Origin of the sequence: Sneathiella sp., assembly GCF_002694385.1 — a bacterium.
In the GTDB taxonomy this organism is placed as follows: domain Bacteria; phylum Pseudomonadota; class Alphaproteobacteria; order Sneathiellales; family Sneathiellaceae; genus Sneathiella.
This window is the reverse complement of the sequence record NZ_NZMB01000004.1, coordinates 57672-115342: the sequence shown is the minus strand read 5'-3', so window position 1 is coordinate 115342 and position 57671 is coordinate 57672. Positions and strand designations below refer to the sequence as shown.

The window sequence follows — 57671 nt, the reverse complement described above, 5'->3', positions numbered from 1 at the left end:
TGCCAGCATGTCCGAGGGCAGATAACTCGAGCCGATATCCCGCCAGGTATATTTATCGACCCGCCCTTCCAGAAAGGCTTTCCGATCTGTACCTTTTTCACGGATAATCTCCGCCCGGGCAGTCATTTCCGGCCGATTGATGAACAGGGCGCCGCCCTCGCCGGAGACAATATTCTTCGTTTCATGAAAGCTGAAACAACCGAGATGACCAATGGTTCCAAGCGGGCGGCCCTTATAATTGGAGAAAATCGCCTGCGCCGCGTCCTCAATGACAATCAGGTTATATTTCTCGGCAAGCTCCATAATCCGGTCCATTTCACACGCCACCCCCGCATAATGAACCGGAACAATTGCTTTGGTTTTGTCCGTAATGGCCGCCTCAATCAGCTTTTCATCCATATTCATCGTGTCAAGGCGGATATCGACAAAAACCGGAACTCCGCCCCGCAGAACAAAAGCGTTGGCACTCGAAACAAAGGTGTAGGACGGCATGATAACTTCGTCACCAGGCTGGATATCGGCAAGAATGGCCGCCATTTCCAGCGCGGCCGTACAGGAATGCGTCAGCAAGACCTGATCCACATGGAATTTTTTCTCAAGATACTCGCTGGCGCGATGTGTAAAACTGCCATCTCCGGAAATCATTTCGCCATTCTGGGAGCCGGCGATCGCCTTTGCGATATAGGTTGCCTCATCACCCGTAATGAAAACTTTATTCAAAAATATGTCGATCGACATATGATGTTACCTTTCACATACTACTGGAAAACAGCTAAATACCGGGTCAACTAAACAGAGTTTACGCATATTTTGATTAACAATATATCTTCAGAAATCTTGGGTGTGAAAACTTAACCGGCTGATCTGACAACTATTTTCATATAGGCCCCGAAGCGTTCCGGGAGATACTCAAACAACCGTCCCGCTCCTAACCTGTTTGCCAAAACCGCGCTCCGGGCAAGCGCACTCTGACGTTTGCGAAATTCCGTATCCACCTCAAGACGGTCAAGCATCCGACCCATGATTGCCCGGTCAAAATCACAATCATACCCTTTTTGCGCGCAAAAGCGTTTTACTTGTGATGCTTTGATAAAATTTAGAGATTGCCAAAGGCCCCGGGCATCCAGCTTTTCTTCGATCTTGCGGATAGTGTCTGCGAAAATCTTCAGCGTGAGTGATTTCCCAAACACAACAGGAAGAGCAAAATGAGATTCATAGGGAATATTGTAATTCGGGCATAAGATAACGAGTTTCCCACCAGGCTTCAGCATGGAGATGCAAATATCCATGGCTCGGCGCCAATCATCCAGATGTTCGAATACATTGATGGAAAATATCAAATCAAATTTCCGATTGCTGCTGACATCTTCGATCCGCTTGCGGATAAAGGCGATGTTCACATGCGCTTTTTCGATGGCGTCGAGGCTATCGGCAAATTGCGCAAACCCGGGCCCGATCGGTTCTACTCCCGTAAAGGAGATGGCGTCGAAGCGTTTCGCCAGCTCACTAAGTAATAACCCCGTTCCACAACCGATTTCAAGCGCCGTTGCCTGCCCGTCAAGTTGCTCCAGAAAGGGGGAGACTTCACTGGCGCCAAACGCCGCCTCCGCGCGCAGGCGAGCTGCTTGTGCCTCATCCTTAAACACCGGGCCAATTATAGCAGTTTCCATCTCATCCCCTTCTCCTCGATGCCGGGTAAACAACCTTATCCATCAGAACAAACAGCAAAAAGATGAGACAGAGAAATCGGATAAACGCTGCCCATTCAGGTTTGACCTGTATTATCTGAACACGATAGAGGACAAATCCTATATGGCAACAATAGATCAGCACTCAATGCAGGACATATAAAGTTGCCGATTTGAGTATTGGGCTCTCATCCTGCCAAATCCAGTATTTATGAAACAATACATTCATAGCATACCCAGCGCGTAGCAGATACTGACGGTGAGCGGATAAGGAGCTGACCAGTATAACAACAGAAGATATAAACAATAACCAAGGACATTTCCGAGAACGCCGCTGACAATAAACCGCCAGACCTTGCCCCATAGCACTCCGAATTCTGCAATCATATTGCCAATTCCGCCAGCCCAATCCCAGATCGGCCATAGCTGTTTCCGTTATAAAGCATGAAGGTCTTGTCAATATGCCCGAAGACAAAAGGATACTCGACTATTTCGCTATCCCAACCCGAAGCGGAAACGTCTATCCGTGGATTTCCAGGCGGCATGGACCAGCCATTCTCCATCTTTCGGCTATGCCCGATGCGGTAGGGCGTCCCGTCACCGGTGCGGTATGAAAACCACATATCTTCGGAACCATTCTGGTTTTTGAAGAGAGTTGGACGGGAAAAGGCCTGGGCAACGCCAAGCTTATAAGGAATTACATCCTCTGTCCGTTACCATTTATGTCCATCGGCGGATATGGCTCGACGGAGAACATGCAGCATTTCGCCATTTCCCGCATCCCAACTGTCCGTTGCGCCATACTACATTTCAAAACCGCCGCCCTCCACTCGCTGCACCCAGGGGCACGACAGGCTGATGCTGTTAAATTCCTCTGCAGTGATAAAAGGCTTATCCTGATCAAGAGACAAAGTCAGATCACCATGCACTCGCAATCGACCAATATCCCCTCGCCAATGGGCATTCGGTAGATTCTGCCAGCCCATGAACAGCATATAGGTCACACCGACCGCTTGATAACAATTGCAGATACTGACGCCGTCTTCATAGAAACTGCTTTTCGGTCCGGCGCAGAAAAACGGCTCCTGATGATCGACGACGACAATTTTTCGTTCGATATCATAATCGAAGGCACCAACGGAGGAGCGGTTATGCTCATCCCTGCCGATATAAAAAATACGGTATAGATTGCCCGACGAGAGGACAGGTAACGGATTTGCCACATGACTCCTGAGCTGCGGATGGCCTCCTCAAGGCGTAAAAATCAGCCCGGTTTTAATCCAATGATGGCCGGGCACCTTGTATATACCCCGCAGTTTACTGCTCGGAAGACGGGATCTCTCCGTTCTCTTCGTTATATAGACGCCTTCCGGATCCACATTCCCAAGAATGACGGCCCCCGCGCCAATAACACTTCGCGCGCCGATTGTGATGCCATCTCTTAATGTTGAGTTGACCCCGAGGAAGCATTGCTCCTCTACCCTTACCCCGCCGGAAACGACCCCTTGGGAAGAGATAAAACAATGGTTTTCAACCGTCGAATGATGCCCGATATGATTGCTGCTCAAAAGGGTGACGTTATCACCAATTGTCACAAACGGTTGGATTGTATTGTCTTCTAGGATGAAGCAGTTTTCTCCAATCCGACCATCATTCAACGGGGTTGCATGCGGACTGATATAACTCGCGAGCCTATATCCCTTTGCCTTGGCGGCCTCAAATCTTTCGTGCCGCAAAATATTCAATTTGGTATAGCTGGGAGCAACAAAGAAAGAATAGCCTTCTGGTGAATAAACTGTTTCAACATCTTCAAACGGGACGATAGGAAGGCCGCAGAAACTCTCTTCCTTAATAGGCCGTTTCGACACAAAAAGTGGCCACCTCATAATCCGTATGACGATCAAAATAAAACTGCGCCAGTTCGGCAATCTGGCTGTTACCAAAAAATAGTCAGCTTGTTCGTCATGACAGCCTCACCAGAAGCGTGAACTCATACAGATTATAGTCATGGAGCAGGGCCACATTGCGCGAGAATTTTCTATTGCAATAATCAAACAGAAAGCAGGGATCAGCGTAATAAAGATGATCCGCCTTGTGGTCTTCATCGGAATAGGACGTCAGGCAGTTAAACGCAAAACCACGCCGTGAATGGCGCGCCATAATGTCCAGTGTTTCCAAGATATAGTTCAGCCATTTCTCATGATTTGTATCGAGACAAACGTTGAAAATGCCGCTCGCGACGGCAAAGTCAGTGATGATATCGGGTTCATGCCCCTGCAGAAACCGTGCGCGCGGTTCCCCAAAAAGCGTTCCCGCGCTGTGTGTGGTAACCATGTTGTCGGCAAGATCAAGCCCGAGAAACTCAAATTCACATTCCGCCGGAAAGCGTTGCTGCATGTACTCCAGAAACGCCCCATAACCGCAACCAAAATCAGTTATGGAGAAAGCCTGCCCGGGCCGATATGTTTCCAGCACAATCCGGGACAGCTCGGCAAAACGCAGGAATTGCCCTTCATGATCCTTCCAGTCAACGCCCCTGGCCGTCGCGCCATGCTCTTGCAGTCTCTGACTGTAGTAGGAAGCGACATCGCTATGTATTCTGGAATTAGGATCTGTCATAAACCTGCCGATAAATTGCATTGGGGCGTTGTTTCACTTCAGAGAATACCTTCCCGAGATAAAGACCGAGAATGCCCAGACCAAACAGGTTAAGCCCGCCAAAAAAACATATGGCGACGACGATGGACGTCCAACCCTCCGCCAGGTTGCCAAAGAGATGACGAAGAATAACCCATATAGCAACAATTGCCGAGAGCGTGGCAATAATGAGACCAACGAAACACATCAGCTTCAGCGGAACAGTGCTGAAACAAAGAATATGGTGAAGAAAAAAGGAGATCTTTCTGCCAAAGCTATAATTTGTCTCCCCGCGGGAAAGCTTGTGAGCTTCAATTGATCGTTGATTGAAACCGGTTATGGCCCATAAACCGGCGATAAAAAACTCCCGCTCCTGATGCAGCATCAGCGCGTCGAGATAGCGGCGGCGCATAAGTCGGGCCGTCACTAGATTTTCGGGAATTTTCGCTTCGGACAGATAGCTGAAGAGTTTGAAAAAAGTGCGCCACTCACTCTTTCAAACCATTTTCCCTTGCGCTTCTGCTGCACGCCGAAAACAACATCAACCGTTTCAACCCCCTCCGCCTCCGTCAGTTCTTGATAGAAGGACGCAAGCCATTCCGGCTGTTCCTCCAGATCAGAATCCAGCAAAAATATATAGTCTCCCGAGGCATAGGAAAGCCCGGCCATCATGGCCTTATGGTGGCCGAAATTGCGCGACAGATCCAGCACCTTGACACACCGGTCTTGTTCATGCAATGCAACCGTCGGCGCCAGGCTGTCATCAGGGGAGCCGTCGTTTACGAGTATAATCTCGAAATCATCGCCAAACAGGTTTTCCGCCGCTTTGACGGAACGCTCGTAAAACTCATCGACAAAGGATGCACTTTTGTAAAGCGTCGCAACAATTGAAAGTTTCATTTAGCAACCTGCTTCATGAATTTCGGCGCGTCTTCGCCTGTATTTGCTATCAGATCAATCACGCTGACGCCATGCTCAAAATCACCCCAAAGCTGTTCATAAACCGGATAGCCGGAATAGTCGAACCATTCCACCGCCACGCCGTCCTTTCCGAATAACTCGACATCCAGATAGTCTTTTGCAAGCGGGCCGGAAACATATACATCTGCCTTTAACTGGCGGCAAATGCATAACAATCGTTCATTCACCCCTTCCTCCAGATCAAAATCAGAAGAGGAGAGAATCTTCGTATTTATACCCAGAAACCGACAAATGCGATGCGTCAGATCGGCATTTATATCCGAAAGACAGTCGGGAATCGGGCCCTCGAAAAAAGGCCGGATTAGCTCCGCCATTGTCTGGAAATGTCTCGCCTTGTTGTAGTTTGCCTCTATGCTCCGCCAATGTTTTTTGGCAAAGGCATCATTTTCAATTCGTGTATCATTGATTTTCTGGAAATATTTATTCTTGGAGAGGACCGGCACGGTCAGCCACTGCAGACCCTGCGGGGTTTTTATAATATTCCTGTTGCGCCAATCCCGCCGCGTGAATTGGGCATCATCATAAAGAACAAAGCAATCAACTGAAGCAATCAGATCAAAATACCCCTTCCACGGCAGATAGTTTGACTGAACAATGGCGACCCTCATAGATGGTGTCCTAAAGTATTTTTTGGTATAACTTAAATAACTAGATTGATAACTATGTTTGAGGGAAGCATATAATTCTAATTGGAAAAGGCAACAACCAACAGCTCCTCAAAATTTCAGCTCATGCCAATAGACAGAACGCACCGCAGTAGTTATACAATGAGCAGATGTGAAATATGCCACCCAGAATTCCCATTGCATTGTTCCGCCGGACCTTCAAAAAAAACGGCATCGATAATATTCTAAATAAAACAAGAAGAACAACATGTCCAACATGCGTGCCCTGAGACCGGTTTTCCCCATCCTTGTCGGTGCTGCGCTCATGCTCACATTGAGTTTCGGCATGCGGCAGAGCCTTGGCCTATTCATGCCCTCGCTGACCCGTGACATCGCGGTCACCATTACCGATTTCACCCTGGCCATCGCCATGCAGAATCTTGTCTGGGGCCTGTTTCAGCCAATTGCCGGCATGTTTGCTGATCGTTGGGGATATCGTCCCGTCATGATGATCGGCGCTCTCTCCTATGTGATTGGCATGATACTCATGGCAACCGCCAATGGCGTCATCGCGGTTCTTGTCGGCGCCGGTGTTTGTGTCGGGATTGCCATGGCCTGCGCCTCCTTTGCCATGGCCATGTCCCTGACGGCACGACTTGTGCCCGCCACGATCCGTAGCACTGCGCTTGGTATCATGTCGGCCGTTGGATCAATCGGCGCCATGTTCATCGCTCCTCTCGGACAGCTCCTCGAATCATCCTATGACTGGCGAACCGGTTTTGTCGGGTTCATCGTGATCGCCATCCTGATCCTGCCTGCCGCCTGGATAGCCGGTCGAGTCGACAAGGAAGCTCCGCTCACTCTGTCGCCCGATAATACCGATACCCTGTCTGCCGGAGCGGCCGCCCTCGCGGCTTTCCGCTATCCCCCCTTCGTCATGATGGCAACGGCCTATTTCGTCTGCGGGATGCAGCTTATCTTTCTGACAACGCATCTACCGTCCTATCTTGTGTTGTGCGGATTGGATCCGATGCTGGGCGCATCCGCCATTGGCATCATCGGCGGATTCAATATTATCGGCAGCCTGTTTTTCGGCTGGGCCGGTCAAAGATGGTCAAAGCAGGCCCTGCTCGGTATTATCTATATGTCCCGATCCTTCGTACTGGCTGTCTATTTCATCCTTCCGCCAACGCCGACCACCACCATCATTTTTGCCGCTGTCATGGGTTTCTTCTGGCTTGGAGTTTCCCCGCTTGTGGCCGGATCGGTGGTGGAAATGTTCGGTCTGCGCTGGCAGGCCATGATCCAGGGGTTCGCCTTCTTCAGCCATCAAATCGGCAGTTTTGTCGGCGCCTTTGGCGGCGGATGGCTGTTCGACAAGCTGGGATCATACGACGTTGCGTTGCAAATGGGGGTCGGGCTTGGCCTTTTTGCCGGCGTATCGCAAATCCTTTTTGCCCTGTTTTATCCGCCGCATAAGCCGCAAACGGCATAATATGTGTCGCGAACGGACATCCTAACTTCCGGACGCAACATCGGGACTGACAATCGGCAGATCACCAACCGATCCCAGCCGTTCCTCATCCCGATGGAAGAGCGGCTTGCTTTTCATATACTGAACCAGCAGACGGGAAAGCGACGTCAAGGAATCCAAATGCGTCCGTTCATAGCCATGAGACGAATCCAGCGCAAAGCAGAGAAGCGCGGTGCGAATGTCATTCCCCGCCTCAACCGCCGCGGCCGCATCACTGCGATAATAGCGGAAAACGTCGCGGCTATAGGTAATACTGTTATCTTCGCACATATTGATCAGGCTGCGGGTCAGCTGCCGGTCGAAAGGGCCGGATGAATCCTGCATGGCAACAGTCACCCCGTATTCGGATGTATATTGCTGCGGGGCGATCGTCCCGTTGTCGATCGAAACAAGCTCCGCCACATCACCATGCAGAACATGGGAGGCGCCCACGCCGACTTCCTCGGATATGGTGAAAAGAAGATGACAGTCAATCGGCAGCAGGGCCCCGTCGTCCACAATTGACTTTGCCGCGGCCAGGACAGAGGCAACCCCCGCCTTGTCATCCAGATGCCGAGAACAGATGAAACCGTTGTCCGTAAATTCCGGCATGGGGTCGATCGCGATGGCATCCCCGACATTAATGCCAAGGGCAACAGTATCCGCCACACAGGAAACCTTTTCATCCAGACGCAATTCCAGATTAGTCCAGTTGATCGGCTGTGTGTCAATTTCATCGTTATAGGTATGCCCTGACGCCTTAAGCGGCAGGATTGTTCCGCGGAACTGCCCCTCATCCGCATAAACAGTCACCCGCGCCCCCTCTGCAAAACGGGCCGACCAGGATCCGATAGGAACCAGCTGCAATCGCCCGTTTTCATAAAATCCCTTGACCATGGCGCCAAGTGTATCGAGATGCGAGACAATGGCGCGATCCGGAGATGATTTCACCCCCTTCAGATCAGCCCGGACAGCACCGCGGCGGGTCAACTCGAAAGGAATGCCGAAGGCCGTCAGGTGATGGCAGATATATCCGACGATTTCATCCGTCATGCCGGTCGGACTCGGGATGTTTAAAAGTTCCTTCAGGGTCGTTATGAGGAATTCATGGTCGATTGACTGTCGGTTCTTCATTTTACTCCGTCTCTCTGATTTTTTTTCGGTTAAGTTCCACTGTCTGCGGAAACAACAGATCAATAAAACGTTCCGCTGTCGGCTGCGGATGATGATTGGCCAGCCCCGGTCGCTCATTCGCCTCAATCACCACATAGTCGGCGCGTTCGGGGGACTGAACCACAAAATCCATCCCGACAACGGGAATCTCCAGCTTTTGCGCTGCCCGAATGGCGGCATCGCGTAAATCGTCATGCAGGGTATCCGTCACATCATGAATGGTGCCGCCCGTATGCAGATTAGCCGTTCGGCGAACGGTTATGCGGGCGCCCTCAGGCAGAATGTCGGACATTTGATGTCCGGCCGTCTGGACACAGCGAAACGTCTCGTCATCCATGGGGATGCTGCTTTCCCCATCCGTTGCAGCCACTCGCCGTCGCGACAGCTTTTCGATCAGCTCTTTAACGGTTGCCTCTCCATCCCCCTTGATTGTCGGAGGTTTGCGAAGCGCCGCCGCGACAACCTGGTCATTCATCACAATGACCCGCAGATCCTGGCCCTCGACATATTCTTCGAGAATAACGGAATCGCAGATCGCTTCGGCATTCCTTATTGCCGCTTTGACATCTTCTTCGCTACGGAGATCCACCGCAACGCCCTGCCCCTGTTCGCCGCGGGCCGGTTTGACCACGATACGATCATGCCGGGCACAGAAGTCGGCCCGCAGCCGATCATCCGTCACAGTCACCTGATCGGGCAATTTTAAACCGGCCTGTGCGAGCAACCGGTGTGTCAGACGTTTGTCATCGCAGCGGCTGAGCGCGACGGCGGAAGTGAGATCACTCAAGGATTCCCGGCATGCAATGGCACGGCCGCCATGGCTCAGCCTGAAAAGACCTGCCTCTGCATCTTCCACTTCTACCTGAATGCCGCGCCGCCGCGCTTCATCAACAATAATCTGTGCGTAAATGTTCAGCTTTGCATCTTCGGCCGGGCCAATATACAACTTTTCATTTATCGGGTTTTTTCGCTTGATACTATAGACGGGGATCTGCTCAAAACCGATCTTGCGGTAAAGGGCAATCGCCTCATGGTTATCATGCATGACGGAAAGATCCATAAAACTCCGCCCTGCGGACGCCCGGGAGGCGGCCAGTGTCCGAACCAGAGCTTCCCCTATCCCCGGGTAGGTCGCCTGGGGATCGACCGCAAGCGCCCACAGGCTTGACCCGTTGTCGGGATCCTGCATCGCCTTTTCATGATCTACCGACATCACGACACCAATGACATCGCGGTTGCCCGTCACCTCCTCTGCGATCAGCACTTCCACCGCCGGATCAATCTGCTCCGGGCTGAAATAATTCTCGCGGACCGGCACCATGGCGCGCCCAAGATAAAGACGGTTCACGGCCTTTTCATCACCGGACACCCCTTTGCGAATTAGGAACTGCTGCGGATTTGCCGGTTGTATGCGACGGCGCTTCAGATCAAGCCGGAAGGTGTGCGATGGATCAAGAAACAGCATTTGCGGCGCATAGGACAGGACAACATGCGGCTCCCGCACATACATCGCAACGTCACGCTCACTCTTCGCCTCTTCTGCCAGCGCTTTTGCAAGCGCCTCGCCATCATCGAATGTCTGCCCGAAGAGAAGCCGTCCCCAACCGCAATCAGCGGCGATATTTCGGCCGATCCGATCCGCTTTAAGACTGTCCGGCGGCTCTCCCCAGTTTTTGAGCGACGCCTGGGAATCCCGTATGGATTTGTCCGTCTCTGTCTCTTTCGCTGCCGTCATCGCCTGTCCCTGTTCATACACCGTGGGTTTGCAGCCAGAACTCAAGTGTTGCGAGTTGCCAGAGTTTCGAGCCGCGGAGTGGCGTGATATGCATTGTCGGATCGGCGAGCAGTTCCTCGACATACTCTGATCGGAACAACCCACGCTCTCGCGCCGCCGTCGAATTCAACGTATCGCTGACAAGTTCTAGATATTCCCCATCGACATATTTGAGGGCGGGGACGGGAAAATACCCTTTTGGCCGATCAATCACTTCTTCGGGAATGATCCTGCGTGCCACATCCTTCAGGATGCCCTTGCCGCCGCTCGCCAGCTTGTGCCGCGACGGTATCTTCGCCGCCAGCTCGACCAGCTCGTGATCAAGAAACGGCACCCGCGCCTCCAACCCCCAGGCCATGGTCATGTTATCGACCCGCTTTACCGGATCATCGACAAGCATCACATTGGTATCAAGATCGAGCGCTTTTTCAACCGGGTAGGTGCTGCTGTTTCGGTCAAAATAAGCCGCAACAAAATCACGGCTGTAATCCTGCCCTATATAATTTTCCGAAATCGCCCGCGCATATTCCTCGTGATCCCGGTCAAAGAAAACTTTTGCATAGTCGCCAACCGGATCATTCGTTTTTTCAAGTGGCGGGTACCAGTGATAACCGGCAAATATCTCATCTGCCCCCTGCCCGCTCTGCACCACCTTTACCTGCTTCGAAACTTCTTCCGACAGCAGGTAGAAACCTATATTGTCATAGCTCACCATAGGTTCGGACATGGCCGCGAAGCATTTCGGCAACGCCCCCAGCAACCGGCTGGACGGCACCATTGTCTTGTAATGGTCCGTGCCGAAATGCTGTGCGATCAAGTCGGAATATTGAAATTCATCGCCTTTTTCACCATGGGCCGCCTCAAAGCCGACGGAGAATGTTTTCAGCCCCGTTTGCCCGGCCTCCGCCAGCAGACCGACAATGAGGCTCGAGTCAACGCCGCCCGACAGCAGCACGCCAACCGGCACATCGGCGATCATACGGCGATCCACCGCGCGGCGAAGGGCGGTTAACAGCTCATCCTGCCATTCTTCGGCGGGCCGGTTTTCCTCCTCCGCCGTGCGGGCGAAATCAAGCTGCCAGTAACACCTGTCCTTTTCGGTGCCATCCGGTTCAATCACTCGTATGGTCGCCGGCGGCAGTTTGCGCACCCCCTTAAGAATGGTGTAGGGCGGCGGCACAACCGCATGAAATGACATGAAATGATGCAGGCCCGCCGGGTCAATCGTGGTATCAACCTCTCCCGCCGCGAGGAGGGCGGGCAGGCTGGAGGCGAAGCGCAGCCGTTTGCCGTTCGCCCCTGGCGCAAGATACAGCGGCTTGATGCCAAGCCGGTCACGGGCGAGGATCAGGCGACCGCTGTCCCGCTCCTGAATGGCGAATGCGAACATTCCCTGAAAGCGTGAAACGCAATCCAGTCCCCAATGCGCGTAAGATTTGAGGATTACTTCGGTATCGCCATCGGAATGGAATTTGTATCCTTTTTTCTCCAGATCCCGCCGCAAATCGCGATAATTATAGAGACAGCCGTTAAAGGCAATGGACAGCCCATGTTCGACATCGACCAATGGCTGATGCGATCGCTCGGACAGATCAATAATCTTGAGGCGGCGATGCCCGAGTGCCGTCTGGCCAAACAGATAGGCGCCTGCTGCATCAGGACCCCGCGGCGCCATCGTCTGCATCATTCGGCTGATTGCCGAAAGTGAGACCGGAGAGCCATCGAAGGTGATTTCTCCACAAATTCCGCACATGTGTTTTTTATCCTGTTTTCCGACAGACTGTTTTCCCGCCCGCCGTGACATATGGATCACAATCAAGTGTGACGGGCGGCAACAAACCCATAGGGATGCCGCCGCCAGTCACCGTTTTTTTCAGGACATCATTCGATGATTATTCTGCCTTTTCAGAACCGATGACATTCTGCCAGGCTTCCTTCACTGCCGCCCATGCATCTGCCAGGCCGGCTTTCATGTCATCCCAGGTGCTGTCTGCACCCTGCTGCATGGCGCCAAACTGTTCGCCCAGCATGTTACGCTGTTTTCTGAGCTCTACGAGCGCCGCAGATGTTTTCTCCCGCGTGGCTTCGGACATATCCGCCCATTGATCCCGGGCGTCCGCTTCCAGCTCATCGATTTCCTGGTCAAGCTCGGCGAGGGTTTCCTTGATGCTTTCAACAGCCTCATCGCGTTGATCAACCGTATAGTTGGAGATCGAATCGAATGTCTCCGAGATTTTAGCCTGGACATCCTCAACGGAGACATCGCTTTCACTCGTTGTCGCGGAGGTATTTGCCGCAAAGGCGACGGGAGCGCCAAAAGCCATTGTTGCGGCTACGGTTCCAACTGTCATTGCTTTTAGTATTTTCATGAAATACTCCTATTTACTATTTACGTTAAACGGGCTTATTTGAAACGGGCTGCAGCTTTGTTCACCGCATCGCCCAGATTTTTCCAAGCCGATTCCATACCAGCTTTCATGTCTTCCCAGGCATCGTCTCCGGCGTTGTTCAATTCATCAAGCCGGGCTTCAGCCTCTCTTTTCTGGACACGCAGCTCTTCAATTTCTTCGTGATACTTCACCCGTGCCTCGGCCTGGGCGACATCTGCTTTTGCGCGAAGCCGATTGATTTCGGCTTCCCATTGGTCGAGCTGTGCCCGCAGTTTGTTTTCGAATTCTTTCTTTCCCATAGTGGCGCTCCTTTCATAATGGCGTCGCTATTAGCTGGAGCCGTGGGATAGTGGCGGACGACATCGGACAGAATTGTCCTTAACCCTGCGGTTCCGCCGGACTTCGCCAATCGCACGATGTATTCCTTAGCCTGCCATGCGGCAGGTACGGATTACCCGGACAATCGGCGCGTTGTTTCGACAGGGCCTATTGTGCAAATCCGGTCGTTGACGGCATTAACATGGTTTAATATGAGTAGATTTTTACTCACTTATGGCGCAACCAGTTGATAATAAATAAAAAATTTTTATTATTTTAATGCCAGCCGCTTAACCGACAGCGTCATTAACACAGTCCTGTGTCAAGGCGGACTGATCAAGAAAGGTCTGGTCATAACCGGCCCGCTCGCTGAGCGCCTCCTGATCGATGATCTTTAAGCGTCTGGTCTGGGGATCCAGTTCAATCATCCGGTCATTGCGCAGCTTACGCAATGTCCGATTGACATGCACAATGCTGAGACCAAGCGTATCGGCCAGCACTTCCTGCGTTAGCGGCAGGAAGTAATCGCTCCGTCCCGCTTTATCAACAAGCTGCAATCGATGCAGCAGTTCCAGCAGCAGATGACCGAGACGTTCATAGGCATTACGCCGTCCAAGCCGGACAATATGCTCCATAAGGATTGCCTGTTCCCGTGCCCGTGCCCAGGTAAGCGCCAGCGACAGATTGGTAGAGTTATCGCAGATATCGGCAATTTTTTCGGCGGGAATCCGATGCACCCTGACAGGAGTCAATGCCTGAACCGAATCATCGGACAGGTCAAACAGGCTCTCACGAAACCCGAAAATATCGCCCGGCAACAGAAAGGAAATAATCTGCCGTCCGCCATTGGGAACGATTTTATAGCGGATAGCCCAGCCCGATTGCAGTAAATATGCACTCGCGTTCTTCTCGCTTTCCTGAATGATGTCCTGATTTTCATCAAAGGCCATACAGTCGCGCGTCAATTCTTCGATTACCCTGATTTCTGCCTCGGACAGGTCAACATAAGACGAAAATTTCGCAATAAAAATCTCTGCATCCGTCGAAATTGTATCGCCCATATTCGGCATGTGTCCCGGTTAAAAAATCANTATCAGAAGTCTNTCNGTCAGCATCATACAGATGGGATTGGCGAAATTGTGATCAAGCATAACCTATGTAAATGCGTAAGCCCGCCCTTTTCCCCANNCTNTNCNTCCATATGAAGAGGAGCGAGATTGTTGCCTTGAGTAATACATCAGACGCCATATTCGGGAAAGCGGCATTGAGCATATTNGAAAGTCTTGCTCTTGCATTGTTGGATAATGCCGTACTGGATGAACGCACTGTGCAGGAATTGCTGGAAGACGCGGCNGATTCGCACAGACATGCTNTAGCCCTCTCTCCATCNATGGCGCAAGAAATNGAGGCCGCNAACAGGATAGACCGGCTTTTACAATCCATTCTGACNATCCANCANTACCGCAACAATAACTCGCCGCCCTATCTGCGTGNNCCACNCNGCAAGCCCCCCGGGAAAGGAGAATATGACATGAGTGACAATATCTANTCCGTGACAGAGCTGGTTGGCAGTTCGAGNGTGTCTATTGAGGACGCTATCGAGAAGGCNGTAACGCGCGCCTCCCAGACCATCCGGAACCTTGACTGGTTCGAAACCAAAGAGATCCGCGGCCATATCAAGGATGACAANGTCATCCATTATCAGGTCGTACTGAAAATCGGNTTTAGATACGAAGACTGAANAAANNCCGCCGNATAGACGGCNCACGGATCAANATTCNATTCCGCCCCNGNCTGTTCTGCCGCGATGCTCTGTTTATNTGCCGGTAAAACGGGCGGGGCGNTTCTCCAGNAAATGNGCNACCCCTTCCTTGAAGTCCTCGCTGGCAAAGCTTTTGATCATTTCTTCNTTACCGATCGCAACGGCTTCGTTCANCGTCTGGAACATCGCCCCNTAAACCTGACGCTTCATGACCGCCATGGAACGCGGCGAGACATTCTGCGCNAGATCCGTGGCATAAGCCATCACCGCTGGCATGAGCGCACTCGCTTCATAAANCTGATTGACAAGCCCGAGCGCCAGCGCCTCCTCCGCCCCNANACGCCGGGAGGACAGCANCAGATCNAGNGCCGCNGCNTGCCCGATCAGGCGCGGCAGCATCCAGGAAATTCCGTGCTCNGCAATCAGGCCTCGCTTGGCAAANGCCGTCATGAAAATTGCNTCANTNCTGGCAAACCGCAAATCGCAATAAAGGGCGATCACCATCCCAAGGCCNGCNGCAGGCCCATTAATNGCNCCNATAACCGGTTTGCTGAGAGCGGGNAAATAGGANTATTGNGTCTGAAANTCGGGACGAATGGCGGCNTTATAAGCCGCTGTNCCAGTGACAGGGCCTTCGCGTTTNTCCGCGCCACTTTCAATNCCGCTTAACANATCCATATCNGCCCCGGCACAGAANCCCCGCCCCGCTCCGGTCAGCACGATNACCCGGACCGCCGCATCCTTTTCCGCCGTTTCCATNGCNCTGCGCACCTCACGNTCCATCACCCGCGTCCAGGCATTCANCTTGTCCGGCCGGTTCANGGTNATAACGGCCACTCCGTTTTCTGTATCNCANNCNATATGTNCATAGGTCATGACACNCCCCTTTCTTGTTGTTTGAATTCCACCATACATTACATCNCNNTGNCGNCGCATNAANTTTTTNCCCGCNCNAATCAATTGAATCAAAATAGNTTTTNATCAAGANAACAATACAGTTCCCATAATATAGTTTTATGCATTANTATGANTTCAGGGGGACATNAAAATCTACATTCCTGNTTTCCGNTTTCAGGATCAANTCCTCCAAATATTAACGTACTTTCAATGGCCTGCTAACGAAAGTGCTCAANCGGTACTTAAGAGGAGGGTAAGTAAAAATGACAACTTNACTGGTAATTGGCCTGGANGGCCATGAGTCGGGGGATCGCGTCNTGGAATATGGCAAGCGNATGGCGAANCTGATAAAGGACTGCGAGCTTCTGCTCGTATATGTTGTTGAATGGTCTCCCTATTCATTCCAGACGGCAGANGAAAATGCTGTCCGCCACAAACGGCGGGAGGAAGANATTTCCACNGCNATGGAACGGGTTGTTGATCCGGCNGTAGCAANTCTTAAGGCTGCGGGGNTTGCNGCNCGGGGCATCGTCCGTCACGGCGANGTTGCCGATATNCTCAACGATATTGCGAAAGAGGAAAAGGCGGAGCAGATCATTGTCGGCCGGACATCCAGCAGCCGGATACGNTCCCGTTTCTTTGGCAGTTCAACGTCNAANCTGGTGATGAATGCATCTGTGCCAGTAACCGTCATCGGCTAAGGGGGGAGTCGTTATGAAAAAATTCTATNCNGCGCTGCTTATCNCATTCGCAGCCNTCATTACCGCCAGGTCGGCATTTGCACAGGAAGCAATGACCATNGACCAGCAAGTNAACAGCATGTTCGCNACAATNACCGGGCCTTTNGTCAATTTCATTTTTGCGCCCATNCCGGGNACCAGCTTTCCCTGGATCGTNATGTGGCTGGTGATCGCGGCCAGTATTTTCACCATCTACTTCGGCCTTGTCCAATTCCGCTTCTTTGCNCATGCAATTCGCCTCGTGAAAGGCGATTATTCGGATCCCAATGATGCCGGTGAAGTCAGNCACTTTCAGGCGCTNGCNACAGCCCTGTCNGGAACTGTCGGCCTTGGCAATATTGCGGGGGTGGCGGTGGCCATCGGCATTGGCGGGCCCGGCGCCACATTCTGGATGATCCTCGCCGGACTGCTCGGCATGGCGTCGAAATTCACGGAATGTACGCTTGGCGTCAAATACCGCAACGAATATGCTGACGGCACCGTTTCCGGCGGCCCGATGTATTACATCTCCAAGGGCTTTAAAGAGCTTGGCATTCCGGGAGGCAAATTTCTTGCCGTTCTGTTCGCCATTTTCTGTATCCTTGGCGCGCTTGGCGGCGGAAATATGTTTCAAGCCAATCAGGCCCATGCGCAGATTGCCGGGATTGTCGGGGATTATCCGGGCTGGATTACCGGCCTCGCCTTTGCCGCAATTGTCTTTGCCGTGATTGTCGGCGGCCTCAAATCCATCGCGAAAGTGACAGAGAAGGTCGTTCCCTTCATGGGCATTCTTTATGTCGGCGCGGCAATCATTATCCTTCTCGTCAATTATGACAAGATCGGATGGGCCTTCGGTCAGATTTTCGAAGGGGCCTTCACCGGTCTCGGCGTTGCCGGCGGCATGGTGGGCGCACTGATCCAGGGTTTCAAGCGCGCCGCCTTCTCGAACGAGGCAGGTGTTGGTTCCGCCGCCATTGCCCATTCGGCAGTACGGACAAAAGAACCGATCACCGAGGGATTTGTCTCGTTGCTTGAACCGTTCATCGACACAGTTGTTATCTGTACGATGACCGCCCTTGTCATTATCATCACGGGGCAGCTCATAATTGATCCGGTAACGGGGAATTATCTGCTGGATGGTTCCGCCATTGCGACAGTTGGCGGCGTCTCCGGCGTGGGCCTGACATCTGCCGCCTTTGGCTCCGCCGTCAGTTGGTTCCCTTATGTCCTGGCGATTGCCGTGGTGCTGTTTGCCTTCTCGACAATGATTTCCTGGTCTTATTATGGGCTGAAAAGCTGGACATATCTGTTTGGTGAGGGGAAGACGTCAGAACTGATCTTCAAGCTGATTTTCTGCGTTTTTGTTGTTATCGGCGCGGCTGCCAGCCTCGGACCGGTTATCGACTTCTCCGATGCGGCCATTTTCGCCATGGCAGTTGTCAACATCTTCGCTCTTTACTTCCTGATGAAGGTCGTGAAAAAGGAATTTCATTCTTACAGCGAACGCCTCGCCTCTGGCGAGATCAAACGTTACAAGGGGCATTAATAGTGGCGGGAGGCGTTTGTAAAAACGCCTCCCGCTTTTCGGAATAAACCGTCACGGCATTTCCGGGCTCACCCTAAAACATCGTCTAATTAAGAATAAAATGGTATTTTCATTGCAACAGGCAGTCAGGATGCCTGCGCGGCAATGGATAGCGTCAGTCAAGTCGGGGGTCGGTGCTATGAAAAAACTCACTGCAATTCTTTATTTATCTCTCGCCCTCATGGCCGGACCGACATCGGCCAGCGCCGCTGATGACAGGATCATTGAAGGCGCGCTTGTTGATATCCAGAAATATGAACAGCAGTTTGCCGGCACCGCACCTGTGAACAAGGCCGCAATCAACAGAACGCTCAAGCTTCTCACCCTGACCCGGCAACGACTGGACAGCGCTGCGGACCATTCACAGCCCGCCTGGCAGGCGGCGGATACGCGATATAATGCCTTGGTTGCCCATCTCAACAATCTGGCCAACCCGGCGGGAGCCACCACGACCGCATCACCGCCGCAAAAGACGGCCCCGCCCGCCCCTGCGACACCTTCATCCATGCCCCCGGCTGAGACAACCGCAACCGGAACCACAACTGGCAGCGCTCCTGCCCAACAGATGATTTCGCATCAACGGGTTCAGGTGAACAAGCTGGACCGGGATATCAAAAGTGCGACAGCAACCGTAGACAAGGACGGACCCAAACCGTTTCAAGACCCTCAATATGTCCAAAAAATTGACAATGCCCTGACTCGTTTCCGCGATACTTACGCGAAATTTACAGAATTTAAAGGCGATCCCGATGTCGATAAGGCGGCGAGCTCCCTTGCTACATTTGAAAATATGATCGCCTTCGGCAAGGATCTGGCCGCCAAAGAGCTGGCATCTCTTGGCGATGTTCAGGCGCGCTTGAATGAAACAGAAGGGCAGATGCGCCAGGTCGGCGCTCCACAAGCGCCCATGCAGCCGTTTGAGAAGGGGCAACTCGAAGCATGGCTGCGCAGCCTTGCCGCCAATCGCAAGGCGGCTATCGCCATTTATCAGCCCCTTCCCGAGATCAGGGAGCGTGCGTACCTGCCCAATAATCCCGGCACCGTAGAACAGGGGGCACCTTATGATATGCAGGATGTGGACCGGATAGAGCGATATTTACGCGATACCGTCAGCCAAATTGATGCCAGCCTTAAAGAATTTACGGAACAGCTTAGCAACGCGGTCAGAACGGAAACGGACAGTCTTTCCTTCTATGAAAGCTTTGATCCCGCCGATCCGGAGACACAAGCGCAACAGTTTCTCGGCGCCGGACGCGCTGATGACATCCGCCAGCAGCTTGCAAAAAAGCATCTGCTGGTCAGCGAGGCCGCAGAATATTCACGGCTCCTCAAGCATGACACGCTGGATGAACGCCTTGCCCTCCTCTCCCGTATCGAGAATGTGTCGAAAGGCTATGAAGAAAGCCGTTTGAAAGCCCTCGAACTGGTCCGGATGCCAAAGGCAGTGACAACAGATACAAAGTTGCAGGATACTGCAATGAAAACGCTGCAATCTTATGACTATGTCGGTGAGATCAAACGCCTTGTCATCAATACAGAAAAGACGCATCGCAAGATGGAAACCAGCGAGGCCGAATTTGACAAGATCGACGTGGGGGCGGGTGGCAAGGTAACGCTGTCAGGGACTCAAACCACTTACTATTATGAGTGGGATGAATTTCAGGTCGCGACAGCGGAGCCCATTGAGGACACACATTATATCTTTTACACAACCCTCAAATATTACACTTCCGGCGCCGCCAAAACACCGCTTAACCGTTGGATCATCAGCAATCGCATACAGGGAAGTGAAATTCCACTTGCCAATATTGAGCTGGACTGAATGTCCTTACATGGGGATCAAGAACCATCTAAGATCGCCCGAAAATACCTGCATCTGACGCATTCTCTCGACACGCGTTTGTAAAACTGCAATGTTTTTTCCATATTAAAGCCGTATTGTTGATTAAATAGAATTGCATGAATTCGCATCAAACATTCGACAAAGTTCTGCTTCACTGGGCAGAACAGACCCCTGACGCCGCCGCACTTGCAGGCGCCGGTCAATCTGACCTCAGCTACTTTGATCTGTATGAAATACTCCGTGAAAGCCGCCTTATGCTTGCCGGGAATGGGATAGGCCGGAATGATCGTGTCGCCCTTGTTCATTCTGGCGGGGCGGAAATGGCCGCAGCGGCCATCGGCATCAGTTCGCTCGCGGCTGTTGCGCCTTTCAGTCCAGCAATGTCCGCAGGCGAATTTTACCTGCATTTTCAGGATAAAAAAATCAGGGCTCTCGCATTGGAAAGCGCCCTGCCCTCCGCCGCGCGGGAAGCGGCGGTCCGACTACAGATTCCTGTGCTTGATATTGTGCACGACGATCCCGCAATTGCCGGAAAAATACGGTTGTCCGGCCAGACCGGCCTGCCCCCGATCCAACCGGAAAGCCTCTGCGAAGAGGATATGTTCGTTATTTTTACCACATCGGGAACGACCAGCTACGGCAAGACGGTCCCGCTTTCCCATCGTCTGATGCTGCCCCGTATCCGAAGCATGGCACGGATGATGGATTACAGGCCGACTGACCGCGTTCTTAACATCATGCCGCTTTTCCATACCGGCGGATTTTCCGCAGGCATGATGGCAACGCTTTACAGCGGGGGGACATTCTCCGCGATCAAAAATAATGATGTGGATGCCCTGTTCCGCTCTCTCGCAACATTCCGGCCAACGGTGATTGCCGGAGGTTATACGGTTTTTCACTCCATCGAGCGAAAAGCCTCCGAATATGTAAATGAAATCACGGCCGCAAAGGCACATTTACGCATGCTGCGCACCGGCACGGGACATCTGGACCAGAAAATCGCCCGGCGACTTGAAAGCATTTTCGAGACGCCGGTGCTGGAAGCTTATGGTTCCGCCGAGACAAGCTTCATGGCCTGTACGGGTATACCCCCCGCACCGCGGAAAGACGGCAGTGTCGGCCAGCCTGATCGCAGTCGGGTCTTTATTGTCAACAGCCAGGGCGAGCCTTTGCCTCCCCTTGAGAAAGGCGAGATTGCCGTTACGCGGCAAACTGCCTTTGATGGATATGAGAACAATCCCGCCGCCAATCGTGAGGCTTTCTCACAAAACTGGTATCATACGGGCGATGAAGGCTATCTTGATGAGGACGGGTTTCTGTTTATCACGGGGCGGATCAAGGAAATGATCAACCGTGGCGGGGTCAAGATCATCCCGACAGAGGTGGATCAGGCGGCCCTGCGCCATGAGATAGTACGTGAGGCGGCGAGCTTTCCACTGCCGCACCCGACCCTGGGCGATGATCTTGCCCTCGCCGTCGTTGCGGAGCCGGGACAATCACTTTCCGAAGACAGCCTGAGAGACTTCCTCAAGACACAGCTTGTTCCGAACAAAATTCCGTCGCGCATCCTGATTGTTGATGCAATCCCCAAAGGGGCAACCGGCAAGGCGCAACGACATAAGCTGGCCGATCAGTTAGGTCTTCTGACCACCAAGAATAAAGTTGAAACCCCTCCCGCGGCGGCGCGGGGNGCCCTTCCCGCCAATACCGNATTACTTCAAAAGATCTGGCAACAAATCCTCGGCCGTGACGATATCGGTCTTGATGATAATTTTTTTGCCCTTGGCGGCGACTCCCTGCAGGCGGTAGACCTGTTCATGCAGATCGAAAAGGAACTTGGGCGGCGGCTGCCGCGCGACGTCCTTTTTCAGGCGGGAACGGTACGGGAAATGGCCCGGCTCATCGAAGAAGGAGAGGCGGCTGACTGCATCGTCCCCATACAACCAAAAGGCACCAANCCGCCGTTATTTTTTGTGCATCCGATTGGCGGGGAAGTCCTCGGCTACCGCAAGTTTGCCCGCTATCTCGATGCAGATCAGCCGTTTTTTGGAATCCAGCAGTATCGTAGTGAACGCGGCCATTCCCGCTTTTCCTCGCTGGAGGAAATGGCCGATTACTATCTTCAGGAAATTCGTGAGTTCCAGCCTGTCGGCCCCTATTATCTTGGCGGTCATTCCTTCGGCGGGCTTATTGCCTATATCATTGCCCGCAAACTCGCGGAAAAGGGGGAGGAAACAGCGTTTCTCGCGCTACTCGATACCTATCTTCCCAACGCCCGGCGCCATGTTTCCCCGACACAATGGCTTCATGCCCATTACCGGAAATGGAAGGCATTGCCCGCATCGGAAAAGGGTCGCTATATCCTGACAAGGGTTCGTAATATTGCAAAAGGCGGAGTGCGCAAGGCAAAACTGATACTTCTGTCCCGGCAGACGAGAAAAGTTGGCGCCGACAGAGGCAATCATGACCTTGGGATCAGCAACCAGGATATCAATGCCCTCAATCTACGCAGCTTTCGTCCTGAACCTTATAACGGAAATGCCGTCCTGTTCAGAACAGAGCTCCCTGTCTCCTTTGATCCGGCGGTCCATGACGAATGGCAAAATCTGATTCTGGGGGACCTTGAAATCTGCGACATTCCAGGCGGCCATGTCGAGATCATGGAAGAGCCGATCGTCCAGAATCTTGCTGTATTGCTCACGGAACACCTGAACCGGCGTCAGCAGGAATATGTCCTTACCGCCACACCGCAAGTCCGAATGGGATCATAACAGTTTTCACACACCCAGAGATTGATTTTTCCGAATTAATTTCTCAAAAATCAAAGCTGTCCGTAGATTTTTCCCGGAAACTTGTCCAGTATTACGTCGGGCGCAGAAATAACGAAGTCATCAATGACGCAAACGATGTGCGAACGGAGTTTCGAAAATGAATGAGAAAACACCCTATGTGCCCCCGAAAGTCTGGCAATGGGACAAGGAAAGTGGGGGACGCTTTGCCAGCATCAANCGTCCGATCGCCGGCCCCACGCATGAGAAAGAGCTCCCCGTCGGCAAACATCCGTTACAGATTTATTCCCTCGCAACCCCGAACGGCGTCAAAGTAACTGTCATGCTGGAGGAGTTGCTGGCCAAGGGTTTCTCCGGCGCGGAATATGACGCCTGGTTCATCAATATCGGCAATGGCGACCAGTTCGGCAGCGGTTTCGTTGATGTGAACCCGAATTCAAAAATCCCCGCCCTGATGGATAGAAGCGGCGACACGCCAATCCGGGTGTTTGAATCCGGCTCCATCCTGCTGTATCTGGCAGAAAAGTTCGACGCCTTTCTTCCGAAAGATACGGCCAGCCGCGCGGAATGTCTGTCATGGCTGTTCTGGCAGATGGGATCCGCCCCCTATCTCGGCGGTGGTTTCGGGCATTTCTACGCCTATGCCCCGGAAAAGTTCGAATATCCTATCAACCGTTTCACGATGGAAATCAAACGCCAGCTTGACGTATTAGATCGGCAGCTTGCCCATAACAAATTCATCAGCGGCGATGAATACACCATTGCCGATATGGCCATCTGGCCATGGTATGGCGCGCTCGTCAAAAACCAAGTCTATGAAGCGGCAGAATTCATTGACGCCGCGTCCTATAAACATGTCAATCGCTGGACAGATGAAATCGCGGCCCGCCCCGCGGTCCAGCGGGGCCGAATGGTCAACCGGGCAACCGGATCATTGCATGAACAGCTTCGTGAACGTCATGACGCCAGCGATTTTGACACCAGAACAGAGGATAAATTAAAGGCGCAAAAGCAGTAGGCAGAAATTCGCGCCTGCATCAATACCGCCCGGCATTGTCCGGGCGGAATGACAGACTAGGGGAATAATGACGGAAGAAATTGATATTACGCCGTTTCAGCGTATCCAACTCACCGTAGAGGCGCAAATCCCCCTCGTTCGTGCCATGGAACAGGAACTTGGACGGGAACGGGCACATGCCCTTATCCGCAAGACGCTTGATGACCGGAACCGTCGGATTTCAGAAGAACGCGCAGAGCAAACTCCCATGACGATTGACATGCTGGCGGCGGAATTTGCCTCTTTCGGAATCGGTGTGGAGTTCGAGTTTGACGTTCTGAAAAAGACGGACGATGAGTTCCATGTCGATGTTCATCGCTGCGCCTATNCCCGCATGATGGAAGACATGGGCGCCCGCGATCTCGGCCCCCTGCTCATCTGCAATTGTGACTTTGCGCTCGCCGAAGGGCTCGGGCTGGAGCTCAAACGCGAGAAAACCTGCATGAAGGGTGACGGCGTTTGTGACTTTCGTTTTCGGAAAGTACGGCATGCCGGTACGGGCGGGAAAGAATAATCTGCCCTATTTCTGCACCCACTGCCCGTTTTCGCGCAACAACCAGGTGCCTTTCGGCGCTTTCTGGATAATCTGCTCCGCATAGACACGGCCGACCTGATCCGCACTCACCCCTTGCGCTGCGGCGCGCTTCGCATAGATGCCGCGCCGCTGATCGTTGAGCTGTTTGACAAAAGCATTGGCGGAGGCATCCCGCGCTCGTGCATAGCCATCAAACGCCTCTCCGACAGCGCCGGATGCGCGCAGACTGTCGAGCTGGTCCGCAAATGCGGATGTCGGAAAAAGCGGCAGAACAAGACCCGCACCCAGAGCGAGCACCCCACCCATTAAAAATGTCCGGCGGCTGAAATGCCGGTTCTTCATGCCATTAGTCATATCAGAATAGTCCCGGATTATTGTTAATATCATCTTTCGCCTGTTCCTCAATCTTGAGACGGACTTCGGCATCCAGTTTGATATTGAGATTGATGGTGATCGGTTCGGGTGGCGCCTCAACCTTGACAGTTGGCGTACAGGCGGCAACGGCCAAAACAAGCGCCACTGCCGTCGAAATCGTCAGGAGAATAGATCTTTCCACAAAATTTCCTTCACCCAAATTACCGGCCCCTGACGGTAGCACGGAGCGCTTTTTCCGACAAGAGATAGCCATCGAGCACTGCATTGAAGATCTTGTCAAGGCTTGTCTCCAGATTGATATTCAGAACAACGGGACGATTGTTTTCCACCTCCGGATTACTTCCCGCTGCATGTAGTTTAACGGTGTCTACGCCGGATTCCGTCTTTAAAATTGCAATGGACAGGTCGGAATACTGAAAATTTTCCAGAATATCCAGGACCAGCTTTGCCTGCTCCCCACCGCTTCCCAGCGCCTGACGGGCTGCGGCAGATGACATCTTGAGAACGCCCGGCCCGTCGGCCGCAAGCTCTCCATTCTCGACGATCAGCCGTTCGCCACCAAATATCAGTGGTATCCGACCACTAACATGTCCTGTTGCAACCACATCCTCCACACTACTAAGCGCCATCACTTCTTTCAGGTCAAGGCTGCTGAGCCGCACATCCAGCCGGTTTGTTTCCGCGCCAGTATCAATTTTTGCGTCCTCAACGATGGCACTCCCGCCGACAAGGCCGACCGTCATCCGGTCAATATACAGCACCGGGTTTTCATTTTCTGTCAGCAGACGAAAGCGGATAAACGGAGAGTTTAGCGGAATTCCCGCAGATGCAAGACGGGCTCTGATCTCCTGCGCCTTTGAAATTGTGAGAGGAAACAACTCGTCAATATGCACGTCCCCTTCTATGCCGGTTATTTCTCCCCCCGGCAGCTTCGCCGACAGCCCATCAAGGGACAACTCCGCCGATCCATTGACGCGATCTGCGGACCACGCGATCTTCGCTGATGGAGCAACCTGCCCTTCCAGCGCCATGTCCAGCGCCAGGTTGAACAAATCCATCGGCTGCAAACCATCCTTTGCAAAGAGAAGGGGGGCAATCATTACTCCGGCCTCCCCTCGTCCTGTGGCGAGGGAGTGATGCCCCTTCATTTTCACATAGGAGGTGCCAAGCAATCCGGAAGAGACGTCCGCCGTAAAGCGTACATCGTTTTCCGCAAAGGAAGCCTTGCCCGTCAGACGTTGTTCTTCCCGAAAGATTGCCCCCTCTCCCGGTTTTATATGCAACTCGGTAAGGTCAAGCTGCCCTGTGCTGCCCGGCAAAAGATTATCGAGGGTCAGGGTGAATGCTGCGGCTAGGGAAGGGATTGAGAATTTCTGCCCGCTGGCCTCTATATCAGAAATCCGGCCACTCAATGCGCCTGCCAGAATTTGGTCGGCGGATCCTTCCTGCCCGGTGAGCTCAAAAGAAACGCCGGAAAGCGCCACATCCCCCTGCCGCCATCCGCCATTCTGCACCGTCGCCTTGAGGGACGAGAGAAGCAAGCGACCGTCTTCTTGTCGTTGCAGGCCGATATCCCCCTTGATAGCGCCTGAGATAGCCTTGCCGCTCTCGGCCAGATGGCGGGAGATCGCTACCGGATTGACCCCGCCCTTACCGATTTTAGTCTCCGGCAGGGTGAAGGTGGCCGCGCCATTTCCCTTCGGCAGATTGAACCAGCCCGATGCATCAACTGTTATTTTCGCAGCAGGGTTTGATATGCTGCCAATAATCTCAAGCTGTCGATCCGTCTCCATCCTGCCATTCACCGTGAATGCCAGTGGCGTGAAATCCGGCTGCTCCGCGACGTCTGCGAGGACCCCTTCGAAATTTTGGATATCCAGTTCCGCTCCAAAATTTCGCACCCCCACCTTCGCCTGAAAGGCTTGCAGCGCATAGCGACGCCCCTGATAGGTCATCTCCAGATTGCTTTCAGGCAGCGTTATCTCCGCCTGTTGCTGAAGCTCATCCATGACATATTCCCCAGTAAGGCGGATCGGCAGTTTTTCCGAGATGACCATGCCGTCTGATACGGCCATGGAAAAATCCGTCATTGCAGCCTCCAGCTCATAGTGGGCATGCCCATCCGTCATTTCCACCCTTGCCATTACATTCAGGATGCCATCAAAGGAGGGGAGCACATCCGCATGATGGGTCAGGTCAGAAGGTTGAAACCCCGCCTTGCGAAATGTAAGATCAACAAGCGAAAAATGTCCCTGCCCAGATGCCGTAGCCAGATCATACCGGCCTTCAAGGGAGAGAAGATCGCGGTCATCAAGGGTCGCCACAGACAGCTGCCCGGCAAACAGCCCCTCTTTGAGTTCAGCCTTTCCGGACAGGCGGAAAGGCTGCCAGTCGGGTGTTTCCCTATCCTGACGCAGTTCACCGCCCAAGATGTCAGCATGACCAGTCAGGCTGTTCAGATCACCATCCAGTGTAATCCGCATATCCTGCAACAGGATGGCCCCCGCATCAGCTTCAACGCGGACTGTGATCGTTGCCTCGCCCTGTAACGCCATATCTGGCGTCAGGGCGCCCGCTATATCCGCCTCAACAAAGCGTCCGCCGTTGTCATAAACCACCCGCCCACGCTCAAGATATATGGCAGGAAAGGGACCTTCACCGCCAGAGGGCTTGCTCTCCTCTCCCGCTTGGGCCAGTTCTCTAAAGCGGGCAATCACCCCTGCCTCCGGGTTGGAGAGATCAAGCTCAAGATCACCAATATCGATGGCGGCAATTTGTCCACGCAGCAGATCCAGTGGATCATATCGGACAATCATGTCGCGAAGGACAACCTGCCTGCCAAGGGATAACTCGCGGATAACCGCCTGACCGCTCGAAACTTCGGAAATGTTGAGGGAGGCATCCTCAAAACCGGCAAGGGAAAGCCCCGTCTTGCCCACCGCTTCCAGAAGGGGGAGACGGAACGTCAGGATGCCCGCCAGCAGGATCAGCGGGATTATAATGACCCAGAATAGCGGCCGCCGATAAAACATAACTTTCTTTGTACCCGCCATGGACTTCCCCCGCGATACCTATCCATTTACACGGGCACAGGCAAAAGGCAAGTCCGGTCACTCCGGCAAGTGGCGCTGATGCAGGGGTTATCCGCAAGCTAGGCGGCGGATACACTCTCCGCAAATTCGCTTTTCGGATCACCGGCGATGCGCGAATGATACATCACCCGGGGCTCATTCATATCCCATGGCGTTGCCTGATGCAGCAGACAGCGGTTATCCCAGATGACACTATCTCCGGCTTCCCAGTGGTGATGATAAATACGCGGCGGTTGGACCGTAAAATTCACCAGTTCCTCCAGCAGCGTCTCGGATTCCGCATCGCTCAGCCCCGGAATGCCATAAGCATGACGGCCGATGGTCAAGCATGTCCGGCCCGTCTCGGGATGAACCTTGACGAGGGGGCGCAACGGCGGCGCATCACCATGAAGGCCATAACCGTCTTTCTGGCGAAATCCCATCTTCTGCTGGCTGTAATGCAAGGAATGGTAGGCTTTCAGATCCTTGATTTTTTCCTTTGTTGCATCATCCAGCGCTTCATAGGCAGCCGTCAGATCTGCCCACCCCGTCTCCCCGCCCTTGGAGGGAACGACGTGAGCGCTGAAAACGGCTCCTTTTGCCTGCACCGGCATATAGGTGCTGTCCTGATGCCAGCCCATATTGCCTTTCAGCATTTTTACCACGTCTTTTTCATCGGATTTAACGACACTGCCGTCCTTGTCGACATTACTGATCGGCGACAAATCAAACTCCATCTTCCCGAAACGCTTGGCGAAAGTCACCTGCTCTTCGGTCGTCAAATGCTGTCCCGGAAAGACCAGCAGCGAGTATTTCAGCCAGCAGTTATAAAGATCGGCAAAATCTTTCTCATCGAGAGACCTGAGATCCAGCCCGGTAACATAAGCGCCAAATGTTGCGTCAATCGGTTTGACATCGAAATTCATGCTTGCCTCCTCCTGAAAGCCGGAAATGGCGGGCATTTTTGTTTGCTTCTCCTTGCCGCCATCGTTTCCGCAATATTAGAATAATCATTTGCAGGGCGTCCGTCTACCGGAAGAAGCAAGGATGACCGCCAAATATGTCAAGATGAGGAGGCAGGATTTCATGCAATACAGGACAGTAAAAGCGGGCGTGCTCGATATTGCCTATCTGGAGTATGGGACGCCGGATGGATGGCCGATCATTCTCAACCACGGCTTTCCTTATGATGTTCATGCCTATGCGGAAGTGGCTCCCCTTCTTGCGGAGAAAGGCGCACGGGTCATTGTGCCTTACCTTCGGGGATATGGCGGCACGCGGTTTCTGAACCCCGAGACGCCCCGATCAGGCGAACAGGCTGCCCTTGGTTTTGACCTGATCAGCCTGATGGACGCCCTCAATCTCGAAAAAGCCCTGCTTGCAGGATATGACTGGGGCGGCCGGGCCTGTTGCATCGTCGCCGCCCTCTGGCCGGAGCGTGTTACCGCCCTTGTCAGCGCGAATTCCTATAACATTCAGAATATTGCCCGCGCCATGGAGCCTGCGCCCGCGAAGATAGAGGCATCTTTCTGGTATCAGTATTATTTCCATTCCGAACGCGGGGAACGCGGCCTTGAGAAAAACCGCCAGGATATCACACGGCTGCTATGGGAAATGTGGTCTCCCCTCTGGGCCTTTGATGAGGAAACATTTGAGAAATCGGCAGCCGCTTTCGACAATCCGAACTTTGTAGAGGTTGTCATCCATTCCTATCGTCATCGATTTGGCCTTGTTCCCGGAGATCCGGGCGTCGCCGAAATTGAAGAACGGCTTGCCGCACAGCCCGACATTCATGTGCCAACCATTGCCATCGACGGTGATGCGAGCGGCGTTGGCGGCATGACCGCGAAGCAGGCGCGGCATTTCAAAGGCCCCTTTGAGTACCGGATTTTTAAAGACGCGGGACATAATCTGCCGCAGGAAAAGCCCGCGGACTGGGCGCGGGCCGTGCTGGATGCGCGCAGCATGGCAAGAGGGCAATGAAAATGGCATATTGCACAACACCAATGAACAAGACACGGTAAGAAAATGTCACCGGGAAAATCATATGATGTCGCCATCATCGGCGCAGGAATTGCCGGAGCCTCCCTCGCGGCGGAGGTCTCGAAAGAAGCATCGGTGCTGCTTATCGAGATGGAAAGCCAGCCCGGCTATCACACCACCGGCCGTTCGGCGGCGGCATTTGTGGATACCTATGGCCCAGCGCCCATCCGCGCCCTGACCCGCGCTTCAGCCGCCTTCTATCACAATCCGCCCCTCGGTTTTACCGATCACAGACTGCTGTCACCCCGCGGCGTTTTGATGATCGCACGGCAAGATCAGATGGCGACGCTCCATCAGATGCAGGAAGACCTGTCCGATACGACTGATATGCAGATATTGACAGCTTCGGAGATTGAATCCCGGATGCCACTTCTGCGAAAAGGATATGCCGCGGGCGGATTTGCCAACTCACGGGTGAGCGATATTGATGTCCATGCCCTGCACCAAGGGTATCTCCGAATGCTGCGGGGAAATGGCGGAACAATCCTGCTGAATGCCCCAGCGACGGCCCTTGAACATCATCAGGGCCAATGGCATGTAACAGCGAATAATGAAAACTTTACCGCCAGCCGAATTGTCAATGCCGCAGGGGCCTGGGCCGATGAAATCGGAGCCATGGCGGGTGCCTCGACCATCGGTCTGATCCCCAAACGACGGACAGCCATGATGATTGCTGCGCCAGCGGGCCTCAATCCGGATAAATGGCCCATGATCATTGATATTGACGAAGAGTTTTATCTCAAACCGGACGCCGGGCGCCTGTTGATCTCGCCCGCCGATGAAACCCCGGCCCCGCCCGGTGATGCCCAGCCGGAAGAACTGGATATCGCCATATGTATCGACAGGATTGAGAGGGCCTTTGACCTCTCGGTTCGCAGAATTGAAAATAAATGGGCAGGCCTGCGCAGTTTTGTGGCGGACAAAAATCCCGTTTGCGGGTTCGATGACAAGGCTCCCGACTTCTTCTGGCTGGCCGGTCAGGGCGGTTATGGCATCCAGAGTGCGCCTGCCCTGGCCCGCCTTGCCGCCGCCCTTCTCCTTGACCGGGAGACACCGGAAGATATCCTTAGCGAGGGCCTTCGCCCCGCCGACATTGCCCCCGGAAGGCCCGGTTTGAAACAATAATTATGAATAATTGGCAGGCAAAATTCGTAAATTTACCTTAACCGGTTAATTATGAATACTGCTGACCATATGTTGCGGATTTTCTTTTGCAGGCATTCCGGCTATCCTGTCGGCAAGGAGGCAAGACCCGGCGGCACGTCTGGTCAATGACAGAAGGAGACCTCTCGTGAACCCACAGTTTGCCGATCCATCCGGCGCCCTCAACGCCGTGGCCGCATTTGCCAGAGACCAGATCGCCCCCAGGCGGGAAGAGCTGATAAGTTCCCCGGATTTCCCCGCGGATATCTGGAACGCCTTTGCCGGGAGTGGGCTTGCGGCCCTTTCTGCGCCCGCAGAGTTCGGCGGCCTCGATGCAGATTACAGAACGCTGTCGCAGGCGGCGCAAATCCTCAACCGCTATGGCGGCGTGCCCGGCATGACCATGACCTTCATGGCCCATTGGCTAACAGTGAAACTGCACATCGCCGGGGATGCGCCGGACGGGCTTAAACAGCGCCTGCTGCCGGAGCTGGCATCGGGCGATAAGACCATCGCGGTTGCCATATCGGAACCGGGCGCAGGCGCCCATCCGAAGCATCTGAAAACCACCGCCCGGCGGGACGGAGATGAGTTTGTCGTCACGGGTGAAAAGACATATCTGACAAACGGTCCTATTGCCGATTATTTCGTCACACTGGCCATCACAGGGGAGACTAATGGCCAAAAGAAATTCAGCGCCCTGCTCATCCCGGCGGCAACGGAAGGGTTTGAAAAAACTGCAGGCGTGAAAATCGACTTCCTGCACCCCTGCCCCCATGGCGGCATCCGGATGCAGAACTGCCGTATCCCGGCGACTCATATGATCGGAGAGGAAGGGGAGGCTTTCAACAGAACCTCTCTTAGGATGCGCGCGATTGAAGATGCGGCAGGTGCTGGCGGGCTGGTCGGCTCCATGGTCGCCGTCCTTACGGATATTGCCACTGTGGCCAACGACGAGCAGGCTGGGGAGATCGGCGCCATTGCAACGCAGCTTCAGGGTCTGTCTGTCATAGCCGCCCATCTTGCCGCCATGGCAGATGCCGCAAAAGAGGATGTGCAGCCTCTGCTGGAACTGCATCTCGGCTTTCACCAGCAATGCCGCATGGCAGCAACCGCCCTTGAGGCGTTGTTACAAGCGACACCAGCCGCTGACAAACCGGAAACGGCTCTTCTATGCAGGGATATTGTCAAAACGCTTGGCATTGCGAAAGGAACTCATGCGGCCCGTCACGCTAAATCCGGTCGCGCCATCCTTGCCGCCGCAAGAAGCTGAATGAACTATATCCCGCCGCCAGAATGATGTCGGCCCGAATAGGGAGATACCTTCGCCGGTTGCCAGCCTTTTGGCGGCCCCGCAAGCGGGCGTAGTATTTCGACCTTCAAAGGATGGCACGTGGCCGCGTCACTTGAATGACCGCTGCTGCAATCCCCGCCGGGACAGGTGGACAGCGCGCCCAACAGATCAATTTCAGCAAAAAACTCAAGATAATCGCCTGGCCGAACGGGGCTGCCCTTCATAAAATACTGATGCGTATCTTTCGTAAAGCCCGTACACATGAAGACATTCAGTACATCATGGACATGGGGTTCCGCCTCCGCATAGGAGAGGCCGGTTTCCGACGCCAAAGCCCGGATCAGGTTGGAATGGCAGCAGTGATGATATTCCTCCCCGCCCAGGATTGCATTGGTATAAGGATCGCAGCGAGTGCCGATCACATCATGCACACCGCCGCCGTCTTCATCCCAACCATACCAGTCAAGCGTATCGTGAGTGATGGTTGCAAGCGGGCGCAAGAAGGGCAGGTTGCTCCACAGCTGATCGCCCGTACTGAGATGAGTGCCGTGAAGCGCACGCGTCTTGCCGCTGAAAAACCGCTCCTTCAGATCATGGGTATTCCACAGGTTCAAATCCCCGACCTGCGGACCCTCCACGCTCAGGATGCGGAAGAAATGTCCGGCAGGCACATGAAAGCAAACGGCATCCCGCGGCGGCACGATCAATTCATCGACGACAGTGAGCTCCTCACGCGCCGCGAAATACTCTGCCATGTCCGGTATTGGCAAAGTTTCAACCGGATAGACAATAACCGGCCTCACAGCACGGCGGGCCCGGGCATCATCCGGGGCAGGATTTTGCGGCTGTCGTTTCATTGCATCCTCCTTCATGAAACCGTTTCCGGCAATGCCGGTCCCTCAAATACAGACGGCAGGGGTGAGATTACCAGCCACCTCCCCCTCCTCCGCCGCCACCGCCGCCGGAAGAACCACCCCCGCGCGATCCACCCCGGCTGCCGGGGGCCGTTGCGGCCGATGAGATGGCACCGGCAAAACCGCTGCCAAGAGCCGAGGAAAAACCGCTCAAGTTGGATGGGCTGAACCCCTGGCCATGATACCAGCCGGGGCGATAGCCAGACGCGTTACCCGGTTCTAAATGCACATCTGCAAAAGTCTTTGTAAACTGGTCCGCCCATTTATTTTCTACATCCAGCGCGATGGCATAAGGCAGGAAGCGTTCGAACAGCTCCGGCGTTCGCTCCGGCGGATTAAAGAAATTCATACGGTCCTTTTCCGTCACGCTTAGAAAATCAGCAAAGCCCGCGAATTTATCCATCACCTGCCGACCCAGCCGGGTCGGCGCTTTCAGAAGATGGTAAAAGAACAGATTAATGAGTTGAACGCCGAGAAAGATCAACGCGCCGCCAAAGGACAGCGTCTCCGCCAGAAAAGCCAGCCCGGCCACTTCCCCGCCCAGGAACGGCACCGCCATGACCGTCAGGGCCACTGCGCTTATGCCAAATACCGGATTGCGGCCGGTCAGAAAATTACTCCAGGAACGCATGGCGACACGGACGATGAAATAAACACCCACAGTCCAGAAAGCGAGCCAGACGGACAAAAACAGGGCCCCCGCCGGATCCCGTGCCGATATCAGCATAAGTGCGAAAATGGCGATTGAAATGCCAACACCGGGATAAAAATGCCTGCGGTTGTGATTGAAATAGGCCTGTTCATATTCGGTTCGGAGCCAGTCTTTCAAACTGTCCCGCGCGGCCCTGATTTTCGCATGATTAGCCTTCTTCATCTCGATTGTATCGCGGGAACCTGCAAAAAGATGTCGTGCGACTGCCCTCTCCCCAAGGGAGAGAGGCGCCTTCCGACCCGTCTTGTGCAAACTATAAACACCGAGCTTATCCTCCTCGATTGTGAGGAAGCCTTTTACTGCCATGCTGAGAAGGGCCGCCGCAAAGGTTTTATCATCAAAGCCCATTTTCCCGATATAGCGCATGGCCGCCGGGGAATATCCGGCCGGCGGCTCAAACAGGGGAATTATCGTGCCCGGCGCCGGATCGCGGCCCACACGCCCCCATACTGCCAGATAATATATCAGCAGTAATATAATTCCGATCCCGCCGGTAATCAGGATACGGTTATCACCGACCAGATAGCCCAGTTTTTCCATTGATGAGGGGCGTTCAACTAACCCTTCCGGCCAGGAGACGGCAATAGTCAGCCCTTCATTCGCGGCCAGCGGGCGGCTCGTTTCAAAGGCTATTCCGCCGTCAATATCCCGGGTGCGATAATCTTTTCCCGCCTGCCCCTGATAGCCGGTATAGGCCATATACTGAAGAACCGAGGCCCCGGGCGGCAAATGAACACGGGCATCCGCCTGTTCAATCGGAAAAACCCAGCCATTGCCGGTCGCATTCCAGTAAATTTCATCAAACCCGTCAAAATGACCAACTTGCCGGGTGGTGGTATAGGTGATCACATACTCATGCGGCCCGGCGGGCAGAAGCGTATCCTTATTCCCGATATAGAGCCTGACGCCGTTCGATTGCCGCTCCGTATGATAGGGTTCCGCCCGGCCATCCCGGATGACGCTTTCCACCTCGAACGTGACACGATAGGTATTCCCCGCCCCGTCCGGATAATCTGTTGGAAAATCACGATAGATTCCCCGGCGGATTTCCCGCTGTTCGCTGATCACCAAGATCCGCTCCCGGATCGTCAGGCTACTGTCCGCATGCACACGGATATCACTGGTAAAATTGCGGATATATTCCGTTGCCATCGCAGGGCCGGGCAACAGTGAGAACAACAGCTCGGCAACAAGAAGAAGGATACCCTTTTGATATCGTCGCAACAGGTTGGCCCTCCTGCGCCCGCTTGTCCCTCTGTCAGTCAAACTTGACATCCACCGGCTTGCGCGCGGCCTCTTCATCATCGGCAAGCTCAAAAAACTCCGCCTTTATAAAGCTGAAAATACCGGCGACCAGATTACTCGGAAACTGGTCAATCTTGATATTGTTATCCCGCACTACGCCGTTGTAATAGCGCCGCGCCGCCTGAATATTGTGTTCCACATCCGCGAGTTGGCTTTGCAGGCTAAGGAAATTTTCATTGGCTTTAAGTTCCGGATAGCTTTCCGCCAGCGCGAATAGGGATTTAAGCGCGCCGCTCAGCATACTCTCCGTTTTCGCCTGTTCGGCGGGAGTGCCCTGATTGTTCATCGCCTCGCTCCGGGCGCGCGTGACCGCCTCCAGCGTGCCCGCTTCATGACGGGCATATCCTTTAACCGTCTCCACCAGATTGGGGATCAGGTCATAGCGCAGCTTCATCTGCACATCGATCCCGCTCCAGGCCTCCCGGATCCGCTCCCGCAGGGCGACGAAACCATTATAGGTAACGATCACATAAAGGATGACAACGGCTGTCAGGCCAAGAAGGATCAGCAACGCAATCATATCGACAGTCTCCCGGAGGTTTGGGATCTATATCACAGGGGGACAAGTGTAGGGCTTTATATGCAAAGCGCAAACAGGGAATATGCAGGGCCAAGGCGGCGACTAATACAGTGCCGTCAGCGGGGGAGAAATGGACATACCTCTTCCTCCCCCGGCTTCATCTTCATTACGGCGTTACGCCAGCTGCTCGGCCAGGGCAATGACGTTGCGCGCCTGCTTCAGATGCGGCATGTCCAGCATTTTGCCATCCAGCCCCACCGTCCCGAGGCCCGGGTTCTGCTCAAAAATATCGATCACCCTCCGCGCATAGGCGATTTCTTCCTCACTCGGGCTGAACGCCCGGTTGATGATCGGAACCTGCGCCGGATGGATCGCGATTTTGCCGATATACCCCATCCGCCGATCCCGCAAGCATTCTTTCTCCAGCCCTTCCAGATTACGGAAATCAACGAACACGGAGCCGACCGGTTGCGCGTCGATCGCCCGCGCCGTCGCGAGAGTGAATGTGCGGGCAAGCAGATAGGGTTCGTCATAATCTCCGGTCACGGGATGCCGGTTATCGGAGGCGCCAAGCGCTGCCGCCAGATCCTCCCCGCCCCAGGTGAGGCCGACCAGCCGATCCGTCACATCGCGAATATAGCTTTCAAACGTCACAAGAGAACTGGCCGTTTCCGTCGCCACGCAGAGGATTTTGGTTGCCCCCTGATCAATGCCTTCCCGCGCTTCCAGCGCCGAGAGAAAATCGCCAAGCCGATTGACATCCGCCGCTGAGTAAGTTTTCGGAAGGATGATCCCGTCCGGCTTTCCCCGCATGACTGCGGCAAGGTCCGGCAGCGACAACTCACTGTCGAGCGGATTGATCCGCACCCAGAGCTGCTGGCGTGACCGGTCCGGATTGGCCGTCAGGATATCGGCAACCATCTGACGGGCAATTTCCTGCCGTTCGTCAGCCACGGCATCTTCAAGATCGAAAAGCAGAGCGTCCGCCTCACCGCCCACGGCCTTTGTCATTTTACGTTCGTCATCACCCGGGACGAACAACCAGGATCGCAACATCTTCATGATTTTTTCTTCATCAGAGCGGTGCGCAGGCAGTAGGCCACTTCCTGATCCCGCTGGTTATAGGCAACGTGTTCAAACACAATCAGGCCGGATGTCGGGCGCGATTTGCTTTCCCGCATTTCCTTGATCCGCGTTACGACACGCAAGGTATCGCCATGAAATACCGGATTCTTGAAACGGATGTCCGTCATCCCGAGATTGCCAAGCGTCGTGCCAAGCGTCGTGTCAGCAACCGTCACGCCAACCAGCAGGCCAAGCGTGAACAGGCTGTTGACAATCCGCTGGCCATATTCCGTCTGCTTGCTGAATTCTTCATCCAGATGCAGCGGCTGAGGATTATGCGTCATGGCGCAGAACATGACATTATCCATTTCCGTCACCGTCCGCGTCAGGGCATGCTTGAACTCCATGCCCACGTCAAATTCTTCGTAATAAAGACCCGCCATTTAAGATCACCTTTCTTTTTGCTTTTAGTCAATGTTGTCTGCTTATCCTCAAAAAACAGGAGAACCGCAAGCAACCGCAGCCGATCCCCCTGTCATGGAGGGCGGCGCTATGATATTCCCCAGAACACCATTCGGCTTCGGATTTTACCTGTTTCCCCGTTTGATTTTTCGAAATTCTTTTGTTGTATGCCAGTTCATATTAAACTTGCAGACTTGTCGCAATCCGACAAGAAAAAAGCCACGGAATGCCGACTGGAAAAAAGAACCCCTGTCTGGAAGCTGTAATATCCGCTAGCATGACAAAGCGGATATGGGAGGTTTCATGAAAGAGAAAGAGTTACGTCTCGCGCTGGTCTGTTATGGCGGAGCGTCACTGGCCATCTATATGCATGGCATCACGAAGGAAGCTCTGAAACTGCTGCGGGCCTCTGCGGCTTACCACGCCATTCCCTCCATCAGCGCGCGCGCCACGGCCCGCTATGGTGAAACCGCACCGGATCGCCCCGATGATCTGGATAGCGAGGAGATTTATTTCGATCTCTTCCGCATGATCGGCGAGCGCATGGACCTGCGCGTCATCGTTGATATCGTTGCCGGAGCTTCGGCGGGCGGGATCAACGGCGTTACCCTGTCACGGGCCATTGCTCATGACCTCGATCTGGAACCGGTGACACGCGCCTGGCTGGATGAGGCAGATGTGGAATTTTTCATGACCGACGAAGTGCGCGCCCGCGCCTGGTCCAAAGCTATCCTCGTCCCCATTATCAATACCTTTTCCCGCTTAAAGCTGGATGCCTATTCCGCGGATGAAGAATTGCGGCGCAAGGTATCCATGTTTCTTAGATCCCGCTGGTTTCAGCCGCCGTTCGATGGCCCGACCATTTCTGATATGTTCTTTCGCTCCATCGACAATATGGATGGCGGACATCCCCCGCGCGGCAGCCTGATCCCCTCCGGACAACAACTCCATCTGTTCGTCACGGTTACCGATTTTTATGGGCATCAGCAGGCCCTGCGCCTGCATGACCCGGCCATCGTCAATGAGCGGGAACATCGCCTGCTGCTGAAATATGACTATATTAGCGGGTTAAGCGGCATAAAAAGCGATTTTGATCGGGACCACCTTCCTGGTCTGATCTTTGCCGCACGAGCGACCTCGTCCTACCCTGGCGCCTTCCCCCCCGCGACCATAGCGGAGCTTGAAGCGCTGCTGACCCAAAAGAACCGCGACTGGCCGGGCAAAACCGAATTTCTTCGCAAGAATTTCGCCATCTATTTCCAGCAGGGCGCGCATCCGGAAGCCGCCCATTTCATCGATGGCGGCGTTCTTGATAACAAACCCTTTTCAGCTGCGATTGGCGCCATCCGTCATCAGGTTGCCTACCGGAATGTCGACCGACGGTTGATCTATATCGATCCGAACCCCGGGGAGGAAGCGCCGCATATAAACCGGGAGGCGCCGAAATTCCTGAATACGCTGCTCGGCTCCCTTTCCAGCCTGCCACGCAACCAGCCGATCCGGGACGATCTCGCCTTCGTTGCAAGTTATAACGACCGGGTGCGGCGGGTAAAGCTGATGATTGAATCCGCTCGCGACCGTATCAATGCCACTGTTGACGCCATCGCAGCAGAGGCGGCGGACAGCGGACCCGAGGGTGTCAGGGAGGCGCGCAAGCGCGCTCATCGCTCCGTCATGCGGGAAGTCGGTCTTTTTTATGAGGGGTATCTCGACCTCAAGATCGAAGCAACGCTCGATTATGCGTTCGAGTTGATATGCGTGCCCCTGGAAATCAGCCCGGATACCCGCAAGGCCCATGAACTCAGAGAGAAATTCAAGTTATGGGCGCACGCGCGGGAAATCACCCGGCGGGAACAGGCGGGACCGGCCCCCGAAGGCAGCTACCCGGCCTGGCTCCGCTTTCTCGACCAGTTTGATCTCGGTTTTCGCGATCGGCGGATCCGCTTCCTGATCCGCAACCTCAACCAACTTTATCCGGAGTTGGAAAGCAGCTTTGAAACGGTCAGCGCGACAGAACTGAACAAGGTCAAGCGCAGCCTTTATGAAATTCTTGATACCCTTCAACCCTTTCACGACGGCAGCTTTATCGGTAAGGAGCTCACCGGCATTATCCGGGGCCAGGGCCAAGCGCTTTTTTCCGGTACCGAGGAAGAGTGCTTCGCCGCCCTTGACGATATCATCGCCCGGCTCAGCAGCCGCATGAGTCTGGAACATAGCTGTGTCGCCATTGAAGACCTGTTGAGCCGCAATGTGGGGGCCACGGCCAATCTTGCTGTCCGCCGGGAATTGCTGCTGGCCTATATCGGCTATGCCTATTGGGATGTCCTGACCTTTACAATCACCAACTGGCGCAATATCGGGGAGTTTGATGAAATCCGCATCGACCGGATCAGTCCACTGGATGCGACAGGCCTACGGGAAGGCGGCAAGCATGCCACCCTCAAGGGACTGGCCTTTGAGGGTTTCGCCGGGTTTTTTAGCCGCAAGATACGGGAAAATGACTATCTCTGGGGCCGTCTGCACGGCGCTGAGCGGATGATCGATATTGTCTGTTCCGCCATTCCGAAAGACTTCAGGATCGCAAAACAGGCGGAGATCGAAGGGCTGAAAACCCGAATATTCAATGCCATCATCGCATCCGAAAGAGACAAGCTTTCGACCATCCATGATGAGTTCGAGCTTCTGGACGCCGAAATCGGAAAACGCAACGCCCGGCATCCTGTATAAACCGGCCTATCCGTCATTAAGGGGAGAGAGCATGAAAGAACACGGGCAGAGTACCCATGACGCAGAGGACGACCCGCGCAACCGGGACATTCGCATTTATGTGAATGGCGAAATTGTGCCGCGCCATGAGGCAAAAGTCTCCGTCTATGATTCCGGCTTCATGCTTGGCGATGGGATGTGGGAAGGCATGCGCCTTTATAACGGCAAATGGGCCTTTTTCGACGAGCATATGGATCGCCTCTTCGAAAGCTGCAAGGCCGTCTCCCTTGATATCGGCATGGATCGGGCGGGCATTCTCAACGCCCTCACCCAAACAGCGGCCGCCAATGGTATGACCCATGATGTTCACTGCCGCCTGATGATCACGCGCGGTGTCAAGGTGAAGCCGTTTCAGCATCCTGCGTTGTCGCGATCCGGGCCGACGGTCGTCATCATCATGGAGCATTCGAAACCCGCCTCGCATCTTCAGGCAAAGGGGATTACGCTTGCCACCGTGCCGCAAGTGCGCGGACTGCCCATGTCACAGGATGCGAAATACAATTCCCATTCCAAGCTGAACTGCATCATTGCCTGCCTGCAGGCCGAACAGGCGGGTGCAGAGGAAGCATTGATGTTGGACCCCCACGGCTTCGTCAACACGACGAATGCCTGCAACTTCTTCATTGTCCGCAAAGGGGAGGTCTGGACCTCGACCGGGGATTACTGCATGAACGGCGTCACCCGGCAGAAGGTAATAGATCTCTGCCGGGCAAATGACATCCCGGTCTATGAGCGAAACTATTCCCTGGTGCAGGCATATGGGGCGGAGGAAGCCTTTCTGACCGGCACTTTCGGCGCCCAGACGCCGGTCGCCTCAATTGACGGCAAAAAAATCGGCACCGGTGAGGGTATGGGCCCCGTCACAACCCGCATCCGGGAACTGTATGCCGAGCTGGTTAAAGAAAACACCCGCTAGCAGGCAGATATTCTAAACAAAAAACCCGGCGCAAAGGCCGGGTTTTTCATGTTGATCAGGATCGGTTTAGTAGCTGATCGGCGCAACCTTTTCCCATTTCTCGCCGACAACCTTGTAAAGCGTGGCGCTGCTGCGGGCATCCGGACCCAGATGATCCTCGGCAGAGAAGCTGTAGACAGGACCGCCAAACATGTTCTGGATATCCGTCATGCTTTCCAGCGCGTCGGCCACCTTTTCGGCCGTCATATCCCGACCGGCCTTATCGACGGCTTCCAGGAAGATTTTCATCAGCTCATAGCCGGCAATGGATTGCAAAACCGGATCCGTATCAAACCGGGCCCGATATTTCTCGATCCACGCCTTCACTTCCGGAGTTGCATCATCATAATAGGGGATCGGTGATTGACCGGTGCCGTAAAGCCCTTCGGTCGCCCCTTTGGCAAGAACGACATTTTCCGGTACATACCCTGCCGAACTTACGACGAAGATCGGATCATAACCAATCTTCTTGGCGGTGGCGACGCTGCCGATCGTTTCACCAATGATGGTGCCAAGACAAACCATGTCCACCCCTTCGGATTTAAGCTGGGCAACCTGTGAGGAAAAATCTTTCGCCCCACGCTTGAAGTTGGTCTTGACGACGGGAGGAAGACCCATCGCCTTGGCCTGTTCTTCGCAGCCGAGCAGAACGTTTTTACCAAAGTCATCATCCTGATAGATCACGCCGACTTTTTTGACGCCGTTATTCTCGACAAAATATTTCACCGCCGCCTGCATCTGGTCGCTATAGGGGGTGAAAAGCGAAAATTTAAGCTTATGAAGCGGCTCATACATTTCATTGGCGGCCGTCACAGGGAAAATATTCATCACCCCCATTTTAAGCGCCTTCGGCATTGTCACCATGTTCGGCGGCGTCCCCAGCGCACCGATAAGGGCGAATACCTTGTCCCGCTGCAACAGCTTGTCACCAGCCTGTGCGGCCTTGTTCTGCTGATAGGCGGTATCTTCAACGATCAGTTCAATCATACGGCCATTCACGCCGCCCTTGTCATTGACTTCCTCAAGCGCCATACGCATGCCGTTTGTGACCGGCACCCCCCACAGAGCCACCGGCCCGGACAACGGTTGATGCGTTCCAAGCACCAGCTTGTCATCATGAATTCCCTGATCGGCAAAGGCGATCCCGACGGACCCGGCCAGCGCCGTCACCATCGTCGCCGCAGCGGCAAGCGAGATATGTAAAAAACTTCTACGTTTCATTTTTAGTCTCCCGATTATATTCCCTGATAGTAAGATAATACTCTAATTCAGAAATTCCTGAAATTCATCTCATGCATACATTGTGTCAATCAGGCTCTTGTACTTCTGATTGACGAATGCCCGCTTCAGCTTCATGGTCGGCGTCAACTCGTCATCCTCTGCCGTCAGCACCTCCTCGATCAGCCTGAAGTCCTTGATGGTTTCGACCTGCGCGAAATCCTTGTTTACATTCTCGATTTCATCGCGGATCAGATCGAGTACTTCCTGCGCACGGCAGAGACTCTGGAAATTGGTGAAGGGGACATCCCTGTCCTGGGCATATTTTTCGACATTCTCATAGTCGATCATGATCAGGGCGGTGAGATATTTTCGCTTGTCACCAATAACGACCGCATCAGAGACATAGGGGCTGAACTTAAGCTGGTTTTCAATTTCCGACGGGGTGATGTTCTTCCCCCCGGCGGTGATGATGATGTCTTTCATACGGTCGGTTATCTTGACGAACCCACTGTTGTCGATATAGCCGACATCCCCCGTATGCAACCAGCCGTCCGTGACCGTTTCGGCCGTTTTTTCCGGCTGATTCAGATATCCCATGAACACATGCGGCCCTTTCAGAAGGATCTCCCCTTCGTCGGAGATGCGCACCTCCGTATGGGGAACCGGCACGCCGACAGAGCCGAGTTTGAACTGCTGGGGAAGATTGCTGGTCGCAAGCCCCGCATTTTCCGTCTGGCCATAGACCTCATACATATTGAGACCAAGCGCCAGATACCATTTGATGAGCGCAGGCGCGATCGGTGCGGCGCCGGACCCCAGATAATGCGCGCGGTCCAGACCGAGCAGGCGTTTCACATTCTTGAGAACCAGCCGGTCCCCAATCCAGAATTTGACCTTCTCCATCACTGATGGCGTCGTGCCATTCAGCCGATGCTCCGCCAGCTTGTATCCCGCCCTGATTGCCTGGTCATAGGCCCACTTCTGCAAGGAAGTCGCCTCTTTCAACTGCAGGGTGATGGCGGAATAGAATTTCTCCCAAATGCGCGGGACCGCAAAAAAAACGGTGGGAGAGACCTCGCGGATATTCTCCGGCACCGTATCCGGCCCCTCAACAAAATTGACGATCGAGCCCGCGAACAGCGGTAGGAATACACTGAAGGACCGCTCCGCCACATGGCAGAGTGGCAGGAAGGACAGCTGTTCATCCTCCGGCCCGATATCAATAAAACCCGTCAGGTTTGAAATCTGGAACATCAGGTTACGATGGGAAATCATCGCGCCCTTCGGCGGCCCGGTTGTCCCGGACGTATAGATCAGGATCGCCAGATCTTCCGGTCGTGACAGAGCGATCTGTTCTTCCCAGAAGTCCGGGGCGGCATGATGATATTCCTCCCCGATGCGGTACAGCTCGTCAATGCTGATGACCATGTCATCATGGAAGTCCCGCAAACCTTCCATATCCAGCACAATGATCTTGAGAAGGCCCGGAAGGCGATCGCGGACTTCAAGGATTTTGTCGAGCTGCTCTTCATTTTCGGCAACGAAGATACGGGTTTGGGAATCCCGGCACAGATACTCCACCTGCTTGGCGCTGTCCGTCGTATAAACGCCATTGCTGACCCCGCCGACGCCAAGGATGCCCATATCAAGATACAGCCATTCGGGATTATTATCGCTGAGGATCGAGACAGTCTCTCCCCGTTTCAGCCCGAGCGCGACCAGACCGAGGCCGCAGGCGCGGGCCCTCGCGCCATACTCCGCCCAGGTAATGCTCTGCCAGATACCCAGCTTTTTCTCCCGCATGGCAATCTTGCCGTCATGCTGTTTCACACGGGCCCAGAACAGCTGGCAGGTGGTCGCCGCACCATCGATCACTGTCGGGGGATATGTCATTGCGTTCATCTAATCCTCCAGCCTCAGGCTTTCCTAACGCCAGGTTTTCCGCTTTTTCCAGCGCCGCTTGCCGCGGACGCCATGATCCTGGATACCGAGATAAAACTCCCGGATATCCTCCTTCTGCAGCAGATTTTCCGTCGTATCCTCCATCACAATTCGGCCAACTTCGAGAACATAGCCAAAGTCCGCCGTATGCAGGGCGATATTGGCATTCTGCTCCACCAGCAGCATGGTCATGCCCTGCTCCACATTCAGCCGCTTGATGATCGCGAAAATCTCTTTCACCAGCCGCGGGCTCAGGCCAAGGCTCGGTTCATCCAGCAGCATCAGCTTCGGCCGCGCCATCAACGCCCGGCTAATGGAGAGCATCTGCTGCTCCCCCCCGGACAGTTGCCCCGCCGGCTGCGAAGCCCGCTCTTTCAAAATCGGGAAATAGCTGTGGACGAGTTCCACATCCCGGGCAATGGCATCCCGGTCGCTGCGGGTGTAGGCGCCCATCATCAGATTTTCATGAACGGAGAGGAAGGGGAAAACCTCCCGCCCCTCGGGCACATGGCTGATCCCCTGTCGCATCACCCAGTCCGGATCGCGTTTCTGGATTTCATGCCCGTCAAATTCGACCACGCCTTTTTGCGGATCCATAATTCCGCTAATGGTCTTGAGGATCGTTGTCTTGCCCGCCCCATTGGCGCCAAGCACCGTGACGATCTGCCCCTGCCGCACATCCAGGGAAATCCCGCGAATGGCCATGATCGGTCCGTAGAAGGTTTCGATATTGCGGACTTTCAGGATTGTCTCGCTCATCTCTACTCTCCCAGATAGGCCTTGATGACTTCGGGGTTGCGCTGCACTTCCTGCGGCGAGCCATGCGCAAGCATGCGGCCGTAGTTGAGCACCAGAACCTGATCGGAAACTTCCGAGACCAGTCCCATGTCATGCTCCACCATCAGCACAGTGATGCCGAGGTCCTTCTTGATATCATCAATCCAGAAGGACATATCCTGCGTTTCCTCTACATTCAGGCCGGAAGACGGCTCATCCAGCAGGATAAGCCGCGGCTCCGTACATAATGCACGGCCGAGTTCCACCACCTTCCGCACCCCGTAGGGCAGGTTCATGATCAGGCTTTCACGATAATGCTGAAGGTCGAGGAAATCGATCACCTCCTCCACCTTTTCCCGATGGGCAATCTCCGCCTTGCGCACCGACGGCAGGAACATCAGTTCAGAAAACAGGCCTGTCTTCGAATGACAGTGCCGCCCGACCAGCAGATTTTGCAGCACCGTTGCATGTTCGAACAGCTCGATATTCTGGAATGTCCGGGCAATGCCGAGGCTGGCGATGGCGTGGGGCGGTAGGCGCGTGATGTCCTGTCCGTCAAAGGTCATTGTCCCTTCGGTACTGTCATAAATGCGGCTGATCAGATTAAAAATCGTCGTCTTGCCAGCGCCATTGGGGCCGATGATGGTGAAACACTCGCCCTTGTTAATCTCGAAATTGACGCCATCGACCGCCTTCACGCCGCCGAAATTGATCGCCAGATTTTCCGCTTTAAATAAACTCATTTCAACCGTTCCGACTTCATATAGGCCTTCTGACGTTTGAAGGTGGCTTTTTTGTAAATCGGGAACATCTGGAAGTAATGCTTCACTTTCAGCCAGCGGCCATAGATGCCATAGGGCTCGAAAATGATGACCAGAACCAGAATGAGACCGAAGATGAAAGGCTCAATCCCCGGCATCTCGCCGATTTCCGGCGGCACATAATCTTTCGCGATGGCCAGCGCCTGCGGCAGGGCCAGAACAAACATCGCCCCGAAAATCGCCCCATGGATCGATCCGATGCCGCCCACCACGACCAGCACCAGGAATTCCAGCGATTGCAGAACCGTGAAGCTTTCCGGGGACAGAAACCCGAGCTTGTGCGCAAACAGGGCGCCCGCAAGGCCGGTAATGCCGGCGCTGATACCAAAGGCCGTTGTTTTCACCCGCGCAAGATTGACGCCCATGCTCTGGGCGGAGATTTCGGAATCCCGGATCGCCATCATTGCCCGCCCGGTCGGAGAGCGGAGGAGATTGATGGAAAACAGGATCACCAGGATCAGCAAACCGAGGCACAGGAAATAGAAAGGTTCCCCGCTGCTGAAATCAATATCGCCGATATAGATGGAGTCCACCAGCAACCCCGTATACCCATTCGTCACGCTTTCCCAGCGCGACATTACCTCCTCGATCACGATGGCGAAGGCGAAGGTCGCAATCGCCAGGTAGATACCCGTGAGCCGCAGCACCGGAATGCCGATCACCACCCCGGCAATCCCGGCGAATATGGCAGCCAGCGGCATAGCCACCACGAAAGAGAAAACCAGCGGTTCCTCCATAAAGGGAAGCTGCAGACCCGCGCCGGTCAGAACCGCCTCCGTATAAGCGCCAATCCCGAAAAAGGCCGCGTGACCAAGGCTGACCAGTCCCGTATACCCCGCGAGCAGCATCAGCCCCAGCCCGGCAATGGCAACGATATAGAGCTGCGTCATCTGGCCGATATAATAGCTGTCGAGCAGTAGAGGCGCCGCCAGCACCAGCAGCAGCAGCACGCCATAGGACCAGTAATAGCCGGAATGCTTCGCGATACGGATATCCTGATTGTAATCCGTCTTGAACAGAAACCGCATGATTACACCCTCTTCCCGGTTTTCTGTCCGAACAGCCCCTGCGGCCGGACAACCAGCACGATCAACAGCACAACATAGGCGGCCACATTCTTAAAGCCGGGCGGCAAGTAAAACCCGGCCAGCGTTTCAATAATGCCAATAATCAATCCGCCAACAACAGCGCCGGGGATTGACCCGAAACCGCCAAGGACCGCCGCCGGAAAAGCCTTCAGCCCGATAAAGCCCATATTCGCATCGATCAGCGTGGTCGGCGCAAGAAGGATACCTGCGGCGGCCGCCACGGCCGCGCTGATCCCCCAGATCATCGAAAAGACAGATTTAACCGGGATACCCATGTAATAGGCGGCCAGCTGGTTCTGGCTCGACGCCTGCATGGCCACGCCAAGACGGGTGTGGGTGAAAAAGGCATAGAGCACAATGCAGAGAATAATGGTCGCCACAATCACGGAGATATCCGTCTCGGAAATTACCAGCGAGCCCATGGATTCCGGAACGAGCTGTATGCCTTCACTGGAAAAAGGCGTTGAAATCGCATAGGTTTCCGCCCCCCAGCCGGGGACCATTGTCGCCCCGCTGCGGGCCATATAGCCGAAACCGATGGTCACCATGATGATGGAGAACTGCGGTTGCCCCAGCACCGGCCTGAGGAATACCCGGTCCACCAGATTGCCCGCAAAAAACATGCAGACGATGGCCGCAGCAGCACCGATCCAGTAATTCCATCCCAGGATAAAAATGAATGTATAGGCGAGAAAAGCACCGAGCATCATCAATTCGCCTTGCGCAAAATTGACGACTTCGGTTGCCTTGTAAATCAGAACGAACCCCAGAGCGACAAGCGCATAAATGCACCCGATGGACACGCCCCCGATTACTAACTGCAAAAACTCAAACAGGATAGCCTCCCACTATTGTCCGGTTTTTATTAGTTATTTTGCCGCCGCATTTCGTATCGGACTAATACAGCGATTTCGAAAGTATAGGCAGGGCTTTGAACAAGCGTCAATAAAACATTTCCATGCGACCGGTTATTTTTTGTTCGCACTCGCGGTATAACTTGAATCCAAAATAAAAAGTTAAAATGAATATATATGATAAAAATTTTTACTTTATGTATTAAAGAAATTCGCAATGAATAAAATTTTTTATTCTTTAGGGTGCATATCAATTATAAGGGGAATTTAACCCTGCATAACGCAGGCGTGTAAAGGCATGCGGCCCTCATCACCGCAGCGCAGCAAAACAGGACTGCCTACTGTATGGCAACACTTCCGCACCGGTATATTTCAGCCACGCGGCTTGAGGGACGGCGGATTTCCGATGCCCTTCAGGCAGAACGGCCAATCAGCACGCATCCGCCGACGATCAGCAGGGTTCCGAGAACCCGGGGCATCGTGACATTCTCATTGAGAAGCACGATACCGAACAGCATGGTCACGACAAAGCCCAGCCCGACAAAAGGATAGGCAACGCTCAGATCCACTTTTGACAGCACCCAGAGCCAGAGCGCAACACTCAGCGCATAAATCACCAGCCCGCCCCAGATAAAGGGCGAGAGGGCGGCGGCGAACATGCTGTCGAAAAGGCCCGACTGCATGGCCGCCTGCATTTTCTGATCGGCAACGCCGAGCTTCAGGACAAGCTGTGCGCAGGCCGAAGCGAAGACCGTCAGCAGAATCAGAGCCAGAACAAGAAAGGACATTTCGGAATATCTCCCAGTCAAACCGCAGGCGCCGGGCGCCCCGAAAATTAAAATTCAAGATATATATATTTTGCCATAAACAGCACGACGACAAAACTAACCCCGACAAGCTGGCTGGCCCTATCCTTGATGGCGAAGACCACCGGATCATCCGGAATCTGCCCGCGGCGCGCGCAGGTCCAGATATGATTGCCCCAGAACAGCACAATCAGGCACAACAGCCAGAGAACCTGAGGGGTTTCATAGGACACCAGCACATAGGGGCTGTTGATATAAAGGGCGAGAATGACAACCGCCGCTGTAAAATTGCTGATGCCGAGGCTGAACATGGTTTCCTGATCAGCCGCGGAATACCCGCGTCCGCGCACCTGTCCCGCCTCATCCGGCAGCGCCGATACCTCGATATACCGCTTCATGAAGGCAAGGCTGACAAAGATAAAGACGGAGAAGGCCAGCAGCCATGACGTCAGCTCCAGCCCGGAGGCCGCCGCCCCCGCCACAACCCGCAGCGTATAGAGGATTGCCAGCGTGACCACATCCACCGTCGTCAACCGTTTGAGACAGAAGGAATAGGCGTTGGTAACGGCAAAATAAAACAGCAATACGGCAAAAAAGCTGAGCGGCAACAGGACAAGCGCCATCAGAAAAGCGAGCAGCGGAAAGCCGACGGCGCCGGCCACCCCAAGCGAGAGCGGCAGCGATCCCGAGGCGATGGGGCGATAGCGCTTGCTGCGGTGACGGCGGTCTTCCTGCAAATCGAGAAGATCATTGAGAAAGTAAACGCCGGACGCGCAAAAGCTGAAACAGATGAAGGCCAGAATAGTGGCCACAACATGCGAGCCGTCAAAATAGTCGTGGGAGGTGACAATCGGGACAAATATCAGCATGTTCTTCGCATACTGATGGGGGCGCATTTCCTTGACGAAAGCTTTCCAGACCGGCTTTTCCGGCGCTCCCTGCCAGACAAGTTTGCCCGCGGCTTCCGCTTCGGCAACATTGGCGGCGGGCGCATTGACCATGATATTGGCCGCCGCTGCGCGCCAGATGGGCGTATCGGCGGCGCTGTCCCCGGCATAGGCGAAATCCGCATCGCCGATCAACTCGCGAATGGCCGCCAGCTTATTCTGGCCCTTCAGATTGTGATTATCTTCCGTCGCCATGACGCGATCGAAAATTCCGAGATGTGCGGCCACCTGGTCGGCATATTTGCGATGCGATGCCGTCGCAAGAATAAGTTCCTTCCCCGCCGCCTTCAGTTCTTTCAGATATTCAATAAGCCCTTCTTCATATGGGAGAAACTCAGCTTCAATCTCCACATGCTCGGCTACTTTCTGCTTGGCAAAGGCGCGCCCTGCCATCAGCCAGCGGATCAGATTGATGATCTTGAAGGGATTGCCTTTCAGGTAGCGCAGGATCGATTCGACAAACAGATCGGTCCGCACCAGCGTTCCGTCCAGATCCACCACCACATGCTTCACATTCTCAAACAATGGACTTGTCTCTCTTTCTCATGCGTACCGGGTCAGCATGATTCTTGCTTCCATCCAAAGCCGCAGAAAGGTCTCGGCTACTATAGGAAATCCGCTTGTAGCGGAAAATCCTTAATTTTAACTTTCTTTTTCCTATTCATGGTTAAACAGTAAGCTCAGTCACGCACAAAATCACGATATATCAGACCGGAGCAGTCAGTTGAGCGATCAGGGTAACCAATTCGGCAAGGCAGGGCATTTTGGGTTGCTTGCCGTCATTATCGTGATCTCCCTGATCTTCAAGATCGCCCATGAAACCACCTTTTCCTACTGGCTGGATGAAGGCTATACCGCCTGGTTCACCGAACTGTCCTTCCGCGACATCTGGTTCTGGCTGCCGGAAATCGAATCGCATCCGCCGCTGTATTACAGCCTGGTCAAGCTCTGGGGGCTGATCGGCGCGGATAACGGCGGTCTGTGGCATCGCTCGCTGTCCATCCTGATCAGTCTGCTGCTGGTCCTCACCAGCTATTTCACAACCCGCAGGGTCGCCTGCAGCCTAGGACAAAATGCCGAAAGCGCGGCGCTGTTCAACTGCTTCCTGATTTGTTTCACGCCGGTCCTCGTCTGGTATTCCGTCGAAGCCCGGCCCTACATTCTGATGTTCCTTGCCTATTCCCTTGCCCTTCTCGGCATGGTCTTGATTTTTACGGCGAGTGAGGGAAGGACGCTGAAAGGATGGGCGCTGTTCACGATCGGCATGATCCTCACCAACTGGTCGCATCATCTGGGCGGCCTATCCACCGCCATCCTCTATGCGTCCCTGGCGCTGCACTGGATGATTGACCGCCGGTTCGAGAAACGTTTTCTGCTCTGGCTTCTCGGCTCCACGCTCATCGTCCTCATTGTCTCGATCCCGTTGATCCTCCAGATCATCCGGCAGATCTCCCTGTGGGAAGCCTCAAGCTGGGTGCCGGAGCCCGATCTTGCGAACGTCGCCCACGCCCTGCGCCGGGTGTTCGGCTTCGGCTTCTCCGATCGCTATATCGACCCGGCATTCGGCAATCTGCCCCTCCTTCATATGCTGCGTCTCAGCCTGGGCGTTCTCACCGGACTGGTATCCGCCCTGCTGGCGCTTTATGGCCTTTACCGGATGCTGCGGGAGAGACGATATTCTCTCGTCTGCTTCTTCCTGCTGAGCTGCTTTGCCCTTCCCGTTGTTGCAATTGCCGTCTCGATCGTCGGCCCGAATATTTTCATCGAGCGCATCCTGCTGCCGGGGCTGATCCCCTATTTCATGCTGCTGGCTCTTGCCATCGGCTATTTTGACAGCCGCGCACTCCGCACCGTACTGAAAATTTATTATGTAATCGTCCTGCTGCTTGGCCTCTACGCCACCTTCACCGCGGCCGAGAAAGAGCCTTGGAACCGGATTATGGCAGGTCTTGCACAGGAGGTTGGGGAGAATGACGTACTCCTGCTGCTGCCGAACGATCTGTATCTACCGGCCCGCCTCTATGTGTCAGACCCGGGCTTCGCTGGACGCATCCGGAGTGTGCCCGTCGCTTATCCTGCTGTTGATTATTCCGATTTTTACCCTGACGGCTTCCCGGCGGTCCCCGGTGTGCGCCCCGTTGATGCCGACGCGATCCGCGCCCTGTTCACGGGCAAGGATAATGTTTTCCTGATCACCCGGCTTGAACATCTTTTTGATCCCCATGAAGTGACCCGCACTCTGCTACAGCGCGACTATGACGAGGTTGGAGGGGGAAGCTGGGGCGATATCTATCTGGATCACTTTCGGAAAAAACCCGCTGCGGGCGGCGAATAACCGCTTCGGCCGTCATCGCAGGACCAGGAGGGATATGTCCCCCGGGCCGCTGCTCCCTGCATCGCAACAAAACCATCACCGGGTAGTCATCAAACTGTCCCGCACGGGGCATAGACATACGCACAGAGCCGTTCGGCGCCTGCAAACAATGGTCAAACGGAAGAGTATGCGTAATGGATGCCCGTGTTTCCACCCACAAGTACCGCTCCATCTGGATATCCGATATCCATCTGGGCACGCCGGGATGCAAGGCCAGTTTCCTGCTCGATTTCCTGAGATGCTGCAAAAGCGACAATCTCTATCTTGTCGGCGATATTGTCGATGGCTGGAGCCTGCGCCAGAACTGGTACTGGCCGCAGGCGCATAACGATGTGATCCAGAAAATCATGCGTGAGGCGCGCAAAGGCACCCGCGTTATCTTCATTCCCGGCAATCATGATGAATTCGCCCGCGGCTATGTCGATCATGATTTCGGCGCCATTCAGGTGGCGCATGAATATATTCACACCACCGTGGACGGGCGTAAATTTCTCGTCCTGCATGGGGATGAATTCGATGTTGTCGTGAAATATGCTCGCTGGCTCGCCTATCTCGGGGACTGGAGCTACGGTCTCTGTCTCAAATTAAATGACGTGCTGAATGAATTCCGACTGCGCTTCGGCTATCCCTATTGGTCGCTATCGGCCTATCTGAAGCTCAAAGTCAAGAACGCCGTCAAATTCATTGCCGATTTTGAAACCGCTCTTGCCGATGTCGCCCGCGAACGCGGTGTCGATGGGGTTATCTGCGGCCATATTCATCACCCGGAAATACGCGACATCGATGGCATTCTCTATTGTAATGACGGCGACTGGGTGGAGAGCTGCACGGCGCTGGTCGAGCATTTCGACGGCCGTCTTGAAATTATCCACTGGATGCAGGCTGTCCCGCCTGTCTCTACCAAGCAGGAAAAAATTCCATGCGAATCCTCATCGTTACCGACGCCTGGCATCCGCAAATCAACGGTGTCGTCCGGACACTCTCGCAGCTTGCAGAAATCCTGACGGCAACGGGGGATGACGTCACCCTGGTGACGCCGGAGAGTTTTCTCTCGCTTCCCTGCCCGACTTATCCCGAAATCCGTCTCTCCCTATTCCCCGGAAAGCGATTGGCGGAGGCCATTGCACGATGCGCGCCGGAAGCCATCCATATCGCAACCGAAGGCCCCCTTGGCCTTGCCGCCCGGCGTTATTGCCGCAGGCATCGCCTGCCCTTCACAACGGCGTTTCATACGCGCTTTCCTGAATATCTGAATGCCCGCCTAAAGCTGCCCGTTGACTGGGGATATCATTTTCTGCGCTGGTTTCACCGGCCTTCGGCGGCGGTCATGGTGGCAACGCAAAGTCTTGAAAACGAGCTCAAAGGCCGGGGGCTTCGCAATATTCGCCGCTGGACACGCGGCATTGATACGGCAACATTTCACCCGCGGACACAGCGCCCCTTCCGCTTTCCCTCTCCCGTTTTTCTCTATGTCGGGCGGGTGGCTGTCGAAAAGAATATCGAGGATTTTCTGAAACTGGACCTGCCGGGCAGTAAGGTCATTGTCGGGGATGGCCCGCAGCGGCGGGAGCTGGAAAACAGATATCCCACCGCATTTTTCCTCGGCGTTAAGGAAGGGGAAAAACTGGCGGAGCTGTATTCATCGGCAGATGTTTTTGTCTTCCCCAGCCTGACGGACACATTCGGGCTTGTCCTGCTGGAGGCGCTGGCGAGCGGTGTTCCCGTCGCCGCCTATCCCGTCACCGGCCCGCTGGATGTGATCGGTGATGCGCCTGTCGGCGTTCTGGACAACGATCTTGCCGCCGCCGCCATGGCTGCACTTTCTCTCGATCGGGCGCAATGCCGGGCCCACGCCATGAATTATAGCTGGCAGGCCAGCGCCGCGCAGTTTCGCCAAAATCTGGTCTTTTTCCGCAGCGCGCGCACAGCTCCCGTCACCGCACCGGATGCCAAACCGGCCCTGCCCTCATAGCAAGCCATCCGCCCGGTCAGGAGGCGAGATAGGCGCGGTTCGCCGTCGGGCTGATAATCATCTGATTGACGCAGACACGCGGATCCAGCTGCGCCAGAAACAGGATGGTTTCGCCCAGATCCTCGCTTTGCAGCATCGCCGCCTTTTCCGCATCGCTCAGCTTCACCGGACGGTTTTCAAGGATCGGCGTTGCCACTTCCCCCGGACACAGGGCCGTAGCGCGGATGCCGTTTTTCGCTTCCTCCATATTCAAGCTCTCATTCATGGCGACCATGCCATGTTTGGCGGCGGAATAGGCCGGACCGCTCAGCTTTGACGGCCGCACCCCGGCCCAGGAGGCGACATTGATAATCAACCCCTGCCGCTGTGTACGCATCATCGGCAGGACCGAATGACAGCAGTAAAAGGCACCGTTCAGGTCCGCTTCAACAACCGACTTCCATCCCTCGGGTCCGACCTTATCCCAGGCCCGCTCCCGGATATTGATGCCGGCGCTGAAAACCGCGACATCCAGCCGCCCGAACGTCTCACTAATCCGCCCCGCCACGGACGCCACCTGATCCGCATCGACGATATCCAGCTCTTCAATCACCGGCTTGCCCCCGACGTCGCGGATCATCGCTGCCGTCTCGTCCAGCTTGTCCGCGCGGCGGCCCGATAGGATGACCTGCATGCCCGCCTCGGCAAGCGAGAGGGCGCCCGCCTGTCCGATCCCCGTTCCCGCGCCGGTAATCCACGCCACCTTNCCCGTCAAATCCCGAAGTGCTCCCATCTGTCCCTGCTCCCGTAACTTAAATTTTTCCTGACTTTGGTCCTCTATCCGGCCCTGCCGCCAGGTCCGGTGAACCGGTTTTTTTACAAGCTTAAACAATTGGCAATCGCTTGTCCCGCCGCATATTACTTGACTGAGTCAACTATATTATTGTAATTTTACAACAAAAGGAGGCAAGCATGACCGCAACAGAACGCATAGATACGGTTCGGGAGTTTAACCGTTTTTATACGCGGCAAGTGGGCGCCCTGAATGAGGGACTGCTGAAAAGCCCCTATACGCTCACCGAAATGCGTATCCTCTATGAGCTGCATAGCGCGGGTACCCTCACCGCCGCCGAACTCGCAACCCGGCTGTCGCTCGACCCCGCCTATCTCAGCCGGTTACTGAAAAAATTCCGCTCCTCCGGCATGGTCGGCAGCAACCGGAGTCCTGAAGATGGCCGCCTGCGTCTCCTATCCCTGACGACGGAGGGAGCGCATCATTTTGCGCCCTATATCAAAGCGTCGCGCGATGAAGTCGCAGCCGTTCTGGACAATTTACCGGAGGAAAAACAGAAAGAACTTCTCGCCGCCATGCGGTTGATCCGCGCAACGCTTGGCGATGAGACGCTCAAACCCGCCCCGATCATGATCCGTCCGCATCGCCCCGGCGATATGGGCTGGGTCATTCACCGGCATGGCGTTCTGTATGCGCGGGAGTATGGTTTTGATGATATGTTCGAGGCGCTGGTCGCGCGTATCGCCGCGGATTTCGTCGGCAAGTTTAATCCGGCGATGGAAAATTGCTGGATCGCCGAACAGGAGGGGGAAATTCTCGGCTCCGTCTTCCTTGTCCAGAAGCAGGGGGGAACGGCACAACTCCGCCTTCTCTATGTGGAGCCATCGGCGCGCGGCATGGGTGTTGGTCGCAAGCTGGTCGCCGAATGCATTGAATTCGCACGGCGCAAACAATATGAGAAAATAACCCTCTGGACCAACAGCATCCTGCATGCCGCTATTCATCTGTATGAGGAGGCTGGCTTCATCCTGACGGAGCAGGAACCCTATTACGATTTCGGACAGCATCTGGTGGGCCAGACCTGGGAACTGGATCTGTGACGATGCAAAAAGCGGCCCTGCTCGCCGCTGCAATCTGTGGCCTGCTGGTTGGCGTGGCGACTGTCGCAACCGGGGCCATTGCCACCGAAATAGGCCCTGTCACCATCGCATTCATCCGCTATTTGATCGGCGTCCTGATCCTGTTGCCCTTTGCATTACGGATCAGATGGAACCCCATTCCCCGTCATGATCTGATGAAAATCGGATTGTTCGGCGTTTTCCAGTTTGCCCTTCTGATTGTTCTGCTGAATTTCGCCGTCATTCATATTACGGCGGGGCTTGCCGTTCTGATATTCGCAAGCCTGCCCTTGCAGACAATGACCCTTGCCCTTCTGCTTCGCCGCGAGAGTTTCACACTCCGTAAGTTGAGCGGCATCCTGCTCACTATTATTGGCGTCGGCTTCACTGTAGGCGCAACGGCCTTTGCAGGCAAACTCGATGCGGCCGGATGGATCGGTGTCGGCGCGGCCTTTCTCAGCGCCTTCCTCGGCGCGCTCTGCTCAGTATTATATGGGACTTCCCTGGCCCGCTATCCGGCGCTGCAAATCGGCACTCTTTCCATGGCCTCCGCCGTGATTTTCCTGTTCGGTCTTGCCCTGCTGGAGGGACAGATAACGGCTTTCATGTCATTTTCCGGCACAGCCTGGCTTATTCTGTTGCTGATCGGCGGGGCAAGCGCGTTCGGTTACTTCTGCTGGCTGTTTGCCCTGTCCCGCATCCCTGCCTCGAATGTCACCGTCTTCCTGGGCCTCAGCCCCGTGACGGCGGCCATTCTCGGCGCTATTTTCATTGCGCAGCCCTTGTCCACCCGGGATATTATCGGGACATGCCTTGTGCTCTGCGGGCTGGTTCTGTCGCTCTGGCATAAAAGGGACGCCCGGTAACGCGCTGCGGTATTCTGCTTTTAAGATCATATCAACCCTTTTCGGGTAAAATCCCGGATCGACAGCCGGGTCAGTTTCCAGTAAACCAACTGATCGAAATGGATGGCAAAGCCGCATATCAATGCCATCTCCGGCAGTATTACGGGACCGATTGCATCGGCGCCCGATTGGACATATCGCAAGGGCGAGGGGTGATTTGCCTATGATACGGACTTTGAACATTGGGACCGGCGCCGTCTATGCGTTTCTGGCCCTGCTGCTCATCATCAGCAGAATTCCCTTTCCCTCCAGCGTTCCGGCCAGTGTAGATGTGGGGATTGCCATCGTTTTCTGCATTGCTCTCTTTCAGCTTTCCTTCGGCTGGCAGGCCGTTCGCGCCGCGCTTGTCGCTCTCGCCGGATTTTTCGTTCTGCTTCTTGTCTGGGCCTATGGAACGTCTTCCCTCTTCTCACCGGGAGATGATGAATATGCCTATCACCTGACCGCCATATGGGACCTTGCCGCGGGATGGCACCCCTTTTTCACGGCCCATGACAATATCTGGGTCGATTCCTACCCATCGGGCAACTGGGTGCTGGAATCCTATATTGTCGCGCTAACCGGCCTGCCACTATCGGGCCAGTCCCTCAAGACCGGCCTTGCCGCCGTTCTCGCCGTGCAGGTCTATGCACTCTGTGCCGAGTATTTCCCGATCGCCAATATCAAATGGCGCCATATCTGGGCCGCGATTTTCGCCCTGCTGGTGATCGGCAATCCGGTCGTGATCACGCAGCTTCTGACCCATTACACCGATGCGCCGGTTTATCTGTTCGGCGCCGGGCTGGTGTTTTTCCTGATGTCCGACGCGCTGAGCCCCGACCGTCTCGCGAAAATCGGCATTTTCAGCTGCATCATCCTGCTGGTCAATGTCAAAACGGCCGCCCTTTACTATGTCCCGCTGCTGGTTTTCGGCGGCCTAGTTATGGAGATGGTGCTGCAAAAATCAGAACCGGCGTTTCTGCGCCGGGTCTTCGGCTGGGTTTTTTCGAAAGGCGTGGCCTATGGGCTGGTTGCCATTTTTGCGACTGTCGTCGTCGGCTACAAACCCTATGTCACCAACCTGCTGGACCATCAGGAGCTGCTGTATCCATCCGTCCGGGATATCATGAGCTATAATTTCCCGGCCAACCTGATCGGCAAATCGACGGTCGAGAAATTTTTCTACGGCATCTTTGGTCGTACCG

The 57671-nt window shown here is 54.5% G+C and carries 50 protein-coding genes and 2 pseudogenes (2 of these 52 cut by a window edge); 19 read left to right on the top strand and 33 right to left on the bottom strand.

Going from position 1 to position 57671, the window contains the following annotated elements; genetic code table 11:
* From rffA to CMN55_RS01250, 8 genes and pseudogenes are all read right to left on the bottom strand, one after another.
* On the bottom strand, nucleotides 1–738 hold the 5' portion of the coding sequence (gene rffA / locus CMN55_RS01285) for a dTDP-4-amino-4,6-dideoxygalactose transaminase (RefSeq protein WP_293947719.1). The gene continues 405 nt to the left of window position 1, outside the view; the window shows 738 of its 1143 coding nt (coding positions 1–738); its start codon is at nucleotides 736–738; its stop codon lies beyond the left edge, outside the window.
* 113 nt (nucleotides 739–851) lie between these two features.
* Nucleotides 852–1703, bottom strand: coding sequence for a class I SAM-dependent methyltransferase (locus tag CMN55_RS01280; RefSeq protein WP_293947717.1), 852 nt, complete (start codon nucleotides 1701–1703; stop codon nucleotides 852–854).
* A gap of 788 nt (nucleotides 1704–2491) precedes the next feature.
* On the bottom strand, nucleotides 2492–2911 hold the full coding sequence (locus tag CMN55_RS01275) for a hypothetical protein (RefSeq protein WP_293947715.1): 420 nt from the start codon (nucleotides 2909–2911) through the stop codon (nucleotides 2492–2494).
* Between the two features lie 27 nt (nucleotides 2912–2938).
* Nucleotides 2939–3617 (bottom strand): annotated as a pseudogene (locus tag CMN55_RS01270) (acetyltransferase).
* 33 nt (nucleotides 3618–3650) lie between these two features.
* Nucleotides 3651–4307, bottom strand: coding sequence for a class I SAM-dependent methyltransferase (locus CMN55_RS01265; protein WP_293947711.1), 657 nt, complete (start codon nucleotides 4305–4307; stop codon nucleotides 3651–3653).
* Nucleotides 4294–4737: a hypothetical protein gene (locus CMN55_RS01260; RefSeq protein ID WP_293947709.1), complete on the bottom strand. Its 444-nt coding sequence runs from the start codon at nucleotides 4735–4737 to the stop codon at nucleotides 4294–4296. Before CMN55_RS01260 ends, CMN55_RS01265 begins: the two co-directional genes overlap by 14 nt.
* Nucleotides 4738–4751: 14 nt before the next feature.
* Entirely contained in the window at nucleotides 4752–5225 is a 474-nt protein-coding gene (locus CMN55_RS01255; protein ID WP_293947707.1) for a glycosyltransferase family 2 protein, read from the bottom strand.
* On the bottom strand, nucleotides 5222–5914 hold the full coding sequence (locus CMN55_RS01250; protein WP_293947705.1) for a WbqC family protein: 693 nt from the start codon (nucleotides 5912–5914) through the stop codon (nucleotides 5222–5224). Before CMN55_RS01250 ends, CMN55_RS01255 begins: the two co-directional genes overlap by 4 nt.
* 265 nt (nucleotides 5915–6179) lie before the next feature.
* Between CMN55_RS01250 and CMN55_RS01245 the strand changes: the two genes are divergently transcribed.
* Complete coding sequence (locus CMN55_RS01245) at nucleotides 6180–7406, top strand: MFS transporter (protein ID WP_293947703.1); 1227 nt, start codon at nucleotides 6180–6182, stop codon at nucleotides 7404–7406.
* A 21-nt stretch (nucleotides 7407–7427) separates the two neighbouring features.
* Here CMN55_RS01245 and CMN55_RS01240 read toward each other — a convergent pair whose 3' ends face one another.
* The 6 genes from CMN55_RS01240 to CMN55_RS01215 all read right to left on the bottom strand — a co-directional run bounded on the left by CMN55_RS01240 (nucleotide 7428) and on the right by CMN55_RS01215 (nucleotide 14140).
* Complete coding sequence (locus CMN55_RS01240; RefSeq protein WP_293947701.1) at nucleotides 7428–8558, bottom strand: osmoprotectant NAGGN system M42 family peptidase; 1131 nt, start codon at nucleotides 8556–8558, stop codon at nucleotides 7428–7430.
* 1 nt (nucleotide 8559) lies between these two features.
* Nucleotides 8560–10332 carry an N-acetylglutaminylglutamine synthetase gene (gene ngg, locus CMN55_RS01235; protein ID WP_293947700.1) on the bottom strand — a complete coding sequence of 591 codons (1773 nt, stop codon included), beginning with the start codon at nucleotides 10330–10332 and terminating at the stop codon, nucleotides 8560–8562.
* 13 nt (nucleotides 10333–10345) lie between these two features.
* The gene (locus CMN55_RS01230) at nucleotides 10346–12124 is read right to left on the bottom strand and encodes an N-acetylglutaminylglutamine amidotransferase (protein ID WP_293947699.1); all 1779 of its coding nucleotides are present in this window, start codon (nucleotides 12122–12124) and stop codon (nucleotides 10346–10348) included.
* A gap of 139 nt (nucleotides 12125–12263) precedes the next feature.
* Nucleotides 12264–12740, bottom strand: coding sequence for a sll1863 family stress response protein (locus tag CMN55_RS01225; RefSeq protein WP_293947698.1), 477 nt, complete (start codon nucleotides 12738–12740; stop codon nucleotides 12264–12266).
* A gap of 35 nt (nucleotides 12741–12775) precedes the next feature.
* Nucleotides 12776–13060 carry a sll1863 family stress response protein gene (locus tag CMN55_RS01220; protein WP_293947697.1) on the bottom strand — a complete coding sequence of 95 codons (285 nt, stop codon included), beginning with the start codon at nucleotides 13058–13060 and terminating at the stop codon, nucleotides 12776–12778.
* A gap of 309 nt (nucleotides 13061–13369) precedes the next feature.
* Complete coding sequence (locus CMN55_RS01215; protein WP_293947696.1) at nucleotides 13370–14140, bottom strand: Crp/Fnr family transcriptional regulator; 771 nt, start codon at nucleotides 14138–14140, stop codon at nucleotides 13370–13372.
* Between the two features lie 101 nt (nucleotides 14141–14241).
* Between CMN55_RS01215 and CMN55_RS17420 the strand changes: the two genes are divergently transcribed.
* Nucleotides 14242–14820 carry a dodecin gene (locus tag CMN55_RS17420; RefSeq protein ID WP_459253631.1) on the top strand — a complete coding sequence of 193 codons (579 nt, stop codon included), beginning with the start codon at nucleotides 14242–14244 and terminating at the stop codon, nucleotides 14818–14820.
* 75 nt (nucleotides 14821–14895) lie between these two features.
* Here the strand turns inward: CMN55_RS17420 and CMN55_RS16935 are convergent.
* A pseudogene (locus CMN55_RS16935) lies at nucleotides 14896–15717 on the bottom strand (enoyl-CoA hydratase).
* 284 nt (nucleotides 15718–16001) lie between these two features.
* On the opposite strand from CMN55_RS16935, the gene CMN55_RS16930 reads away from it, so the two are divergent.
* The 6 genes from CMN55_RS16930 (at nucleotide 16002) to CMN55_RS01185 (ending at nucleotide 24245) form a co-directional block, all read left to right on the top strand.
* A complete protein-coding gene (locus CMN55_RS16930) occupies nucleotides 16002–16439 on the top strand; it encodes a universal stress protein (RefSeq protein ID WP_366931929.1) in 438 nt (145 codons plus the stop codon).
* Nucleotides 16440–16452: 13 nt separating this feature from the next.
* Nucleotides 16453–18003, top strand: coding sequence for an alanine/glycine:cation symporter family protein (locus tag CMN55_RS01205; RefSeq protein ID WP_459253630.1), 1551 nt, complete (start codon nucleotides 16453–16455; stop codon nucleotides 18001–18003).
* 178 nt (nucleotides 18004–18181) lie between these two features.
* Nucleotides 18182–19864 carry a hypothetical protein gene (locus tag CMN55_RS01200; protein WP_293947693.1) on the top strand — a complete coding sequence of 561 codons (1683 nt, stop codon included), beginning with the start codon at nucleotides 18182–18184 and terminating at the stop codon, nucleotides 19862–19864.
* A gap of 137 nt (nucleotides 19865–20001) precedes the next feature.
* Nucleotides 20002–22656: a non-ribosomal peptide synthetase gene (locus CMN55_RS01195; protein ID WP_293947692.1), complete on the top strand. Its 2655-nt coding sequence runs from the start codon at nucleotides 20002–20004 to the stop codon at nucleotides 22654–22656.
* Nucleotides 22657–22813: 157 nt separating this feature from the next.
* Nucleotides 22814–23692, top strand: coding sequence for a glutathione-dependent disulfide-bond oxidoreductase (yghU, locus tag CMN55_RS01190; RefSeq protein ID WP_293947691.1), 879 nt, complete (start codon nucleotides 22814–22816; stop codon nucleotides 23690–23692).
* Nucleotides 23693–23759: 67 nt separating this feature from the next.
* Entirely contained in the window at nucleotides 23760–24245 is a 486-nt protein-coding gene (locus CMN55_RS01185; RefSeq protein ID WP_293947690.1) for an L-2-amino-thiazoline-4-carboxylic acid hydrolase, read from the top strand.
* A 6-nt stretch (nucleotides 24246–24251) separates the two neighbouring features.
* On the opposite strand, the gene CMN55_RS01180 is transcribed toward CMN55_RS01185, so the two are convergent.
* The 4 genes from CMN55_RS01180 to CMN55_RS01165 form a co-directional block, all read right to left on the bottom strand.
* On the bottom strand, nucleotides 24252–24620 hold the full coding sequence (locus tag CMN55_RS01180; RefSeq protein ID WP_293947689.1) for a YdbL family probable chaperone protein: 369 nt from the start codon (nucleotides 24618–24620) through the stop codon (nucleotides 24252–24254).
* A 1-nt stretch (nucleotide 24621) separates the two neighbouring features.
* Nucleotides 24622–24822, bottom strand: a complete 201-nt coding sequence (locus CMN55_RS01175; RefSeq protein ID WP_293947688.1) for a YnbE family lipoprotein — start codon at nucleotides 24820–24822, stop codon at nucleotides 24622–24624.
* A 19-nt stretch (nucleotides 24823–24841) separates the two neighbouring features.
* The gene (locus CMN55_RS01170) at nucleotides 24842–27694 is read right to left on the bottom strand and encodes an intermembrane phospholipid transport protein YdbH family protein (RefSeq protein WP_293947687.1); all 2853 of its coding nucleotides are present in this window, start codon (nucleotides 27692–27694) and stop codon (nucleotides 24842–24844) included.
* Between the two features lie 98 nt (nucleotides 27695–27792).
* The gene (locus tag CMN55_RS01165; RefSeq protein ID WP_293947686.1) at nucleotides 27793–28674 is read right to left on the bottom strand and encodes a TauD/TfdA dioxygenase family protein; all 882 of its coding nucleotides are present in this window, start codon (nucleotides 28672–28674) and stop codon (nucleotides 27793–27795) included.
* A 124-nt stretch (nucleotides 28675–28798) separates the two neighbouring features.
* Between CMN55_RS01165 and CMN55_RS01160 the strand changes: the two genes are divergently transcribed.
* The 3 genes from CMN55_RS01160 to CMN55_RS01150 all read left to right on the top strand — a co-directional run bounded on the left by CMN55_RS01160 (nucleotide 28799) and on the right by CMN55_RS01150 (nucleotide 32171).
* The gene (locus CMN55_RS01160; RefSeq protein ID WP_293947685.1) at nucleotides 28799–29695 is read left to right on the top strand and encodes an alpha/beta fold hydrolase; all 897 of its coding nucleotides are present in this window, start codon (nucleotides 28799–28801) and stop codon (nucleotides 29693–29695) included.
* Between the two features lie 45 nt (nucleotides 29696–29740).
* Nucleotides 29741–30880: an NAD(P)/FAD-dependent oxidoreductase gene (locus CMN55_RS01155; RefSeq protein WP_293947683.1), complete on the top strand. Its 1140-nt coding sequence runs from the start codon at nucleotides 29741–29743 to the stop codon at nucleotides 30878–30880.
* A gap of 166 nt (nucleotides 30881–31046) precedes the next feature.
* Nucleotides 31047–32171, top strand: a complete 1125-nt coding sequence (locus CMN55_RS01150) for an acyl-CoA dehydrogenase family protein (RefSeq protein WP_293947682.1) — start codon at nucleotides 31047–31049, stop codon at nucleotides 32169–32171.
* Nucleotides 32172–32176: 5 nt separating this feature from the next.
* On the opposite strand, the gene CMN55_RS01145 is transcribed toward CMN55_RS01150, so the two are convergent.
* The 5 genes from CMN55_RS01145 to CMN55_RS01125 form a co-directional block, all read right to left on the bottom strand.
* Nucleotides 32177–33049 (bottom strand): urea carboxylase-associated family protein, encoded by an 873-nt coding sequence (locus CMN55_RS01145; RefSeq protein ID WP_293947681.1) that lies wholly within the window; start codon nucleotides 33047–33049, stop codon nucleotides 32177–32179.
* Between the two features lie 67 nt (nucleotides 33050–33116).
* Nucleotides 33117–35042: a DUF2207 domain-containing protein gene (locus tag CMN55_RS01140; protein ID WP_293947680.1), complete on the bottom strand. Its 1926-nt coding sequence runs from the start codon at nucleotides 35040–35042 to the stop codon at nucleotides 33117–33119.
* A 34-nt stretch (nucleotides 35043–35076) separates the two neighbouring features.
* Nucleotides 35077–35643, bottom strand: coding sequence for a LemA family protein (locus CMN55_RS01135; protein WP_293947679.1), 567 nt, complete (start codon nucleotides 35641–35643; stop codon nucleotides 35077–35079).
* A 174-nt stretch (nucleotides 35644–35817) separates the two neighbouring features.
* On the bottom strand, nucleotides 35818–36705 hold the full coding sequence (locus CMN55_RS01130; protein ID WP_293947678.1) for an HpcH/HpaI aldolase/citrate lyase family protein: 888 nt from the start codon (nucleotides 36703–36705) through the stop codon (nucleotides 35818–35820).
* Nucleotides 36702–37151, bottom strand: coding sequence for a MaoC family dehydratase (locus CMN55_RS01125; protein WP_293947677.1), 450 nt, complete (start codon nucleotides 37149–37151; stop codon nucleotides 36702–36704). Before CMN55_RS01125 ends, CMN55_RS01130 begins: the two co-directional genes overlap by 4 nt.
* Before the next feature lie 322 nt (nucleotides 37152–37473).
* Between CMN55_RS01125 and CMN55_RS01120 the strand changes: the two genes are divergently transcribed.
* Nucleotides 37474–39897 carry a patatin-like protein gene (locus CMN55_RS01120; protein ID WP_293947676.1) on the top strand — a complete coding sequence of 808 codons (2424 nt, stop codon included), beginning with the start codon at nucleotides 37474–37476 and terminating at the stop codon, nucleotides 39895–39897.
* A 31-nt stretch (nucleotides 39898–39928) separates the two neighbouring features.
* Complete coding sequence (locus CMN55_RS01115; protein ID WP_293947674.1) at nucleotides 39929–40852, top strand: aminotransferase class IV; 924 nt, start codon at nucleotides 39929–39931, stop codon at nucleotides 40850–40852.
* A gap of 66 nt (nucleotides 40853–40918) precedes the next feature.
* On the opposite strand, the gene CMN55_RS01110 is transcribed toward CMN55_RS01115, so the two are convergent.
* The 8 genes from CMN55_RS01110 to CMN55_RS01075 all read right to left on the bottom strand — a co-directional run bounded on the left by CMN55_RS01110 (nucleotide 40919) and on the right by CMN55_RS01075 (nucleotide 49871).
* Entirely contained in the window at nucleotides 40919–42112 is a 1194-nt protein-coding gene (locus CMN55_RS01110) for an ABC transporter substrate-binding protein (RefSeq protein WP_293947673.1), read from the bottom strand.
* A 69-nt stretch (nucleotides 42113–42181) separates the two neighbouring features.
* Nucleotides 42182–44014: an AMP-dependent synthetase/ligase gene (locus tag CMN55_RS01105; protein ID WP_293947671.1), complete on the bottom strand. Its 1833-nt coding sequence runs from the start codon at nucleotides 44012–44014 to the stop codon at nucleotides 42182–42184.
* A 24-nt stretch (nucleotides 44015–44038) separates the two neighbouring features.
* Entirely contained in the window at nucleotides 44039–44812 is a 774-nt protein-coding gene (locus tag CMN55_RS01100; RefSeq protein WP_293947670.1) for an ABC transporter ATP-binding protein, read from the bottom strand.
* Nucleotides 44813–44814: 2 nt separating this feature from the next.
* Nucleotides 44815–45573 carry an ABC transporter ATP-binding protein gene (locus tag CMN55_RS01095; RefSeq protein ID WP_293947668.1) on the bottom strand — a complete coding sequence of 253 codons (759 nt, stop codon included), beginning with the start codon at nucleotides 45571–45573 and terminating at the stop codon, nucleotides 44815–44817.
* The gene (locus tag CMN55_RS01090; protein ID WP_293947667.1) at nucleotides 45570–46679 is read right to left on the bottom strand and encodes a branched-chain amino acid ABC transporter permease; all 1110 of its coding nucleotides are present in this window, start codon (nucleotides 46677–46679) and stop codon (nucleotides 45570–45572) included. The genes CMN55_RS01095 and CMN55_RS01090 overlap by 4 nt, the downstream gene beginning before the upstream one ends.
* Before the next feature lie 2 nt (nucleotides 46680–46681).
* Entirely contained in the window at nucleotides 46682–47575 is an 894-nt protein-coding gene (locus tag CMN55_RS01085; protein WP_366931931.1) for a branched-chain amino acid ABC transporter permease, read from the bottom strand.
* A gap of 431 nt (nucleotides 47576–48006) precedes the next feature.
* Nucleotides 48007–48381, bottom strand: a complete 375-nt coding sequence (locus CMN55_RS01080) for a DMT family transporter (RefSeq protein ID WP_293947665.1) — start codon at nucleotides 48379–48381, stop codon at nucleotides 48007–48009.
* Between the two features lie 47 nt (nucleotides 48382–48428).
* A complete protein-coding gene (locus tag CMN55_RS01075; protein ID WP_293947664.1) occupies nucleotides 48429–49871 on the bottom strand; it encodes a UbiA family prenyltransferase in 1443 nt (480 codons plus the stop codon).
* A 199-nt stretch (nucleotides 49872–50070) separates the two neighbouring features.
* Between CMN55_RS01075 and CMN55_RS01070 the strand changes: the two genes are divergently transcribed.
* The 3 genes from CMN55_RS01070 to CMN55_RS01060 all read left to right on the top strand — a co-directional run bounded on the left by CMN55_RS01070 (nucleotide 50071) and on the right by CMN55_RS01060 (nucleotide 53692).
* The gene (locus tag CMN55_RS01070; protein ID WP_293947663.1) at nucleotides 50071–51681 is read left to right on the top strand and encodes a glycosyltransferase family 39 protein; all 1611 of its coding nucleotides are present in this window, start codon (nucleotides 50071–50073) and stop codon (nucleotides 51679–51681) included.
* Nucleotides 51682–51854: 173 nt separating this feature from the next.
* Nucleotides 51855–52724, top strand: coding sequence for a UDP-2,3-diacylglucosamine diphosphatase (locus tag CMN55_RS01065; RefSeq protein ID WP_293947662.1), 870 nt, complete (start codon nucleotides 51855–51857; stop codon nucleotides 52722–52724).
* A complete protein-coding gene (locus CMN55_RS01060; protein ID WP_293947661.1) occupies nucleotides 52640–53692 on the top strand; it encodes a glycosyltransferase family 4 protein in 1053 nt (350 codons plus the stop codon). Before CMN55_RS01065 ends, CMN55_RS01060 begins: the two co-directional genes overlap by 85 nt.
* Nucleotides 53693–53708: 16 nt before the next feature.
* Here CMN55_RS01060 and CMN55_RS01055 read toward each other — a convergent pair whose 3' ends face one another.
* A complete protein-coding gene (locus CMN55_RS01055; RefSeq protein WP_293947660.1) occupies nucleotides 53709–54464 on the bottom strand; it encodes an SDR family oxidoreductase in 756 nt (251 codons plus the stop codon).
* 179 nt (nucleotides 54465–54643) lie between these two features.
* On the opposite strand from CMN55_RS01055, the gene CMN55_RS01050 reads away from it, so the two are divergent.
* From CMN55_RS01050 to CMN55_RS01040, 3 genes are all read left to right on the top strand, one after another.
* On the top strand, nucleotides 54644–55564 hold the full coding sequence (locus CMN55_RS01050; RefSeq protein WP_293947659.1) for a bifunctional helix-turn-helix transcriptional regulator/GNAT family N-acetyltransferase: 921 nt from the start codon (nucleotides 54644–54646) through the stop codon (nucleotides 55562–55564).
* Nucleotides 55565–55566: 2 nt separating this feature from the next.
* A complete protein-coding gene (locus tag CMN55_RS01045) occupies nucleotides 55567–56448 on the top strand; it encodes a DMT family transporter (RefSeq protein WP_293947729.1) in 882 nt (293 codons plus the stop codon).
* A gap of 202 nt (nucleotides 56449–56650) precedes the next feature.
* Nucleotides 56651–57671, top strand: partial view of a hypothetical protein gene (locus CMN55_RS01040; RefSeq protein WP_293947658.1) — the 5' portion only. 752 nt of this gene lie beyond the right edge of the window; the window shows 1021 of its 1773 coding nt (coding positions 1–1021); its start codon is at nucleotides 56651–56653; the stop codon falls past the right edge of the window.

Coding starts and splice junctions, on each gene's coding strand:
- CMN55_RS01265 (WP_293947711.1), bottom strand. CDS start 4,307: ATGACAGATCCTAATTCCAGAATACATAGCGATGTCGCTTCCTACTAC.
- CMN55_RS01260 (WP_293947709.1), bottom strand. CDS start 4,737: ATGCGCCGCCGCTATCTCGACGCGCTGATGCTGCATCAGGAGCGGGAG.
- CMN55_RS01255 (WP_293947707.1), bottom strand. CDS start 5,225: ATGAAACTTTCAATTGTTGCGACGCTTTACAAAAGTGCATCCTTTGTC.
- CMN55_RS01250 (WP_293947705.1), bottom strand. CDS start 5,914: ATGAGGGTCGCCATTGTTCAGTCAAACTATCTGCCGTGGAAGGGGTAT.
- CMN55_RS01245 (WP_293947703.1), top strand. CDS start 6,180: ATGTCCAACATGCGTGCCCTGAGACCGGTTTTCCCCATCCTTGTCGGT.
- CMN55_RS01240 (WP_293947701.1), bottom strand. CDS start 8,558: ATGAAGAACCGACAGTCAATCGACCATGAATTCCTCATAACGACCCTG.
- ngg (WP_293947700.1), bottom strand. CDS start 10,332: ATGACGGCAGCGAAAGAGACAGAGACGGACAAATCCATACGGGATTCC.
- CMN55_RS01230 (WP_293947699.1), bottom strand. CDS start 12,124: ATGTGCGGAATTTGTGGAGAAATCACCTTCGATGGCTCTCCGGTCTCA.
- CMN55_RS01225 (WP_293947698.1), bottom strand. CDS start 12,740: ATGAAAATACTAAAAGCAATGACAGTTGGAACCGTAGCCGCAACAATG.
- CMN55_RS01220 (WP_293947697.1), bottom strand. CDS start 13,060: ATGGGAAAGAAAGAATTCGAAAACAAACTGCGGGCACAGCTCGACCAA.
- CMN55_RS01215 (WP_293947696.1), bottom strand. CDS start 14,140: ATGGGCGATACAATTTCGACGGATGCAGAGATTTTTATTGCGAAATTT.
- CMN55_RS01200 (WP_293947693.1), top strand. CDS start 18,182: ATGAAAAAACTCACTGCAATTCTTTATTTATCTCTCGCCCTCATGGCC.
- CMN55_RS01180 (WP_293947689.1), bottom strand. CDS start 24,620: ATGACTAATGGCATGAAGAACCGGCATTTCAGCCGCCGGACATTTTTA.
- CMN55_RS01170 (WP_293947687.1), bottom strand. CDS start 27,694: ATGGCGGGTACAAAGAAAGTTATGTTTTATCGGCGGCCGCTATTCTGG.
- CMN55_RS01165 (WP_293947686.1), bottom strand. CDS start 28,674: ATGCCCGCCATTTCCGGCTTTCAGGAGGAGGCAAGCATGAATTTCGAT.
- CMN55_RS01160 (WP_293947685.1), top strand. CDS start 28,799: ATGCAATACAGGACAGTAAAAGCGGGCGTGCTCGATATTGCCTATCTG.
- CMN55_RS01155 (WP_293947683.1), top strand. CDS start 29,741: ATGTCACCGGGAAAATCATATGATGTCGCCATCATCGGCGCAGGAATT.
- CMN55_RS01145 (WP_293947681.1), bottom strand. CDS start 33,049: ATGAAACGACAGCCGCAAAATCCTGCCCCGGATGATGCCCGGGCCCGC.
- CMN55_RS01135 (WP_293947679.1), bottom strand. CDS start 35,643: ATGATTGCGTTGCTGATCCTTCTTGGCCTGACAGCCGTTGTCATCCTT.
- CMN55_RS01130 (WP_293947678.1), bottom strand. CDS start 36,705: ATGAAGATGTTGCGATCCTGGTTGTTCGTCCCGGGTGATGACGAACGT.
- CMN55_RS01125 (WP_293947677.1), bottom strand. CDS start 37,151: ATGGCGGGTCTTTATTACGAAGAATTTGACGTGGGCATGGAGTTCAAG.
- CMN55_RS01120 (WP_293947676.1), top strand. CDS start 37,474: ATGAAAGAGAAAGAGTTACGTCTCGCGCTGGTCTGTTATGGCGGAGCG.
- CMN55_RS01115 (WP_293947674.1), top strand. CDS start 39,929: ATGAAAGAACACGGGCAGAGTACCCATGACGCAGAGGACGACCCGCGC.
- CMN55_RS01110 (WP_293947673.1), bottom strand. CDS start 42,112: ATGAAACGTAGAAGTTTTTTACATATCTCGCTTGCCGCTGCGGCGACG.
- CMN55_RS01105 (WP_293947671.1), bottom strand. CDS start 44,014: ATGAACGCAATGACATATCCCCCGACAGTGATCGATGGTGCGGCGACC.
- CMN55_RS01100 (WP_293947670.1), bottom strand. CDS start 44,812: ATGAGCGAGACAATCCTGAAAGTCCGCAATATCGAAACCTTCTACGGA.
- CMN55_RS01095 (WP_293947668.1), bottom strand. CDS start 45,573: ATGAGTTTATTTAAAGCGGAAAATCTGGCGATCAATTTCGGCGGCGTG.
- CMN55_RS01090 (WP_293947667.1), bottom strand. CDS start 46,679: ATGCGGTTTCTGTTCAAGACGGATTACAATCAGGATATCCGTATCGCG.
- CMN55_RS01080 (WP_293947665.1), bottom strand. CDS start 48,381: ATGTCCTTTCTTGTTCTGGCTCTGATTCTGCTGACGGTCTTCGCTTCG.
- CMN55_RS01065 (WP_293947662.1), top strand. CDS start 51,855: ATGGATGCCCGTGTTTCCACCCACAAGTACCGCTCCATCTGGATATCC.
- CMN55_RS01060 (WP_293947661.1), top strand. CDS start 52,640: ATGCGAATCCTCATCGTTACCGACGCCTGGCATCCGCAAATCAACGGT.
- CMN55_RS01050 (WP_293947659.1), top strand. CDS start 54,644: ATGACCGCAACAGAACGCATAGATACGGTTCGGGAGTTTAACCGTTTT.
- CMN55_RS01045 (WP_293947729.1), top strand. CDS start 55,567: ATGCAAAAAGCGGCCCTGCTCGCCGCTGCAATCTGTGGCCTGCTGGTT.